The organism is Phycisphaerae bacterium (assembly GCA_024102815.1).
Lineage (GTDB): Bacteria > Planctomycetota > Phycisphaerae > UBA1845 > UBA1845 > JAGFJJ01.
This window is the reverse complement of the sequence record JAGFJJ010000054.1, coordinates 1-57,671: the sequence shown is the minus strand read 5'-3', so window position 1 is coordinate 57,671 and position 57,671 is coordinate 1. Positions and strand designations below refer to the sequence as shown.

Below are 57,671 nucleotides of genomic sequence, written 5' to 3'. Positions count from 1 at the left end.
CGTCGTCTATCTTCTCACCAATCCCTATATCATCATCAACGCATTCACCAATCGCGAGGTCCTCCGCAGCAACTTCGGGAATTCCCTGGCGATGTACGAGGTCGCGCGAATCGGTGAGGGTTTTGTGCGTGTGCTGCAGCTTACAACAGAAGGTGCGACGTTGCCTGTGCTCGTACTCGGTGTGGTCGCGCTGGTCATCGCACTGTACCGCCGCAATTGGGTCATGCTGCCTCTGCTGATCCCCGCGGCTGTGTTCTTCCTGCAATTTGTGTTGATTGGCGCCGGTAAGCCCGGCGAATACGGCCGATTCGGCATCTTCGCAGATACGGCCTTGGCGATTGGTTCCGCCTGCCTGCTGGGTCAAAAATGGACCAGTCGCCGTGACATTCTCCACTGGCTCCCCGGCGCGATCGTCGCTCTCTTCGTCGCAGTCGGCGCATTTCCATACCTCTCCGGGTTTCGCGCCGATGCCGAGCGCCACGGTACGCGCGCCCGTCTCGCGGCGGATCTGCGTGAGGCTTCGTCCAACTGCGAACAGACCGGCGCCTGCTCATCCGGTTCGCCCCTTGAGATTGTCGTTCTGTCAGACCCTGCGCCCTATTCGCTTCCCCCGGTCCGTTTCGACCGGGTCCGTATTCTCCGGGTGGATTCCATGCAAATCGCCCGGCGCTGCGTTGAACTTGAACCGCGCCGCCGAGCGGTCGTCGTGCCCACGGACCGGCGCAGGAAAACGGCCGAGGGCATGTTCGTTCCCGCTTCCACGCCGATCAGTTGGGCCGACAAGCCTTTTCTTGTTGTGCTTCCGGATTCCTCCGGACCGGTTGACGCAGTCCAGCCAGCGTCCTAGCTTGGCAAGACTTGTTGCGTAGTCGGGAATGTGGAGTCGAGCAGTATGCCCAACCCCTTGTGTCACTTTGAATTGATGGTTGACGATCCGTCCAAGGCCCGTGCATTCTACGAGGCCGTATTCGACTGGACCTTCGACGACGCCTCCATGCCCGGATACACGCTCATTCAGACGGGGGCGGAGCCCACCGGCGGCATGTTCAAGAGGCCGGAGCTGGCTCCAGGCGTCTGTGCCAATATCTACTTTCAGACCCACGACCTCGATGCAACCTTGTCCAAGGCTGTCGAGCGGGGCGCGAAAGTCCTGGTCCCCAAGACGGCCATCCCCAACGTGGGCCATTTCGCCATGATCACCGACCCGGAAGGCATTCCCGTCGGCCTGATGCAGCCCAATTGATCGCGACACCCCTCAGATTCGCTGATCCGCCTCGCGCAATCCAACCGGCGGGGACAGGACCTCGCTCAGTACGATCGCGCGACGCAGCGCTGAAGGGTCGCCACTTGGAAACAGACTGGCCGCCGTAATGGCCGCGGCCGCTTCCGGGCGCTGCTCCACCGCTCCGGCGCTCTCGGCCACCTGTTTTATGACGCTTTCCAGGCTGGTGCGATGCGAGAAGGCGTCGGCTTCCTTCTTCTGAATCTCGTCAGAAGGAAGATGCCGCCGTTTTCCCTTGCCTGCCGGCCGCGCTTCCGGGGCGGTCTGTCGATTCGGTCCCGCTTTCGATTCCCGCTGGCGCTCCGCCCAGCTTGCTTCGGACGAGTCGGAGCGAACCGAACGCCGCGGCTTCCGCGGCGGTTCCTGGTGCCGATGGTGCTCTGGGGGCAACTCCACGTGCGGCCTTCCCCGCCTCGTCTCCGGGCGCTCGCCCCGCGGCTCTACCCGCTCCAGCTTGGGAACGCCTTTACCGGAGGCCCGCTCCGGCAACTTCGGAGGGGGAAGCGGTGGATGTACGCCCGGTGGAATCGGGTGCAAGGGGCTTCCCGGTCGATCTTCTTCGGACTCCAACTCGACCCATCCCCCGCCGTGTTCTTCCTCCTTCTTTCCACCGAAAAACTCGACCAATTTCTTCAGGACGGCGGCCAGCGCACCCCCGAACACGATCAGGACGATGATGATCGCCTGAATCCAGTCATCGAGGTTGGTCTGTTGAGCGAGCAGCCAATCCATAGCAAATCCCCGCATGAGCCAAACTCATCCACGCCGGGTCCGAAGCGTGATTACGTCGATCCGCCTTCCGGCTTGGGGTGCTGCCCGCCGCCGCCGATGGCGTCGCGCATGGTCGTGTCCGCCTGGATGTTTCGCATGCGGTAGTAGTCCATGATTCCGAGATTGCCGTTGCGGAACGCCTCGGCCATGGCCTTGGGAACCTCCGCCTCGGCCAGCGTGACCAGCGCCCGGTTCTCCTCGACCTTGGCGCGGTTTTCGGCGGCTTGGGCGATGGCCATCGCACGGCGCTTTTCTGCTTCGGCCTGGAACCGGCGCTTGTCCGCCTCGGCCTGATCCGCCTGAAGCTTGGCCCCGATGTTCTCGCCCACATCCACGTCGGCAATGTCGATCGAGAGAATCTCGAAGGCTGTTCCCGAGTCGAGTCCCTTGACCAGGACTGCTTTGGAGATGCGGTCGGGGTTTTCCAGCACGACCTTGTGCGTCTGGGCGGAACCGATGGCGCTGACGATACCCTCACCCACACGCGCGATGATCGTCTCCTCCGTCGCACCACCGATCAGCCGCTGGATGTTCGTCTTGACCGTGACCCTTGCCTTCGCCTTGAGCTGGATGCCGTCGATGGCTACGGCGTCGATGGTCGACTTGCCCAGGACGGGGTTGGGTACATCAATCACTTTCGGATTCACGCTCGTGTTCACGGCGTCGACGATGTCGCGACCCGCCAGGTCGATAGCGCAGGCCTTGCGCCAGTCGAGGTCGAGCGCCGCACGATTCGCCGCGATCATCGCCCGGGTTACGTTGGGGACCCGTCCCCCGGCGAGGTAATGACTCTCGAGATCGTTCGTCGTGATGTCGTGGATGGCGGCTTTGACCAGTTGGATCTTGCAAAGAACGATGGTCAGAGCATCGACCTTGCGCAGGCGCATACCGATGAGGTCCCACATGGTCACGCCGGCTTTGCTCATGTAGGCCTGGAGCCAGAGGCGGAAGAACTGGGCGATCACCAGCAGGATGACGAGAATGACAAGTCCGAAGACGATGATGGCCGCCCAGGCCCAGGAGCTTACTCCGGCCTTGGCTTGCGCAAGAAGGAATTCCGTCTCCCACGTCATGACAGGTCCTTTCCATTTCCAGTAAAGCAGTTTGCCGATTCCGTCGCCGGTCCGCCTGCGTCCGAACGCTAAGCAGTGGCGGTGTCCTCCGTCGTCGTTACCGACAGATTCCCATTCCTGATGCCGGTCGCGACCACGGCCGTCCCGGCATCGATCACACCCAATTCAGACACACAGGGCAGTCGTTTGCCCTTGAACTCGCACGTGCCCACGGGGCGCAGCGCCGTGACCGCCCGCCCCCGAAGTCCCACCAATGCCCGAAGCTCCTCAATGGGAACGCCGATGTCCGCCGACGTTAGCATCGGATTGGGCGGCGAGATTCTTCGGCCGATGGGGGTGACATGCCAGTACTTGATTGCGAAGTAGGCGAATATCGGGAGGAAGACCAGCACCGCGAAAATGGCCAGCGTTCCCGCGTCCCGCCCGCCGTACTGAAAGGTCTTCACGATCGCCGCGATCAGAAAGCCCACGCCTGCGATGCTCAGCACGCCGTGGGAGGGGATGAAGATCTCTGCGATGAGGATCAGCACCGCCACGAGAAAGAGAGCGATAATGAGCCCGAGCTCGGACATGATGTTCGCGGAACCTCCGGGCAGCGGAATCTGAGGCCGCCTCCGTCAGGACGCCTTTTCGCGGACGACCACGTGATTTCCCCGCCGCTCGATCACCTCGACCGGCCGGTTCGTCTCAACATATTCGCCCTGCGTGACGACGTCGACCAGCACACCCTGGAACTTTGCCCGCCCTCCGGGATGCAGCGGCGTCGCGCTGGTGCCCTCATCTCCCACGCGAGCCGCCCCGCGGTAGGCATCGTCCACGATCACGGAGGACGGCGTTGGATTATCCGGCACGATGCGGGCAAAGAACGGTGTCTTGGGGAGGTACTTGCTCAGCAGGAACATACCCACCAGCGAAGTGCCCAGCGCGCTCACGACGGTCATTGCCCCGACCTTGAGGGCATCGAGTGTTTCCGGCAGCCGCGGGAAGAGCAACGGGAAGCCCTGGCCCGGTTCCTCCGGTACAAACGTCGCGAGCATGCCGGCGAGAATCAATATGATGCCCGAAATCCCCGCCACGCCGAAGCCCGGAATCACGAACAGCTCCAGCAGCAGCAGGAGGATCCCCAGGGCAATAAGCAGAATCTCCCAGATGTTCGCGAGCCCCGTCATATAGGGCGCCGCCACGAAGATCCCCAGACAGATTAGCGCCACCAGACCCGGCACGCCGACCCCGGGGGTGTGGAATTCCACGTAAGCGCCGAGGAAAACGATAAGCAGCAGGAAGCCGCGTACGGCCGCCGAGGTCATGAACTGGGCGAGATTCTCCGACCAGCTTGCGTCCTCGCGAATGATCTCGCTCAGCCCGTAGCGGGCTTTCAATTGCGCTTCGTCGGAGATGATCGCCTTGTTAAAACCGTACGCATACGCCTCGCCGGCCGAGACCTCCAGCAATTGGTCGTCCCGCACCACCGGCTGTATCACGTCTACATCCACGTCGAGCACGGGATCGAAATACTTCCGGACCAGCTCCCAGGCATGCTCCGCATTCGAACCCGCGTTCTTCGACGGTCCCGGTACTCCGGAGCCGTCCACGCCCGGTTCCGTATTCCCGGCAGATTCGTCCTCCGTTGCCTCTGCGGCGTCGGTGGATACGTCGGCCGCATGGTTGCCCGCCTCATCATCCTCGACGGCTGCGTCTTCATCCGTTCTGCCGACAAGACGCAGCTTTTCCTTGCGAAAGACGAATTTCCGCTCGCCCGTTTCCTTGTTTTCGATCCACCAGACTTCTCGATCGGGCTTCACGAACGCCTCGCAGAGCACCTGGCTGTACCCGTTTCGCTTGCAGGAGGCACGAAAGTCGGCCAGCACGGGTGACATGGCCTTGGCCTCGAGGTCCTCCGGGACGGCCTCCACGCCGACCGGAGTGCCCATGATGACCTGGGCGCTGCCCATGCGCGAGGAGCGGGCCATGACGATTTCGTCGGCCGCAACGGCCACAATGGTTCCTCCCGAATGGGCGTTCGGATTGACCCACGCCACCGTCTTGACGTTGTCCATTTCCCGAAGCAGGTCGGCGATGGCGATGGAGCTGGTGACCATTCCGCCCGGGGTGTCCAATTCGATGACAATGACCTCGGCTCCACGCCCGCGGACTTCGTCGATGCGGCGCTCCAGGCTTTCCGCGGTCACATCCGTGATCTCCCCCTTGAGTGAAAGGATGGCGCCGATGCGGGGCGCAGATCCGTCTTGATCCTCGGTTGCGGGTCCGCCATGTCGAACGTCAGCCGGGCTCGAGACAGCCAGCACCAGGAGCGCACTGAGAGACAGCAAAAATCCGCCGGGAATTCGGAATCGCTTGAGGGGGTCAGGTAGCATGGAAGCAACTCCGACAGGTTGGCAAGAATCGGCTGAACCGATGTCAATTCACTGAAATTGTAGAAATGGGCCGTACTCCCAGCAAGTTGAAAGGAGTACGCTTAATTCTACCCGCCCCTGCGGCAATACCAATCCCGCTGGCGGTCTCATGCGGGCGAAGACCATTTTCGACGGAAATGTCACGTCATGATGAGGAATGAGCACCGGCCGGTTCGAGGGCGGTCCTTTCCGGGACACGGCGCCACCACTCGACCGTCCGCTTCAGCCCCGCTTCCAGATCGACGGTCGCGGTCCAGTGCAGCAGCTTGGAGGCTCGTGCCGTATCCAGTTGCCGCCGCGGCTGGCCGTCCGGGCGACTTCGATCCCAGGCGATTTCCCCGCGAAATCCGCTGAGTTCCCCGATCGTCTCCGCCAGTTCCGCGATGCGAATCTCGCGGCCAGTGCCCAGATTGATCGGGCGAGAATCGTTGTGCAGCGCCGCCGCAGTGACGATGCCCGCGGCCGCGTCATCCACGTAGAGAAACTCGCGGCTCACCTCTCCGCTTCCCCAGAGGGTCACCTTTTTTTCGCCGTGCTCTGCTGCTTCGACGAACTTGCGAATCATGGCCGGTATGACGTGCGACGTTTGCAGATCGAAGTTGTCTCCGGGACCGTACAGATTAACCGGGATCACGTAGACCCCGTTGAAGCCGTATTCCGCCCGATATGCCTCGAGCATCGTACCAAGGGCGCGCTTGGCTATCCCGTAGGGGGCGTTGGTTTCCTCCGGGAAGCCATTCCACAAGTCGTCTTCATGGAATGGGACGTCGCAGAATTTCGGGTAGGCGCAGACCGTACCCACCTGGACGAACTTGCCGGATCCACGGCGTCGGGCCTCCTCGATCAGGTGCAGGCCCATGGCCATGTTGGCATAGAAGAACCGACCGGGGTGTTTCTGGTTGGCGCCGATTCCGCCGACTTCCGCCGCAAGGTGCAGTACGACGTCCGGCCGGGCGTCGTCGAACAGCCTCGCAACGTCCTCCGCGCGGGTCAGGTCGTAATCCCCCGAGCGCGGCACGACGATCTGCTCCACGCCGGCTGACGCAAGTTTCGCGCACACCGCCCGCCCCAGGAACCCGGCTCCGCCGGTGACGCAAACGCGCTTGTTCTCGAGATAGCCCGCCATGTCCAACTCCACCGCGGAAACAGCACCGCCCGCGACGCGCGGGCGGATGCGGGCGTTATCGGCTTCCCTTCGGGGGAACGTCAAGCGTTCGTCGCGAACAGGCTCGACCGATCTCGGGGCGGCGTTGTTATCAGTATTGAAAAGGGCGTTTGTGTGGCAATCCGGTCATGGTCCGAAAACGCAACACCCATTTTCGGCTGCGTCAGCGCTCAAACACCATCTCCCCGCGACGAATCACGGTCCGTACGCAATTTCGTCCGCACTCATACACCCATCGCGCGTGATTGGGTACATCGAGCACGACCAGATCTGCCTGCATCCCGACCGCCATCGCTCCGAGTCGATTCTGGCGACCGAGCGCCGCCGCGGCGTTGGCGGTTGCCGCTACCAGCGTCTCCGTCGGTGTCATCCGGCACTGCGTGCAGGCAATGCTCATCGTCAGCGGGAGCGATTCGACCATCGACGAACCGGGGTTGTAATCGGTTGCGATCGCCACCGGAAGGTCGGCGTCGAGCATCCGCCGCGCCGGTGCCTGTTCCACGCCCAGGAAAAATGAGCAGGCCGGCAGTACGACGGCGACCGTTCGGGACCGTCGCAATGCGGCCATGGCGTCATCGTTGACGGTTTCCAGGTGGTCGGCCGAGACCGCTCCGACCTCCGCCGCCAGCATTGTCGCTCCCATCTGCGTAATCTGATCGGCGTGGACTCGCGGGCGCAATCCAAACCGGGCCGCCGTCGTCAGCACGCGCCGTGACTGTTCCACGGAGAATGCCGTTCGCTCACAAAATACGTCACAGAACTCGGCGAGCTCCTCGTCACGAATCGTGGCGAGCACGTCATCGGCCAGCACCTGATCCAGGTAAGCGTCGGCGTTGCCCGCAAACTCCTTCGGCGTGGTATGCGCCGCGAGATACGTGCCGACGATTTCCTGCATGGCCAGCGCCTGGAGACGCTTCACCGCGCGGAGCATTTTCAGCTCGTCATCGACGGTCAACCCATACCCGCTCTTGATTTCGACGGTTGTTACGCCTTGGGCGAGCATGCGCTGCAGTCGGGGCAGGGCCAGACCGACCAGTGCTTCAAGCGACGCACGCCGCACAGCCTCGACGGAAACGCGGATGCCGCCACCTTCCTCCGCAATCTGCGCGTAGGATTTCCCCTCGATGCGCTTCACGAACTCCGCCTCGCGCGAGCCCGCAAACACGGTGTGCGTATGGCAGTCGATCAATCCGGGAACAACGCAACCACCCTCCGCGTCGATCGCGCGGGCGTCGGCGGGCGCGCTCAAGTCTGTCTCGGGGCCGAACCACCGGATCAGCCCGTCTTCGATCAGCACCGCGGCGCCCGCAATCGTCTCGATCCTGCCCATCGCCCGGCCAGGGACCGGACCCTTGGGCACGACAACAAGTTCGGAGATGTTGCGAATGGCGAGCATGATCATCTCAGGTCGGGGAACGCTCCCGTGGCGAACTATCGCGTTCCGGTTCCCGGCGCATCACCCAGTCGCGTGGGCATGTCGGCCAACACGTACGCTACCACGGCCATCGCCGCGACATTGCGCGAAAGGAGCTGCGGATCGATCTTGTCGAGCGTGTCTGCGTGGCTGTGGTGGTAATTGAAATAGATCGATCCGTCGACGCGATGCCCCAGCAGCATGACCCCTGCGTCTTTCATAGGGCTTACATCCGCGCCGGACCAGCCCGTCTCCACGTGCATGGAACCGAGATCGTCGAGCAGCGAGACGATATCCGCCATCTGCGCCTGCGCGAGCCGCTCCCGGCTGGTGTCCTTGCAGTCCACCGAGAATCCCAACGGTTGGAAGATGCCGCTGTCCGATTCCAGCGCCGCGACATGATCGGGCAATTCGTGGGCGTGTTCATCGGCGTAGGCCTTGCCGCCGCGCAGCCCGTTTTCCTCGTTGACCCAGAGCACGACGCGGATCGTTCGCCGAGGCCTGAGATTGAGCTTGCGGAGTACGTTGATGGCCTCCATGGCGATGACGCACCCGCCTCCGTCGTCATGCGCGCCGTGGCCCACGTCCCACGAGTCCAGATGCCCACCGATGACCACAACCTCGTTTGCGTGTGACGATCCGCGCAGCTCGCCGATTACGTTGGCCGAAGGGGCATCGGGGAGCGTCCGAGCCTCCATTTCCAGTCGAACGCGAACCTTCTCGGCGCGCCGGGTCAGACGGGCGATCATTTCCGCGTCTTCAACCGTTATCGCGGCCGCCGGAATTTGCACCTCGGCATCGCCGTAGTTCATTGCGCCCGTGTGCGGCGTATAGAGACTGCTCGCCGTCACGGAGCGAATCAGGCACGCGACAGCGCCTTTTTCCGCCGCGATTCGTGCCCCGTGTGTGCGATAGTACACCGTCTTTCCGTAGCCCGATCCCTGAACCGGGTCGTAGGGCGGCATCGCCTTGTTAAACAAGACAACCCTTCCTTCAACGTCCGCTCGATCCAACTGGTTGAACTGCTCCTCGTCTTCCACGACAACAACCTCGCCGGTGATACCGCTCGGCGGTGTACCGACGGACCCGCCGAGTCCAAGCATGCCCATCGGCCGTTCGTGCGGATCGAGCATGGTCAGCGACTCCCGCCCCCGTACCCAATGCGGCACCATGACCGTCTCCCGGCGAACGTTCTCCTGTCCGTTGCGCTGCATGGTCCGCGCCGCCCAATCCACAGCCTTCTCGAGCTGCCGCGAACCGCTCAGCCGCGGTCCGACCGTCAGGCAAAGCTCTTCCATTTTCTCCCAGGCATCGTTACCCGCGAGCGTGGCGTTGATAATCCGCTTTGCCGCGTCCCGGTAGCGGTCGGCAATGGGCGTGCGGCGATCGGCGCGCGGCGGTGGTTCGGTTTCGGGATAAGTTCCCGCGGCTGCCACCGCGATGCCGATCGCGACGGTTGAAATCAGGGACAGATTCACGTTGTTTGTCTCCTCTCCCCAGGAGGGTATTACCCGGCCGGATTCATGGCCGTCTCCTCCGCTCAGGCCTGCCCGCCCGGCTCATAGTGAATCACGACGGTCAGCATGTATTTCCCCGACTCACGCGCTTCCGACAGCGGCGTGACGCTGTGTTTGATGGTCAGGATCCTCGGCTTCGCCTGCCGTTCCCACTCGTTAAACTGCCCGACAACCTGGTCAAAGTCATCACGATGATCGCCGGGTGCGCTGATGACATGCAGGGGCATGGTATCTCCTTCGATGTTGATTTCCGCGGACTTCCCCCATCGCCTGGGCCGGACGAATCCGCCCATCTTACGGACTCAGGTACGGGACTCCAAGCGCCTGGGCCCATTGCAATTCGAACGCGTCCCCGTGTCGCAACAGCCGCCGAACGCTAGACTGTGGGCCATGGCCGGTACGCGCCTGGTCAATTTCTCTCTTGCACGGAAGTTCATTCTCCTGTTCGGGTCGGCCGTGCTGCTGACCATCGCCGTTACCCTGCTGTTTCCATTCGTTCAGATGAACAATCTCGACGTGGAAGCCATGCTCATGCAGGCGAACTGGGTGGCGACCTCGGCGTACCAGTCCGTGGACCTTCGCCAACCAGACTGGGTGGCGGCCCAGGCCCTGCTCGAGGCCCGCTGGCCGACCATGGTCGAACAGTTCGGGCTGCCCCCACGATGCCCCGTACTCGTTCCCGCCCGTACGCCGCCCGGCCAGAACCTTGTGGCGCTCTCTACCCAATTGCACGGCTTCCGCGCCGAAGCCGTGGAACGACTCTCCCGCTATCCTTCGCAGCGCTATTTCTGGCGCCTGCAGGATGAAGGCGACACATTCCGCTACGCCTTTGCGGTTCGTCCTGGCCTGGGCGATCGACACCCCGAGACTCTCGACGGCATCATCGATGTGCAGCTCGATGTTCCGCCGCAGAATGCCCGGTGGAACATCATCGTCACCATCCTCGCCGGCGCGACCGGCGCCATCCTCGCGCTGGTGGTCTTCTACATGGTAACGCAGCGACTCGTCCTTCGTCCGGTGCTGGCTCTTCGCCACGCAGCCGAAAGGGTGACCTCCGGCGATGTCGAGGTCCGCGCCACCATCAGCAGCGGCGACGAATTCCAGGAGCTCGGCGACGCCTTCAACGACATGCTCACCCACCTCCGTGCCGCTCAGGAGGAACTGCGCCGCACGAACCGCTCGCTCGACGTGCGCCTCGGCGAACTCGCTGAACTGAACGTCGGTCTCTACGAATCGGTTCGATTGAAGAGCCAGTTCCTTGCCAACATGAGCCACGAGTTGCGTACACCGCTCGTTTCCATCATCGGTTTCGCCGAGCTGCTCCGCGATTCCTGGGACCGACCCGACATCGACCGCAACCGCCTCGCCCGATTCGCGGAGAACATCCTGAGCAGCGGCCGCGGCCTGCTCGAGATCATCAACGACCTTCTCGATCTGGCCAAGATCGAAGCGGGCAAGATGGCCCTGCACCTGACGGACTTCGCCATCGATGCGCTCTGCCACGATCTCATCGACTTTGTCCGGCCGGTGGCGGACAAGAAGAACCAGCGCCTGGAACTGACCGTTGCCGACGACCTGCCCCGGTTTCATAGCGATGCCGGAAAGATCAAGCAGATTCTTTACAACCTTCTCAGCAACGCCGTTAAGTTCACGCCCACGGGCGGGTCAATCTCATTGAGCGTCTCGGGCGAGAGTGACGGATTCGTCCGGCTTGCCATCAGTGACAGCGGTCCCGGCGTCCCGTCTGAACAACACGGCCGGATATTCGAGAAGTTCTACCAGGCGGACGGTTCAGCCACACGCGAATCCTCCGGCACGGGACTGGGGCTGGCCATCTCGCGGGAGCTGGCGCACATGCTCGGCGGTTCGCTGAATCTGGCGGACGACCCGCCCCCCGGCGCGACGTTCGTGCTCATCGTGCCCGCCGTCGCGCCGCCGCAGGCGACGGTCGAACGGCCTCGACTCACTTGAGAGCGCAGCTTTCCCGCCGGCGGCCCGGGCGAACACCTCTCCGCAACGACTCTTCGGAGGAATGTCTGCGGTGTGGCGGCAAGCGTCCGGTTTCTGGAATAGCGCCGGTGCGGCGCATAAGATGGAGAGTCCGGGCGCTTCGGCGAGGATGCCGGTTGAATTCTTGTCGGGCGCCCCCTAGGATGCCCGTCCCCGGAGCGCGTCCGGTTGTGGCAGGATGTCGCGATGCTCATGAAGCCGATCGCACCAGCCATCTACCCGAACAGCCTGATTGCCCAGCAGGATCCGACGGCGGCGGCGTTCACGGGGATTGCGATTCTGGGCGGCGTGGTGGCGGCACTGATCGTGCTGCTGCTTATCGTGAACCAGATTCGCAAACGCCTGGTGCGCGGGGAATCCGCCAACGAGCCGCCATTCACGCTCGACTCGATCCGTCGCATGCGCGACCGCGGTGACCTCAGTGAGGGTGAATACGAGGTCCTTCGACAGCGGATCATCGACCAGGCGTCGCGGTAGTTGGATCAAGCGGCGCCCGCCGTCGCCCGATAAATAACATGTACACGGCGCGCGTCCGACTTCGAAGCAGATCGGGCCCGCGGTGCTTCGCTCGTTTAGTGCGTTGTAAGCCGGCTTGGCAGGAGCTTGAATATGCCTTCCGTTCGAGGTGGTGGTGACGGCAATCGACCGCGACGCGCCAGCACGTGCAGCTTCTGCGGCAAGAGCCAGCGCGATGCCGGGCCGATGGTCGAAGGTCCTCGCGATGTCTTCATTTGCAAGGCCTGCATCGAGCTCTGCCACAACATCATCAAGCAGGAGATGCGTCGCACCTCCGCGACCCGCGCCGTGCTCCAGGAAGTGCCTTCCCCCCGCCAGATCCACGAGTTTCTCGACCAGTATGTCATCGGGCAGGAGCGGGCCAAGCGCATTCTCTCCGTCGCCGTCCACAATCACTACAAACGACTCCAGCATCTTGATCGCGCGAATCCGGAAGACGTGGAGATCGACAAGTCCAACGTGCTGCTCATCGGGCCCACCGGTGCAGGCAAGACCCTGCTCGCCCGTACGCTGGCACGAATGCTCAACGTGCCCTTCGCCATTGCCGACGCCACGACGCTGACCGAAGCCGGTTACGTGGGCGAAGACGTCGAGAACATCCTGCTCCGTCTGCTGCAGAACGCCGAGTACGACCTGGAGACAGCCCAACGCGGCATCATTTATATCGACGAGATCGATAAGATCGGAAAGACCTCGCACAACGTCAGTATTACCCGCGACGTCTCCGGCGAAGGCGTCCAGCAGAGTCTGCTCAAGATGCTGGAAGGAACGGTTGCCAACGTTCCGCCGCAGGGCGGCCGCAAGCACCCCGAGCAGCAGTACATTCAGATGGACACGACCAACATCCTGTTCATCTGCGGGGGTACCTTCGTCGGGCTCAACGACATCATCGAGCGGCGCATCGGCCGCAGTACCATCGGCTTCTCCACCGAGGCCGATCCTCACGACGACGCCAAGTCCCGCGGAGAAGTGCTCCGCCAGGTCGTGCCGGAAGACCTCGTCTCCTTCGGCATGATCCCGGAGTTTGTCGGCCGTATGCCCGTGGTCTGCACGCTCGAGCCGCTCGACGTGGAGATCCTCACGCGCATCCTGACCGAGCCGCGCAACGCCCTCGTTAAGCAGTATCAGAAGTTCTTCGAGTATGAAAACTGTGCACTGGAGTTCTCGCCCGAGGCACTGCGGCTCATTTCCGAACGGGCCCTGGAGCGCGAGACGGGTGCCCGTGGGCTCCGCGCCGTGCTGGAAGAGATCATGCTCGAGCCCATGTACCAGCTTCCCGACTACCGCGAAAGCGGCAAGCTCGTCGTGACGGAGGGCGTCGTGCTCCAGCAGGAGTCCCTGCTGCCCGCTAAGCCGCGCCGCCGCCGTGAATCGGCTTGATCGAGGCCCGAAGTCGCTGCCGCACCGGGCAAGCCGGACCATTTGATTCGTGTAGTTTAGTGCTCCAGGGGGATATCCCCGGACCGCGTCGCGATTCCCCTCCCGTCCAGCGCCCAGTCGTTCGATTATCAGACATAACGGGTCGTCACCGTGTTCGGCCTGTCCTGATGCAGTGACGATATCTTAATGTGCTGATAGATGCCTCGAACCGGCTGGCCGCGGCCACGCTGCACTTGAGGGGTTTGGCTCCGAAGCGGTTCGAGATCGACTTGACAGGAGGCGCAACCGTGCCCATCACCATGATCTGTCCTCGGCTGCGCTGCCGGGCGATGCTTCGCGTTCCCGACTCCGTACGCGGCAAGCGCGTTCGGTGCTCCGAATGCGGCGTCTCTTTTTTCGTGCCTGAGTTGACCGTAGGTCGCGCCGCGCCGCGCAAGAAGGAAGCCGCACCTGCCGGCAATGCCGATACCAACGTTCCCGCCGAGAATCCCTCCTGATGTGAGGGAGTGCAATCAACCCAGGGCCGTCGGCAGTGTTCCCACGCAACAGATGATGGGTGCGATGAGAGCTATGATGATGGCTCCCAGCGCCATGCTCCTTTTCTGCGGCCGGCGAAGACCTACTGCCGCCGCAATTAGCGTAGCCACCCACACGCCGAGTGCTGACAATTGTGTCAGACTGGCGAACATCATCCCCGGCGGGAATCCACCGCCCGTGTTCATCTCCAATGCCGCCCGACGCTGCGCCTCGAAGAAACTCATTCCCTCGTCTTCTACCAGCCGCGTATAGACCTCCTCGAAACGCCGAAAATCCTCCCGGTAAACCCACATCAACGCGACTGTCGCAATGGAAAGCAGGATCAGCAGACAGGCCAGGACCATCGCGGTGACGGCAGCGGGATTCGAACCGGCCGGATTAGGGCGCCAAGCCGGCAGGGCCATCCCCGGAGCGGATTCGTACGGCATCGGACCCGCTTCCACCGTTAGCGAGGGCGCATCCTCCGAGCTGGTCAAAGGGGCTTCCAGCGTCGATACATCCGGTGCGGTTACGGTGGACTGGCAGTATGGGCAGCGCACCGGACGCCCTGCCCACTCCTCGTCCACTTCGATCGGCTGATGACAGGCTTCGCACGAAAACTGAATCGCCATGCTGGAATCGTAGCTCTCGTCACACCCTCGGGCAATCCGTCCCGGATCCATCATAACGTCTTCGTTCGGATTATTTTTCAGCGCGATTTTGGCCGTCGGAATCCGAGTCTGCTTCGACTTTTCAACCCGCGCCGCCGGGCCGGCCGATCGGACGCGCAACTCTCGCGCCCGCGATGCGCCGAGTTTGCCGTTTTTCAGCGCGCTTTGCCCCATCCGCCGGCTCAAGTCGGTGTAGAAGGCGCGCCGATAGCTAGCCCCGATTCCATGTAACCACGACGCCACGGCCCCTTCGCCGACACCGGGAGGTGCTTGATGATGACCAAGACCGACGCCATTGACGCCATCACACGCTTGAATGCCACGGCCCGTCCCACGTTCCTGGCCGAGTTCTCCCTTCGTGAACTCGAGGAATACCTCGAACGGCTGCGCTCCCTGCGCGGCGATCCTGAACTGGACGCCCGCTCCTCGCGCGATCCTGTCGCGCCCCCTCCCGGATCCCGCCGTGGTGACGCAGCTTTGTCACATGCGGAAACGCCCGGCGCTTCGCGCAACCCGACTACCGCGCCCGAAAGCGCTCGAGAAGATCGATTATTCGCCTGATGTTCTCCGGCAGTGGTGCCTCCAGCTCCACCGGCTTCTCGTGGATGGGGTGGATGAAGCGCAGCCGGCGGGCGTGCAGGGCCTGAAAGGTGATGAGTGGCTCCGTGTCGCCCTCACCCCGCAGATCGAATTCGCTGATCCAACGGCCGCCGTACATCTTGTCACCCACGATCGGATGCCCAATCGACGCCGTGTGCACGCGAAGCTGGTGCGTTCGGCCCGTCTTCGGAAATAGCTGCACCGTCGAATACCCCCGATAACGCTTGGCCACGCGGTATTCCGTGATGGCTTCTTTGAACATTGCCTGTCGCGGTGGCGAGGCACTGGGCAGCACCATCCGCTGTGTTGTTTCCGGATGCGGCGCCAGTGGCTTGTTGATCACGTCCGCATCCAGCGTCATTTCCCGTTCGCAAACCGCGAAGTATTCCTTCTGAATCGTCCGCCGTTCGAATTGCATCGACACGCGCCAGTGGGCTTCGTCGGTCTTGGCGATCAGCAGCACGCCCGTGGTGTTCTTGTCCAGCCGGTGCATGATCCCCGGGCGGAACGGGTCGCTTCCCCTGCTCAGCGAAGCGGCGTAATGCGCCACGCCGTTGGCGATGGTGCCGGTCTGCGTCACGTTCGCGGGGTGGCACACCACGCCCGCCTGCTTGTTCAAGGCGATCAGCCAGTCGTCCTCGTAAATGATGTCCAGTGGGAGGTACTCCGGAACCAGCTCCGTCGGAGGCGGCGGCGGGAGAATGATCTGGATCGCGTCCCCCAGCGACGGCTCGTAGCTGGGTTTGGTGGGCATACCGTTGACCGTCACCAGCCCCTGCTTGATGAAGCGCTGAATCACGGTGCGGGAGATGCGCGAATAGCGCCCGCGCAGGTACTTGTCCAGCCGTTTCCCGGGCATGCGCTTCCGCACGACAAAGCGGTGTACGTCCCCGCCCTCATCCGTGCCCTCGTCGTGCTCGACGCCCGCCGGAGCGAGACCTTCGCCTTCCTCGTCCCGCTCCGGTATCTCGTTTTCCTCTAGCGGCATGGCAGTGATTCCCGACGGCGTCATGAACAAGAAGCGGCTGGCACCACATAGGGTCCGCATCGCAACCGGCAGGAACGTGCCTGGTGCAATGCTAACGCAGCGCATCGAAAACCGACTCCCTTTCCGGGAATCTCCATGCGCCGGTCCGACCCGTCAAGCACCGCTTTCTCGATCCGCTCGCGAACAACCTTTCCCCAGTCGGAAGTTGTAATTCCCCGCGAGCCGGGCGACGGCGGGCGCTATGCTGAATTGGCCGTACGTCGACGCCGGCACCACCCTCCAACCGCATCGGCGCAGCAGATGAACGGGTTCCCGCCCCCACGTCAAAACCACTCATCCGTGCCCGCTTTTTCGCAACCAAGAGCCCCGCCTGACCGCTATTAAGGATATTGGGACCTGACATCGAAGCCCGACGGCTCAACACGATCGTCGCGCCACGAGTACCCCCTGGTCGTTACCGGTCCATTGCCTGTTTCCGACCTCCCCAAGGAGATTGTTCATGTTGAGACTCAGAATCTCGACGGCCTTGTTGTTCCTTTCCTTGACGGGGTGGCTTTCCGCTCCGGCTCTTGCCGACCCCAACCCGAGTGATCATCCGGGAGACGTCCATTCCATGGCGGTGGATATCGCCGCGCTCCTGGCCCAGGCGGAGGCGATCTCACCGGCCGGCAAGGACCCTGAGCAGTCCAAGGCCGATTACAACGAAGTCATCAAAGACATGGAAGTTGTCAATATGACCCCGGAGGACAGCCTCCTGAAGATCTGGCGCTACCCACGAGGCAAGCGCGACAAAGATCAGGAGAAGGTTCTCTGCGAAGTCCCCGCCCGATTCTTGGGTGAGCGTTTCATGCTCTCGACGTCCGTCGCCGGTGGATCCTATCTGTTCGGATTCCCACTCAACGAGCGCGCGGTCTTCTGGAAAGTCCAGGGGGATCATCTCCTGCTCGTCGAGCCACAGACACGATTCATCGTGGATGGCAAGACGCCGGTCCGCGCCGCCGTTGAGCGGACCCATCCCGACTTGATCCTTGCGAGCGTCCCCGTCCTCGCCAAGAAGCCGTCGGATGACAGTCCGGTTTTTGACCTCGGCGCCCTGCTGAAGAGCGACTTCGCCGACATCGGCTGGCTCGCGCCGCGGGGAATGGCCCGGATCATTCCTCAGAACAGCACGTTCGAGAAGATCAAGCCCTTTCCCCAGAACGTGGAAGTGGCCGTCAAGCTGGCCGTGTCGCAGCCTCAACCGCCCGGGTCCTACAGCGAGATCGGCGTCCACTACAGCTTCTGGGCACTTCCCGAAACCGACTACTCTCCACGGATCGCCGACTCCCGCGTCGGCTACTTCCTGACCACCCACCAGGACTGGAGCGTCGATGTCGAAGCCCGCGACTTGTGGAAGCGCTATGTCGACCGCTGGCAGCTCGAAAAGCGCGACTCCTCGCTCGCCCGTTCCGAGCCCAAGGAACCCATCATCTTCTACATCGAGCACACCTGGCCCGTGGCCTATCGCGAAGCCGCCCGTGCCGGAATTCTCGAATGGAACAAGGCGTTCGAGAAGGTCGGCATCCTCAATGCCATCCAGGTCCGCCAGCAGGAAGTGGACAATGAATGGTCTGAAATTGACCTGGAGGACATGCGCTACAGCGGACTGCGCTGGATCACCACCGGCTGGGCTTTCGCTATGGGGCCACACCGCAGCAATCCGTTCACCGGGCAAATTTACGACGCGGACATTCTCTTCGACGATTCCATGGTGCGCGCATTTTCGCAGGAGGGAGACCTCTTCTCACCGGAAGCCATGCTGGCGCCTCGTCTGGCCGATGAAGGTCTCAAGCTCTTCTGGGACAAATTTCCCGACATGAAACCCCGCTTCCTCGCCCGCAGCGCCGAGTGGCCGGTGGGGATCGATACCAAGGGACGGACCGATCCCGGCGTCCTCTTCGACCGTTATCGCGAGCGCCATCCCTTTGGTCACGCGTGTGGTCTGATGCAAGGTATGCAGTCGCAGATGCGCTTTGCCGGTGCCGTTCTTTGCTCCAAGCCACCGGAAGTCCGTGAGAGGCTCCTCCAGGATGCGATCAAGGAGACCGTGGCCCACGAGGTCGGACACGCCCTCGGGCTGCGCCACAACTTCGCCGCCAGCACGGTTTACGCCCTGGAGGAAATCCCCGAGCGTGCCCGGGAAGGAAAGGCGACCTCGGGCTCGGTCATGGACTACCTGCCGCTGATGTTCGGTCACGACGGCGAGGGCGAAGGACATTTCAGCACGCCGACCATCGGACCGTGGGATTACTGGGCCATTGCGTACGGCTACCAGCCCTTCGACCAGTCCTACAAACCGGCCAAGAATGACAAGGAGGAATTGTCCGCGAAGTCGGCCGAGTCGGACAGGAATTCCAAGGCGTCCGACGACATCAGGCTGCCTCCGGAAATGGAACAGGCCATGGCCGCAGTCCCCGCCGAGCGGCGTGAAGCCGTCCGCCAGGCGCTGCTGAAGGCCGGCGTTGCCAAGATCGTGGATACCTCCAAAGACAAGGATAAGGAGCCCGCCGCAACGCCGCCCAGTGGCGAGGAGGGCATGCTCAAGGAAATCGCCTCGCGGGCTTCTCAGCCGGGACTGGTCTACCAGACCGATGAGGACACGACCATCTTCGGCATCGATCCACGGGCCAACCTGTGGGATCTCGGCCAAGATCCCTTCGATTTCGCCGAGCAACGCATGGTCCTGGTCAAGAAGCGACTCGGCAACTTCCTCGAATGGGCGGTGAAAGACGGCGAGAGCTGGGAATTCGCCCGAAGTTCCCTTCTTACGCTCATGCTCGAAAAAGTGCGCGTGATTGACTACGTCGGGCGGCTGATCGGGGGCCAGCAGGTCAGCCGAGCCCACCGTGGAGATCCTTCGGCTCCGACGCCCTACGTGATGATTCCCAGGGAGCGACAGGAGAAGGCGCTGCGCTTCATCGCCGAAAACCTCTACGATGACGATTTCTTTGATGTCGATCCTGACGTGCTGAAGCACCTGACGCCATCCCGGTGGTCACACCAAGGCGCCTGGGTATCGCTCAATGTGGAATTCCCCTATTACGCGTATGTCGCCTTTTTCCAATGGTGGAACCTCTTTGATCGCCTGTTTCCGCCGACGCTGGAACGCATCCACGATGCGGAGGTGAAGTCCGATCCGGAGGATCGGTTCACCATCTCGGCCTATTTGCAGGCGCTGCAAGCGGCCTGCTGGGAACCCAGTCTCGACGCGCAGCGCGCCGCTGACTCCGGAAAATGGGGCGACACCAGGCCGTTCATCCCCGGCGTGCGACGCTCGCTTCAACGGGAATACCTGAACCTCATGGAGCAGTTGGTGCAGTATCGCCCCGGCGTCGTGCTCTCTCCCGATCTGCACGCCATGGTGCGGCAGGTACTTTTGGACCTGAAGGGCGACGTCGAGAGGGTCTTGGCTGTCGATGGGCTCGACTTCCCCTCCCGCGCCCACCTCGAGTCCTGCCGGTTCCGCATCGATGCGGTGCTGAACCCCAAGTTCCAGGAACGAGGTCTCTGGTAGTCGTGCGCCGTAAAACGCGGTCACGGTCGCAGCCGATGGCTGCGACCGTGACCGCTGTTCATTCCTCGAAGTGAATCGCGCGATTACCGGCGACGCCGACGCGTCGGGAACCGCCCGCCAAGTGTCCGGGGGGGCTGCCCTCGCGAGCGACCCGATGTCGCCGTTTTCTCCGGCGGCGCACTCGGCCCGGGATGACCCTGCGCTCCGGCTGCCGCGGGTACCGACTCCCGTTCAGCCCGCAGCGGTGGGGGCTCGAATCCTTCCACCTCTCGCGCCGGGATCTGCCGGTTGATGAGCATCTCCACCGCCGTGAGCTCTTTGCCCTCCTCCCGGGTCACGAAGGTGATCGCCTTGCCCTGCGAGCCCATCCGTCCGGTCCGTCCCACGCGGTGCACATACACTTCCGGATCCTTGGGGATGTCGTAGTTGATGATGTGCGAGATCGCGCTCACATCGATTCCCCGGGCCGCCAGGTCCGTTGCGACCAGCACCCGCAACCGATGCTTGCGGAAACTCTCCATCACACGGTCCCGCTTCCGCTGCTCGAGGTCGCCATGAATCTCCTTCGCATTGACGCCCAGGTCGTGCAGCCGTTTGGCCAGCTTCCGAGCACTCGCCTTCGTATTGCAGAAGACGATCGCCACCGGCGGATCCTCCTCCTCCAGCACCGCCCGGAGCATCGCGAACTTCTGGTGCGGATCGACGGTGAGGTACCACTGGTCAATCTCGTCCACCGTGATCTGGTCGCGGGATACATTGACTTCCGCCGGGTCCTTCATGAAACGCATGGCCAGGCGCTTGATCTCGCCGTCCACCGTCGCGGAGACGAAGATCGTCTGGCGCGAGTCGGGCGTTCGATCCAGAATGGCCTTGATGTCATCGCGGAAGCCGATGTCCAGCATGCGGTCCACTTCGTCGAGCACTACAAACCGGATCTCGCTCAGATCCAGCACGCGGCGCTGGATGAAATCCAGCACGCGCCCCGGGGTGCCCACGACAAAATGCGGGCGGCGCCCCAGCCGGTGAATCTGCGTGGCCACCTTCTGCCCGCCGTAGACCTCGACAATGTGCAGTCCGGCGAACTCCGCCAGACGATTCAGCTCGCCGGAAACCTGGACCGCCAGTTCCCGCGTCGGCGCCAGGCAGATCGCTTGAAGTTTGCCCTTGGGATCAAGCTGCTGAAGGACGGGCAGGCCGAACGCCGCCGTCTTCCCCGTTCCCGTGCGCGCCTGTCCCAGCACGTCACGTCCTTCCAGCGCCACGGGGATCAGCGCCGTCTGAATCTCCGACGGCGTTTCAAAAGCCATCTTGCGTAAGGCTTTGAGAAAGCGGACTTCAATGCCGAGGTCGGCGAAGGCTTCGGGGAAATCGGCGAGTTTGTGCATGGTGTGTTGCGATTCGGGACAACTCAGTACAGTCATCAGTTTACCCGTCCGGCGGAAAACGAATCAATGAGCGGGGCCGAGGCAATCACAAGTTGCTTGCACGGTGTGGACGCGGCATCGCCGGTTGCCGGCCTCGACCAGAATCCGATACGGGGCGTCCGGCCCCAATTCTCAGATCTCAGGATTCCCTAATTTACGATAGTAGCACACTGGCACGTCGGTGCGATAGCCGAGATCGTCGAAAAGTGCCTTCGAGGCAAGATTCTCCGGTTCGATCAGGGCCGCGATGATGTCGATTCCCAGGGTCTGGAACCCTACTTCGCATGCCTCGACCAGCGCCCGAGCCACCCCCTGCCGGCGCCAGGCGGGCTCTACCGCCAGCCGGTTGATCCAGCCCTTTCGCTCGTCATGCGTGCCGAATACCACCCCGATCACCCGAGCGTCCGCTTCTGCGACGAGATAGAGCGCCCCGAATCGCGCCAACTGCCGCACGTAGGCCTCCCGTGTATCGCGACCCTTGGGCCGGTAAGGCAAGCCGGCGGCGCCCCATACTGAGACAATGGCGTCGTAGTCCGACTCTGTCGCCCCACGGATGCGCCACGGAACCGCCACCGACTCGCCTGCGGGAATTGCATCCCGGTTCGAGCTCATTTCCACTGGTCCCCGAAACTGGCCGAGAGGAACAGGAACTGTCCGTAATTGAACAGGACGTGCCCGGCGATGGCCGGTATCAGCGAACGCCGCCAGATCGTCAAAATACTGAAGATGATCGAGAGGATCGCGATCGGCACCATCATCGGCGGAGTCTGGTCTGCGGCGTGCGGCGCCACGAACAACGCAGTGCTGAGAATCACCGCCACGATCCAGCTGCTCGTCAGTCTCCGCAGGCGCGGCAGAATGAACCCGCGAACCATCAACTCCTCGTAGAAGCCCACGACAATTGCCAGCATTGCGAACGCGGCCGGAGACAGGTGCGGGATAATCTCGGTCAGAACGACCGCGTTCTCTTCGAGGGACTCCTCGAGGGAGGGGAAGAACGTCACGACGATCAGTGCATAAGCCACCGACAGAAACCATGCGACTGCCGCCCCGGCGGCGCCGAGAAGGACATTCAGGAACCAACTCCTGCCGGTCAGCCCCACGGCCTGCCACGACTGGCCCCGCCCGCGCAGAATGAGCCATACCAGCCCCAAGACCGCCGAGGCACGGACCGCCAGCACGGGCACCAGAATGGTGCGGTTGAATTCGGCTTCGGCCTCCTTGCTCATGCTCTCCGGAGGGAATGCTCCGCTCACCCCCAGGATCACGCCCGTGACGAACTCGGCCGCCACCACGAGCACAACAATGATGAATACATCGACGACGGTTGAACCGCGGCGCATGCCGCGGAGCAGCATCGGGTCGTCGGGCAAAGGCGGCGGGGCAGGAATGGTCCAAGGCTGGCCGTCGACCAACACGGGCCGGGCGACGGGAATCGCCCCGCCCTCATGATCCGGCGCGTCATTCTCCAGCGGGGCGGTAGGATCGAATTCGGTCATACGCCAAGAAGTCTACCCGATCGGCGTTGGTGTGCGACTGGGGACGATCTCGGGGACCAGAGCCCATGGTCTTCTTCTGTCATTCTCACGTAATCCGGCGCACGCCTTCCCAAGTTGACGACCCCCGGGGCGCGGACTAGGTTGACCTCGATCGCGTTTGCGCGTCGGGGGTGGCGTACTGAATATCCCACCCTGCCTCGCTCGCGCAACCACAGGGAGGACCGCCTTGACCGCAGCCACCGATGAACAACTGCTCCAACAGGCCGAGCAGGGCATTCGCGACTATCTCGACCGCGAGCGCGCCGCCGGCCGGATCAGCGGCACGTACTTCGATGCCGCCGTCGCCAACACACCCAAGCACCTCTGCAAGTGGCTCCTGGCGGACCAGCTCGACCGTATTTCCCCCAACCTCCGCGACGCCCTCCGCGAGGCGATTCGCGGGGAGCAATGGGAAGCACTGACCAACGCCTACTCCCGGGAAGTGGCTTTCGGAACGGGCGGCATCCGCGAGAAAATGGGAGCTACGGCCTCGATCATCCGCCGCCTCAAGGAAGAGGGCGTCCACGCCCCAATCATCAAGGGTCCCAACACCATCAACGACGTGGTCTACCTGCTCACCGCAGCAGGAACGGCCAAGTTCGGCGTGGAGCGCAAGCCGCCGCTTCAGAAAGTCGTCATCGGATTCGACAGCCGCGTTCGCGGGGCGGACTTCGCCCGGCTCATCGCAGAGCTCTTCCTGGCCTACGGCTATACCGTCTACTTGTTCGACGAGGCTTGCCTCTATCCGAGCGTGACTTTCGCCGTTCCGGCACTGAAAGCCGACATCGGCGTATTCATCTCCGCCAGCCACAACGATCTGCGATACAATGGCTACAAGCTCTCCTGCCAGAATGGCTCGCAGTTTGATCCCGCGGAGCGCAACAAGCTGTACAACGACTACATCAAGACGATCGCGTTTGAAGATATCAAAACAACTCCTTTGGCGGAGGCGCCGAAGGAAAAGCTCTGGTTCCTCGGCGGTGTGCGAAGCAAGGACCGGCGGGTCGTTGAGTCGGGTGAACATCAAGGCATGCCTCTGGGGGATCCGCTCCCCGACAGTGCATCCATCTACGCGGGGCGCGAGGACCGCATCCTCGATCTGCACACCCTGCACATCGAGCATGTCAAGGGATTCCTGCTCCGGCCGGAGATGATTACGTCGGCCAAGCACCCGCTTTCCATCGGCTACTCGGCGTTCAACGGCTCGGGGCGGAAGCTCGTGCCCCGCATGCTGGGGGAAATCGGCTTCCGCAACGTGCGGCGGATCATGCGACTCGATCCGCTCGACGGCATGTTTCCCGCGTTCTGCTCGGAGCCGGGGAGGGAGCAGCAGCCCGATCCCGGCGACTGGCGCGCGGCCGACATCGCGGTGGCGGCATTCAAGGACGAATACGGCAAGGCCTGGAACGAGGTCGATCTCATCATCGGCACCGATCCCGACGCCGATCGCTGCGGTGTGATCCTGAAGGTGCCACCGAACCAGCGCAAGGCGTATCCGCATCCGGGCACGGGCGAGCGACGCGACTACAGTCTGATTTCGGCCGACGAAGCGTGGTCACTGATCTTGTGGTATCGCCTGCAGACCGAAGTGGAAGGCTTCGGCAAGGTCCGCGACGCCAATCAGAAATTCATCGCCCTCTCGCACACCACGACGGACCTGCTCGTCCGCATCGCCCGCAAGTTCGGGCTCGGCGTGCTCAAGACCTGGGTCGGATTCGCGCAGCTTGCCGCGGGCTGCCGGGCCATGTGGGACCTGAGCGAGGGGAAGGCCACGCCCGGACTGACCGATGGCGGGCGTCTGCCGCGATACGAAGAGGGTCGCCTGCGCCCCGGCGAGGCGCGCGTGAATCGCACGATTCACTCCTGGATGGCGATGGATGACCCCCTGCGGAGTGTCAACATCGCGGCACTTGAGCAGAGCAACGGATTTTCCATGCTCGGGGGGCCGCCCCCGGACGAACGTTCACTCGGCACCGAGGGGCACGTTCGCGACAAGGACGGGGCCTTTGCCGCGGTACTCGTGGCGGAACTCGCCGCCTGGGCCAAGGAGCAGGGCACCAATCCCCTCGACCTGCTCGATGAGAAACTCTACCTCGACCCTGAGATCGGCCTGTACGCCACGCATTACGAGCCGGACCCGATCGACGGCGAATACGAAGGCCTGGCCGGTTATACCAAGAAGCGAAACATCCTCGCCAAGGCCGAGGAACTCTTCATCCATGTCGGGGATCGCCCGCCGACGCTTGGCGGAACGAAAGTTGTTGGAGCCACAGACTACCGTACCGGCAAGTACGACGCGGCGAACTGGGAAGGTTTCCCCGATGAGGGCTACCGGTTCTTCTTCGACGAAGAGCGAAACTCGCACTTGACCATCCGCCCCTCGGGTACATCCAACGCCCTCCGATTCCACGTGCAGTTATTCGGAGGGCATCCCTCGCGCGCTGCGCTGATCGACCGCAAGGCCGAGCTTCGTGCGAACTGTGCGGCCATTGTGCGGGACATCCGCGGATTGATCGGGGCCGAATAACGAAGACGGTGGGGCCCCGCAGATTCCCCCCAAGTCGCGTGGAATGTGTCGGGTTCCGGCACATGGGAAGGTGACACCCGGTCCGGTCGGAAGCATACGTACAAGGCTTGGACGAGCCGTCACCTTCACCTGCGTTTTGGTCAGTACGTTGCCCCGCCCGACTGCATCCGACTGCCGCCCAACGACTTAGGGCGAACCCGCTCGAGCGTCGCATTCAGATTTCTATTACAGGCGTCCGCTCCTTCCCCCCGATGCCCACGCCCAAACCGGCAGACCGATAAAAAACGCTTTGTTTGGCGGGTGGAATTCGATATTCTGGTTTTCGGACGTTGGGGGGGAAAGGAGTTGCACGCGCGGCCACTCCTGTCGTTTTTCACCTTGCTCAACCAGATTATCGCGATTCCGTGTCCGTTTGCGACGAGGGTCGGTGTGTACGTTCTCGCCTTGTATACGGTGCTCATTGCCTCAACGCCATTGAACACCGTTCAGGCTTATTACAACGATGACGGCTTCGTGGTTCTTCTTACGATCTACGAGCCCGAGTGGCAGCTCTTTGTCGACGTGGACAACAACCGCGCCACGGGGTACGAGGGCTACGAACTGATCGTTCGGAAGGCGGACGGTGACCAGAGCGTGCGATCGGCCACGGAGTTCGGCTACGCTCCCGGCGGCTGGGGCCGGACACTGTTCGGAGCCTCACTTTCTCCATATGGTGCCAGTCTCACGGCACGTGTTCCTTACGATACGGTGACGATGCGGTATGCTCTGGAGACGTACGTGGAAGGCGAAATCGTCAGCCGCATCAATGAGCAATACGGTTCGTTGCTCTACGGCATTATCGATTTCTGCCCCGCCGATCGCTACAAGTTCCAACCCGGGGAATGCGGCTGCGGTGTCGTTGACCGGTTCGGCTGTGGTCTCTTTGGCGATCTGGACCATGACGGCGATCTGGACTTGCGCGACTTCCAGTACTTTCAGAACGGGGAGGAGGCGCCTCCACCCGAATCCCCGCCCGAGTTCGCCCGGTACCCGTAAGATCACCGGAAACGCGTGGACTTTGCGCCGTGGACCGCGGTCGCGGGCCCACTTTCCATCCCACACCGGCCGCCGTACACTCCGGGCATGATAAAGCGATTCGCAACGGCCCTGGTTCATGTCTGGAGCCCGATCCTCATCGCCGTGGCGCTTGGCGGTTGCGCCCGCGACGCGCGCCTCGCGGACCAGCATCTCCGCCGCCCCGTGGTCCGAACCGTCGAGCATTTTGGCATCCGCCTCGATAAGGAGGCGACCCCCAAGCAGGTGGCTTACGTACTGCTGCGAGCCCTCCACGACGACGTGTTTGCCAAGTCGGCGGCGGAGCGCGAATCGGCGCTGGACGTTGAATTCGATGTGGTTGCGGCCGATCAGTTGCGGGGAAACTCCAAGGGGAGCGAGGCAGAGGACGAGGCCCTTTTCCGCATCGTCTATCATTGGGCGCCGGCCGTCGGCTATTACGCGAAGCAGCTTCCCGTGGACTGGGAGTCGGCCGAAAAGCGCTTCGCCCAGTTGGGCCCGCGCCCCGTTCGCCGCGGTGGCGTCGACACGGAGGAGAGCTATGTGCTGCTCGAGTTGGCCGATCCGCAAGGCGATCCCGATGCCAGCGTCGTGCTGAACGTGAGTCTTGTCCGCGATTCGGGCTATTGGCGGGTCATCCGCTTGGCCTACGAGCCGAGTGCCCGGCATTTTGCCAGGCCCGTTCCCCAGACCGGCAAGGGATGATCCCGCGTCGGACGCGCCACTCACCCGGCGCAAACGCCATTTTCTTGATGCAACACCTGCTATGGAACCCGCAGCCATCACCATCAAGGGTGCTCGCGAACACAATCTGCGCGGCGTATCGCTCACGCTCCCCCGCGGGAAGCTGATCTGCTTCACCGGTGTCTCCGGCAGCGGCAAGAGCAGCCTGGCGTTCGATACGCTCTTTGCCGAAGGGCAGCGCCGGTATATTGAGTCGCTCAGCTCCTACGCTCGGCAGTTCATGGGCCAGCTCCCCAAACCCGACGTCGAGCAGATAACGGGCTTGAGTCCGTCAATCTCCATTCAACAGAAAACCGGCGGATGGAACCCACGAAGCACCGTAGGAACGGTTACGCAGATTCACGATTTTCTCCGCGTGCTATTCGCTCGCGTCGGGCGGCAGCATTGCCCGTCGTGCGGAAACGTCATCAGCGCGCAATCACGCGAGCAGATCATTGCCCGCATTCTGGGACTCCGTCAAGCGACGAAGTTTCTCGTCCTTGCCCCTGTCATCCGGGGGAAAAAGGGCGAGTACAAGGACCTGTTCGAGGACATGCTTCGCTTGGGCTACGCCCGCGCGCGGGTCGACGGCCGGGTCGTCGCTTTGAGCGACGCCCCCTCGCTTTCCCGAAACATTCGCCATGACATCGAGATCGTCATTGACCGGCTGGCCATTACTCCCACCGTGCGCCCGCGCCTGGCCGAAGCCGTGGAAGCCGCCCTGAAGCTCAGCGAAGGCACAATGATCGTTTACGCGGTGGCTGGTGATGACCCAAGTGGCACTTCCAGCTTGTCCACGGGAAACGACAGAGCGGATTCGCCCGGACTGAAGGCAGTACCTCAGAAGACATCGCTCAGGCGTAGTAGCACCCTGCGAAATCGCAAGAGCCGTGGCTCGAATTCCGAGTCCTCTGCGGAGGACATCTTACTGTCATCGCACTATGCTTGCCCCACGTGCGATCTCAGTTTCGAGCCACCCTCGCCTCAACTCTTCAGCTTCAATTCGCCCACGGGAATGTGCCAGCAATGCGACGGCCTCGGCACGGTCTTCGATTTCGACCCCGACAAGCTTGTGCCCCATCCGCGGCGATCCTTCCTCGGTCTGGCCATCGAACCCATGCGCACCAAGATCGGCCGCTGGCGCCGGCACATTTATGAAGCCGTGGCCCGCCATGTCGGATTCGATCTCAAGACGCCGTGGGAAAAGCTGCCCGAAAAAGCCAGGCGGGCCCTGCTCTTTGGAACGGGCGACACGCACCTGACCTTCGAGTGGCGCTTCTCCGGCGGCGTGTGGCGTCACGGTGGGACGTTTGACGGCGTACTGGCCGAGCTTCGCGAAAAGCACCGCAAGGCCCGATCCAACATGGTTCGTGCCTACTACGAAAAGTACATGCGGCAGACGCCGTGCAGCGCGTGCGGCGGCACGCGGCTGAACGCCCAGGCCCGAGCGGTTCGCCTCGGCGGCAAAACGATCACCGAAGTCTGCGGCCTGTCCATCAGCGAAGCGGACGAATTCTTCGCGAAGCTCGACTTCTCACCCACCGAAGCGCGCATCGCCGTCGATGTGGTCCGAGAGATCCGCGGCCGGCTGGGCTTCCTCCGCGACGTGGGTCTCGACTACCTCACGCTCGACCGCACCGCTCCCACCCTTTCCGGCGGTGAGTCGCAGCGCATACGCCTCGCCAGCCAGATCGGCGCGGGACTGGTCGGCGTGCTTTACATCCTCGACGAGCCCAGCATCGGCCTGCACCACCGCGACAACCAGCGCTTGCTCGATTCCCTCTGCCGCCTTCGCGATCTGGGCAACACGGTTATCGTCGTCGAGCACGACGAGCAGACCATGCGCGCGGCCGACGTCATCGTGGACTTCGGCCCCGGTCCGGGCGTCCGCGGCGGCGAAGTCGTCGCCCAGGGCAACCTCGAAGATCTCCTGCGAAACGAACGCTCCCTGACGGGCCAATTCCTGCTCGGAAAGGAACGCATCGAGATTCCCGCAAATCGCCGGCCGGTGGGGAAGAGAGTGACGAAGCAACGGAGCCGCGCAGCCACGAAGGGCAGGAAATAGCTTGGTGTGCCGCGGCTCTTGGGCAATGAATATGGGGGGCTGGAGAAATTAGCGACTATTTCGACGGACGAGCACCACACCAATTCCGCCTTTGATCCCCTCATCGGAGACCGCGCCGAGCGGCGGCGCATCATGAACGATCATCTCCTCAACATGTCTCCTGCCCAGCGTGACCCGCGCATGCAGGCGCATCTTACCCAGACCCGAGGAAAGGAATGAAACGCGCGAATGCTCCGCGCGGCGATGGATTGGCGGCTGCAAGTGCTCATACGGCGAATACGGGAGCTGTGGAGAGAGTGGCAGTTTTGTAGCGTCATCTGCACCCGCCGTGCGTCCCTACCCCCTATCCGCCCTCAACCGTGTGAACCAACAATGCATTATCCGTCGAACCGAGTTCCTCTACGCCCCGGCCGGCAATCACCACCACACAGTCGCCACTCTTGCATAGCTTCCGTGCCAGCAGCGTCCGGTCCAGCTCGTGGAGCATGTCGCGCACGCGTGCCGGACGTGGAATGGTCAGCGGAAACACCCCGTAGTACAGCGACATGCGCCCGCAAACGGACTTGTCGGCGGTAATGCCCACCACCGGCCGATTCAGGCGGCACTTGCTCAGCAGTCGCACCGTGTGCCCGAAACGCGTCCATGCGGCCACGAGCACCGCCTCCGCCTGTCGTGCGAGCACGTCCGCGGCCCGCGCCATCGCCTCCGTCTCGGGGTACTGCGTTGCCACGGAATCCGCCGTAAAGGTCTCGGCCCTACGCACGACATACGACTCCGCCTCGGCGGCAATCCGATTCATCGTCGTGACGCTCTCCACCGGGTATCGTCCGACGGATGTCTCCGCACTGAGCATGACGGCATCGGCCGCGTCGAAAACTGCATTGGCCACGTCGCTGACTTCCGCGCGCGTCGCATAGGGCTCGTTGACCATCGACTGGAGCATCTGCGTGGCGATGATCACGGGCTTGGCGGCGGCCTGGCAGCGGCGCGTGATGTCTTTCTGCACGAGGGGGACCCTGGCCAGATCGAGTTCCACCCCGAGATCGCCCCGAGCAACGAGCACTGCGTCGGAGCGGCGGATGATCGCATCGATGTCGTTAAGCGCCTGGGGCGTCTCGATCTTCGAAACGACGTGCGGACCTCGATTGGGATCGGGAAGCAGTCCGCGAAGCTCGTCCACGTCGGACGCCTTTCGCACGAACGAGATCGCAACGTACTCCACGCCATGCTCGCACGCCCAAGCCGCGTGCCGGCGATCGTCATCGGTCAGTGCCGAAACCACCAGATCGCTGTCGGGCAGATTGACGCCCTTGCGTGTGCGAATCGTCCCCCCGACTTCGCACACGCAGCGCAGGCGCCCCGGAAGCACCTCCGCCACGCGCAGCGCGATCGAGCCGTCGTCGATCAGCACGCGGTGGCCCTTTTTCACTTCATCCACGATTCCCGGCCGGTTCGTGGATATTCGTTGCGCATTACCCAAGACCGTCCCGCCGACGATGTCCAGCTTGTCGCCCTCGCCAATGTTCACGCCGCCGTTCTCGACAGGATCGACGCGAACCTTGGGCCCGCATAGATCGGCCATCACCGCAATGTGGGTGTCGAGGTCCTGGCATATCTTTCGGATGCGTTCGTAACGGGCGGCGTGCTCTTCGAGCGAACCGTGTGAGAAATTGAGTCGGAAGACGTCGACGCCGGCATGCAGCAGGCGACGTATGACCGCCTCGTCGTCCGATGCCGGTCCCAGCGTGGCGATAATCTTCGTTCGAATCACGTGCGGTGCTCCAAAAATGGACACAAGCATCTTACGGTCATGGGTTCGAACCGACCATCGCAGGCCATCGAATCCCTCTGGCGAATTCTTCAAGAAAACAAGGGCCATGCCATGCAATACGGGCTCGGCCTTGGCGTTTGGCGGGGTAACGAGCCGGGGAGTCCCGGCGGGGGAATTCGAGTGAATGATCAAGGAGAGCGAGCAATGTTGCGACGACTGCTGACGGTGGGGGCGCTGGTAACCGTGATGTCGACCGGAGCGTGGGCACAGGAGCGGGCGGCGGACGACGAGCGCCAACCCCGGCCGCGCGTCCTCACCGCCCGGTGCCTCCACCGCATGGGCCACGCCACGGAGCGTACGTCCCGGAATATGCGCATGGTGACGAACCGCTGCGTGGTGCAAATCAAGCAACTGATTCATGACGGGCAAACCGACGAAGCCGCGGCGGCGGCCGCGGCCTGCACGGAAGCCGTGACGGACCTGTCCGGTCGCGGAACGGAGCGCATCGACGAAATCGCCACGAAATGCACGGACCTGCTCTCGAGTCTGGAAGAGGAAGTTGCGGATCTCATCGGCGTGATCGAGCGCGCAACCGAGCGGGCCAAGACGATCATCGCCAGCCATCTCGCTCGAAGCCTGGAACGCATCAACGGGGCGCTGGAGTCGTAGTAGGCGCCGCACTTGAACACGGATGCGATGTGGAGCGGGCGGAGACGATCCGCCCGCTTCCTCGCGCGCCGCGCGACAATTCCGCGAATCGGCCATCCCGAATGATAACTCCGCACCGATCGAAACTTGCATCACAATTCACACGAAGTTCACAGACACGCGGCGTCCCTGGCCGATTGACCGCGAAACCACGTCCGATTAGCGTCCCCGCAGCATCTGGCGAGAAGTGTCATCATGTTGGCACCATGTTCCCCGGCAGCAAGCATTACGGAGTAGCTGACCAATGGGTTTCGCATCCGGGTCGATGACCTTTCGGCGGTTCTTCCTTTCCGGCCGACATCCCGAACGGCTCACCGAAGACGGGCTGGCAGCCGTCGCCGCGAACGCCCACGGCCGCCGAGGATACGACCCGAAGCAGCTCGTTGAGTCGGGGTGGATCGTTCCCGAGCATGTCTTCGACGTGGACTTTTCCTCCTCGCATCGCATCACCTGCGGACCGTTCGTTTTCCTCGGGCTGCGCGTCGATCGCCTGTCGCCGCCACCGGCCGTAGTCGCGGGGTATCGCAAGATGGAGGAACGCGCCTTGCTCGTTGACGCGGAGGAGGGTGCAACGCTCGGGCGCGCCGAGCGACGCCTGGCGAAGGAGACGGCCGAGCGCCGCGCCCAGGAGGAAGCCCGACAGGGCGCCTTTCGACGCATTAGCGCCTATCCGCTCCTGATCGATCTCGAGAACGGTGTGGCCTATTTCGGAAATCTGGGGAAGACGCCCGGTGAGATCCTCACGCAGCTCTTCGCGGATACGTTCGACATCACACTTGTTCCCGCGTCCACGGGGGAGCTGACGACGCGCTGGAGCGAGAGAACGGGTCGTACCCGGTGGCTCGATGACGCACTTCCCGCAATGCTGGTCGAACCGCCTTCCGACGCGGATGCGCGAACGTCGCTCACCTTCCCCGGAGCGGACCGGTCGTTCCTGGGCCGCGAGTTCCTTGCCTGGCTCATGTTTCGCGGCGACGCGGGCGAGGGGCTTTTCGAGGTCGTCGGACGCGGCGGCGTCTCCATCGCCGTACATCGACTCATGGCCATGTCCTGCGTGTTCCAGTTGAGCGGGAGCATGAGTATCCGCTGCGACGCACCGGCCGAGTCCCCCGAGGTGCGAGCGGCCCTGCGTATCGGCAAGCTTCCCTCGAAGCTCGGCTTGTTGGCCGAGTCAGGCTCCCAGGCGTGGTCGCTCACCCTCGACGAAGCGGGCTCCGTGAGCGGACTCGTCATCCCGCCGGCCGAGGATGTCGACGACGGCTGGGCGCTGCTCGAGCACCGCTTCCTTTCCATGCGCGAAGCGGCATCGACCCTGGACGGATTGTGGGGTGCATTTCTTGAGACTCGCCTGGGCGAGGACTGGGGTGCGGAGCTGGAGCGAATGTCGAACTGGGCGCGTCGGTCCCCGGCAACCGAATCCGAAAGGCGACGCGCCACGGCCTAGCGCCCTTCCCTTTCTACGCAGCGAGCCGCAGGCTGCTCTCCTTTACGCGAAGCGTCAAGGATCAGCCTGCGCGGTCATCCAAGGGTGGCCCATCTCATTAGTGATGGGGGCGCGATTCCATCGCGAATCGAAATCGCTCCTCCATCGCTCAAGCGGTGGGCCGCCCGTCAGGGCCAAGATGGATTCTTGCGTCAATCTGAGAGACTTGATCAATCGAATGAATAGCGCGGCGATGCGTCATTCCGCTTTCTGAATTCCGAATTCACCATTCACCATTCCCTACCACTCCCACCACCAGAGCAGTCCCGGAACGCGCTTCAGCGGCGTGGCCAGGTTGCCGTTGAAGCGGCGGACCATGTCGCACAGTTCGCGCGTGAAGGTAACATGGTCGAATTCCTCGGGCAGCATGACCACGTATTTCTGCCCGGACTGCGCCACCGGCTTGGGACCGGGCAATATGCGCCGTTCGCCGGTGTGACCCACGACCAGCACGTCGAATTCCCCGAGCAGGCGGGTCACCTCCGCGATCAATCCCACCGCGTCGTCGCAAACGATGTCGAACCCATAGAGGTCGTCCTTGTACCCCGGCGGGACGGTCGGCTCCTTCATGATCTCATAGACCACGCCCAGACCCGTTTGCTGCTTGAGCGATCCCTTGTCCGCATCCATCGATGCGATGCTCTCGGCGCTGCCCGTCAGGCTCATGAAAATGACGCACTTCTCCCCGAACTTGTCCGCGATGATCTTGTCGATGTTCCCGCTGTGATCGGCCACGAACCGTGCCCCCCGGTTCAGCAGCCCGGGCATGTCCTTCCCGATCAGCCAGAGCGCTGCGTGCGCGTCCCGTGCGTTGGATGCCATACCCTGCTCCCCTGTGCCTCGCGGTCAACACGAACCCGTCCCGATGACCGATTATAGCCCGGACCAACTCCGCCGGTAGCCGCCCGGCAGGTGGGTTTCTCAATTGTGATTTCGACCCTGGCGCGTACAATACGGGTGTTCAGTTCGCCATACGCTGCCCCGACGCGAGACCGCGCCGACGCGCTCCGCCGGGCCGCGATTCTCCCGGAGTCATTGAATGTCCGAGGTGTCCGAGCAACCCGCCGAACGCATACGCAATCATCCCCTCATCGAGGAGATGCAGGACTCCTACCTGACCTACTCGATGAGCGTCATCATGTCCCGGGCCCTGCCCGATGTGCGCGACGGGCTCAAGCCGTCCCAGCGCCGCATCCTCGTCGCCATGAACGACCTCAACCTCGGCCCCCGCGCCCAGACCCGAAAATGCGCCAAGATCTGCGGCGATACCAGCGGTAACTACCACCCCCACGGCGAAGGCGTCATCTATCCCACCCTTGCCCGACTCGCCCAGCCCTGGAACATGCGCGAACCCCTCGTCGACGGCCAAGGCAACTTCGGCTCCGTCGATGGCGACCCGCCCGCGGCCATGCGATACACCGAAGCCCGCATGACCTCGGCCGCCACGCTCATGCTCGACGATCTCCAGTACGAGACCGTCGACTTCGAACCCAACTACGACAACTCCCGCACCGAGCCCACCGTCCTCCCCGGCAAGTTCCCCAACCTGCTGGTCAACGGCGCCACGGGCATCGCCGTCGGTATGGCCACCAACATCCCCCCGCACAACCCCGCGGAGGTTTGCGACGCGCTCCTTGCCTACCTGGACAACCCCGGCATTACCGTTGCCGACATCTTGAAGTTCCTCCCCGGTCCGGACTTCCCCACCGGCGGGCAGATCTGCGGCCGCCGCGGCATTGTCGATGCTTACACCACCGGACGTGGCAGCATCGTCCTCCGCGGCCGATGCCACGTCGAGGAAAGCCGCACCGGCAAAAAGACCATCGTCATCGACGAAATTCCTTACGGCGTTCTCCGCAGCACCGTCACCGAGAAGATCGCCCTCGGCGTCAAGGCCGGGCACATTCGCGATGTCTCCGCCGTCAACGACGCCTCCGACCGCAAGCACGACGTCCGCATCGAAGTCGAGATCAAGCGCGACGCCAACGAAGACGTCATCATCAACCAGCTTTACCAGTACACGCCGCTCCAGTCCGGCTTCCACATCATGAACATCGCCCTCGTCGGGCGCCAGCCGCGCACCCTGCCCATCAAGCAGATGCTCGGCCTCTACGTCGACCATCGCAAAGAGGTCGTCCGCCGCCGCACCCAGTTCCTCCTTCGCAAGGCCAAGCAGCGCGCCCACATCCTCGAAGGCCTAATCCTCGCCGTCGGCGACATCGACGAGATCATCGAAATCATCAAGCGTTCGGCCGATCCGCCCACCGCCCGCCAGAACCTCATGGACCGCCCGCTGCGCCTCATCGAGCACGCCACGCTCCAGCGCCTGCTGCCGGAATCGTTCGTGCGTCGGTTCGGTACCGGCGAGCACCACCTTACCGCCGTCCAGGCCAACGCCATCCTGGCCATGCAGCTTCAGCGCCTCACCGGCCTGGAGCTCGAAAAGCTCGGCGGCGAGTACGCCAAGCTGGTCGAGGAGATCGAAGGCTACGAGGCCATCCTCCGCGATGAGCGCCTCGTCCTCGACATCATTCGCGAGGACCTCCACGAAGTCCGCGAGAAATTCTCCCGCAAGCGCCGCACGGAAATCACCGAAGGCGTCGGCGAGTTCCGCATGGAGGAGCTCATCCCCGACGAGCAGACCATCGTCACCATTTCCCACGAGGGCTACATCAAGCGCACCGACATCGACTCCTATCGCAAGCAAGGCCGAGGCGGAAAGGGCATCCGCGGCGGAGCGGCGAAAGAAGGCGACTTCCTCGCCCATCTCTTCGTCGTCTCCACGCACGACTACCTGCTCTTCTTCACCAACCGCGGCCGGGTCTACTGGGCCCGCGTATACGACCTGCCCGCGCTGAGTCGCACCTCGCGCGGCCGGTCCATCGCCAATCTCCTCCAGATGCAGCCCGGCGAAACCCACCGCGCTGTCCTCGCCGTCAAGCAGTTCGAGGAGGATTTCGTCTTCTTCGCCACCGCTCGCGGCACGGTGAAAAAGACCCCCATGAGCGCCTACAGCCGCCCGCGCAGCAGCGGCATCATCGCCATCTCCCTCGACGCCGACGACGAACTCATCAATGTCGAACGCACCTCGGGAAGCAACCACATCGTCCTCGGCACGCGCAACGGTATGGCCGTCCACTTCGACGAGTCCAACGTTCGCGCCATGGGCCGCGGCGCTCACGGTGTCAAGGGCATGACCCTCGAGGCCGACGACTCCATCGTCTCTCTCGTGGCCATCGACCCCGGCGGATCGTTGCTTACGGTCTGCGAGAACGGCTACGGCAAGCGCACCAACATCGACGAGTACCGCAAGACCAAGCGCGGCGGCAAAGGCGTCATCAACATCCGCGCCACGGAACGCAACGGCCGAGTCGTCGCCATCGAGGCCGTCTGCGACACCGACGAACTCATGTTCATCACCGCCAAGGGCATGATGCTCCGCACCGACCTGTCGCAGCTCCGCGAGATCGGCCGCGCCACCCAGGGCGTCCGCCTCATCCGCCTCGATGAAGGAGACTCCGTCGTCGCCGTGGCCAAGATCGCCCTGGAGTCGGAAGAAGTGAAAAAAGTGGTCGGCGAGGGTGACGCTGGCGACTCGGAGTCAGCCAGCGTCGACGCAGTCCGCGATGTTGCCGAAGGTGAAACTTCCGTCGAAGATCCGGAAGCCGACTCGGAATCGTCCAACGGCGACGCTCCGGAAGATCAGACGTAGGGTCCGCCGCGCGGACCATCTCGTACGGTGCTTCCCCCGACGCACCTCTTCTGAGCCGCAGGCTTCTGCCCGCGCGGACGTTCGTTTTCGATTGCCTGCGGCAGGCGTGTTGCCCGCACGCCTCATGAGTTCGCGCGCCATGTCCCCGCTTCGTGGACCTGCTCTTGAACGTAGGGCATTGCGGTTCGCGTGTCGCCAGACACGCGGTTCGCATGCCTGAACTATTCGACGTTCATCACCCCACCACGCCATCCGTGTTCAATCATGTTCGACTGCGTGCGCCTCCACCATCACCGCACCGGCACATCGCGAATCACGATTTCCCCGTCCCAGATGTCGTAGCAATCAACCGTATGTATCGCCACGTCCCGGCTCGAACGAAGTATCACGTCAAAGCGATTGACCTTCCGCGGCGCAAAAAATTTGCTTGCCAGGAAAATCCCGTTGACCCGTCCTTTAGGCCACAGAACCTCGCCGGCCGGAATCAGCTCCGCATCGATCTGTAGAAATACGTCAAATCCAAGGTCAATCTCACTCGGTCTTTTCTGCGTCAAATCAAAACAAATGCGGGAAACCAGGTTGGGCTTGGGACCCTCTGATTTTCTGAACTCGGCTTTGATGTCTCGCCGGATTCGCCGCGTCAATTCGGGCTGGTCAATCCGACGAACCGGGTCCGGAGCATCAGATGGGAATACCTCATAGGGCAACTCGAACGGCACTGACTTCTGATATACGTCCGCAGATCCGTCATCAAGCCTCCATGACATTCCGCTGTCAGGATCGGCGATTCGCTTCATTCGTGTTGGATCGGTCAGTCGAATTCTCAAATCCCCCCGTACGACGTGCTTTCCTTTCCGAAATGTCGTTGCCTCGTATTTGGCAGAATTATCCCATGGCAATTTAAACGTTAATCCAAGAAACCTGCTCGCGAATGGCGGAGCAATCGACCAAACGCCCCGTCCACCCTTCAGATTCGCGATCTCGACACGTGGCTGATACTGCACCGATCGTGAGCTGCGGCTTCGGCTGTGAAGTTCGAGGACGAGCGGTTCCCACACCCGCACCCGCTCCCTCACCTTCACCTCGGCCCACACCAGCGATCCCAGGAACGCCTCGCGATCTTCCTCCGACAATCGCCCAGCGACTTCCAACATCCCCAGCACGTTCGCCCACACCTCCGGCACCTCTTGCGGATACGTCTCCGTCTGGCGCGCCATCGCCGTCCGCACGACCTTGTCCAACTCCTCCGGCGAGAGCATCTCGAAGCGCACGCGCCGGCTCAGCTCCTCCCCGGCCGCGCGACTCTCCCGCGCCGCATACAGCACCCAGTCCAGCGGGCAGTAAGGGTACCAGTTGAGCTTCAGTGCCCGCGCCCCCGAGAGCGCCCCGCCGCCCAGAACGAGCATGCTCGCAACCACCGCCGCCGAGATCAGCGCCGGCCGATTCCGCGCGCGACGCCGGAACCGCACCGTCTTCACCCCGATCGCCGTCCCGCATTCCGGACACCGCTCGCCCGTCAACGACGTTAGGTTGTACCGGCAGCGCGAGCAGCGCGGATCGTCATCGACCATCCGCCCCCTCAGACCGATAACCAGCAGGACCGCCAGCAAGGCAACCAGAATCCCTGCGATCAGCGTCATTTCACGATTATTCTACCACTTTCCCCCCGCTCAGAAGTGCGAACAATATGGAGCCCTAGGCGAGGCGCGCCTCGCTTTCGCACCCCGAATCCCGCGTTCATCGCTTTCCATGGTTTCCCCGTCACCCTTGTTTCCCCCGTTCCGGCCGCCATAATGGACTGCGACCTGCGGCAAACTCCGCGGGTATGACGATAGGACGTAGGGTGCGGTGTGCGGACCAACCCGGTAGGGTGCGTCCCCGACGCACCTCTTCCTGGGTAGGGTGCATCTCGATGCACCTCCTTGCGAGCCGCAGGCTTTAGCCTGCGCGGGGGATGGGAGCGAAAAGGGCGCGAACGTTTGTTCTGAGCCGCGTGGCTTTTGCCCGAGCGGGGTGCCATGCCCACGCCTCGTGGGCATGCTCCTGAGGGGTGCATCTCGATGCACCTCTTCTGATCCGCGGGCCTTGGGTTCGTTGATCCCGGAGACCTCTCCGATGAACCGATTCGGCAAACTGCTGGCCGCGATCCTCTTTGCCACCATGAGCCTGCCCGCCTTCGGACAGGTGCTGATCGACAACGGCGGCTCCGCATTGGACAACGCCTCCGGTGGCGCTGTCCGAGGCCGGGCACCGGGCATCCGTGTCAACCAGGGCGTAGCGCAGCACGTCAATTTCGGCGGAATTCCCAACGTGACCGAACCCGCTCCGCAGGAAAACGCCGCCCGGCAGTATCTCCTCGTCGAGTCCATCAACACCGTTTTCGATCAGCTTAACTCGGCCATTCTGCTCTTCCGTGAGCTACTCCTCGCTCGCGCCGGCCGACCGTCATCCTTTCCGACAGGCAACAAGGCGACCGATTCCCTTGCGGCGGACGGTACCCCGCCGACCGGCCGACTGGTCAAGGGTGCGTTGGAGCGCCTTCAATCCGCCAACGAATCCAGCACCGCGCAGCGCACCATCCCCGCCCGCAAGCAATGATCTTCATGTGCAGTTCGTCTGCCCCTGTGCGACTCTTCCGTCCCCCTGATCCTGATGCCATTGCTTCCCATCCGCGCCTCAGCGCCTTTTTCCAATTGCCTGTTGCCTACTGCCTATTGCCTCTCTTTCCCCTTCCTGCTCCGTGCCTTCGCGCCTATGTGCCTTCGTGCCTTCTTCCCTCCCAGTTACCGGACCTTGCCACGATTTCCCCGGATTTTCTTGACCGGACAGGGCTCACGGCGTACAAATGGGATTGCTATAGGACAATACCGTTGCGTCGTTAGACCGGCAGGTTGGGTGAGCGCTCGATATATCTGATTCATTCGACGATTATCATTCGTCCTTCATTCATCGAATCGGTCGCCATCGTACTCGCTCCTAACACTCCTGCCTCACCACGACACCCGGCCATTCCCGCACGGTAGCGGCGCGGACATTGTTCCGCTTCGCAAGAGCCCGATTGCTCCGCGATGTTTCGCGAGGATCGGCTCGGCGACCGTCCTTGCCACCAGAATGCTCAGAAGCGCCCGTGCGGTCCGCCCTCCCGGACTGCATCAGGCTCAATCACGTCGTCGGGACCGCGCCGCGCGGCGGTGCGGGAACCCGGCGACGGAGGTCATGCCGCGTTGCGGAGTCGGCCAGGGGGACACGGCCGACCTCGTACCGGCGGCTTGGTGAGCGTCGTTCCGAGACAGTGGGATTCTTCGGGCCCTACAACTGGGGTTCGCACCGGCGAGGGAACCAACTGCACCCCGCGCCGGGGATGGCGGGCGAAGGTTGACTCGGCCTTGGGGAAGACGGGCCGGTTTGCACAGCGGACCGTCGCGCGAGTGAATCCGGAACGACGCTCGCCTTCTTTTCACCCCGCTGTTCATCGCCTCCAGAAGTGGTTATCCTTCCAGCTGAATCAGAATTTTCTGAAATATTTGAAAGGAAAGCACGTGCAGCCGGACCCGATTCGCGCCGCGGCCAACCTCTTCATTCGCCGTTGGGGGGAAATGGGGGCAAGCTGGGGCATCAGCCGTACCATGGCCGAGCTTCACGCCCTCCTTTATCTCGCTCCCGAGCCGCTCTGCACGGACGACGTCATGGAGCAGCTCTCCATCTCGCGGGGCAGCGCCAGCATGAATCTCCGCGAGCTGGTCAATTGGGGCTTGATCGACCGCGTTCATCGTCGCGGCGACCGAAAGGAGTATTTCCAGGCTCAAAAAGACGTCTGGCAGATGTTCGAGACGATCGTCCGCGAGCGCCGCCGCCGGGAAGTCCTGCCCATCGTGGAGACGATCGAACGCTGCATGGCCATGCTGAGCGAAGCCCATGCGGGCAATGGCGGCGCAGACGCCGATGCCCATGAGGGGCTCAAGCAGCGCTTGTCCGAGATCCTGGAGTTCTGCGAGGTGATCAACAAGCTGTTCCACCTGATGACGACACTCGGGCCGGGCAGGATCCGACAATTGCTCAAGCAGCTTGAAGTGCCACTGACTTAGTCGGGAAAGTAGGGCTGCACGCGGCCGGGGCGACATCCGCGGCATTCCGAAATGCGTGTTCTCGTCGCCGCGGCCGATTTCACAATATTCCTCTTCGCGAATCGAATAGAGTGCCGTAATGGGCCGTTGCGGTCCCGCTGGCCGTGATCCGGCGGACCCGAGTCCCGCGGGGCGGTTGCCCCCGGGCGACAGGATCGTTTTTTCCGCGAGCGGAGTTGAGGCCATGAACCAGCAGATTCGCCATCGAATGTCGCCGTTGACCGCGTTCTTCATCGGGCTCTTCGGGCTCGGTATCAGCCTGGTCGCCAGTGTCACCGTATTGGCACTCTACGGACTGAAGATCGTGGACTCCGCATCGTTCCAGGTCGTGCAGGTCGTTTCCGACACGATTCAGAACCTGCCGGACATCGTCGACGACGGCCACGACGTGCTCAGCAAGCTGCTTCACGACGAGCGGGCCACGGGTTATGCGAAGAACATCGAGGTCGAGGCGACCCTGCTGGGCGACACGCAGACCGGGCGGGTTTACCCCGCCCTGAAGATTCGCAACAATGGCGACCGCGAAGTGACCCTGCTCGGCGTCCGCGTGGCGGCGCTGGACGACGCCGGTGTTGCCCGTGCGGAGTGGACGGAGGTCGTGGCCACACCGCTGACCATCGAAGACGAATGGCGCGGACCGCTCCAGCCCGGTGCGACCCGGCACGTTGTGGTGCGGTCATGGCGGGGCATCGGTATCCCCGCCAAGGACGAGCGCTTCCACCCGGCCGTGGAGATCACCGACGTTCGCGCCATGCGAGAGGACGTGCCGGCGGTGGTGAGCGAAGACGCCGTGGCCAACGGGCAATAGGAAGAAGGCACGAGGCTGAAAGAAGCCACGAAGCCACGGAGGGAAGAGAGGCCACGGGCGCAAGCAGGCTGTTCGGTGGGCCGGCGAGCGATTCGCGAGAACCGGTCAAATGGGAGATATCGGTTCAAGAGGGCGATGCTGGAAAGGGAGGGGCACCTGTTCATGCTGGCGGAAATCGAATGGAACACAGCGACGTTGAGCGTCGTCCTGGGCTGCCTGATCCCGATCACCGGGATTGTCGCCGTGGCCTGGTACAGAATCACGAGAGTCACATCGGAAAACGCGATGAAGCAACGGATGGTCGAACGGGGCATGACGGCCGACGAAATCGAGCGGGTCATCAACGCGACCTCGCTGACAGATCAGCATTGACGAAGAACAGGGAGAAGCCACGAAGAGGGAAGATAGGCAATAGGCAATGGGCAGTAGGCAATAGTAGGAAGCCACGAAGCGACGTAGCCACGGAGCCACGAAGGGGAAGAGGGAAGAGAGAAGAATGCGCGGCGGCGGCCGGATAGCGGCTGTCGCCGCGTTGTCGTATTTGGGGGGTGGGTTAAGGATGGAACGGGCGAATCCCCGAGATCGAAAATGTGTAGAATGAAGACGGTATCGCGGGCGTTGGAAACAGCAGGCCAACTCGGCGATCCATCGTCTGCGGAATCGAGGACGGGCGGTGATTTGCGCGTACCCGCTCCGGTACCCTTTTTCGGGGATGTGCTATGCTTTCCATTTCCGTAAGCGTATTGCTTGCCGTGCTCGCCTGTTCACCGCCGACCGCGGCGGTCATCATCGAGTCTGTGGAAGGGGAGTCGTCGACTCCGATACGCGCCTTGCCTTGCGCACCGATTTTCGTGCCGCTTAGGGTCTCGGTTCGAGGAGATTCCTCCCGGGCGACAATACAGGATGCGCTGAACCGCCTTGCTGCACACACAACGATTGACGGTGAGAGCTATCTGAACGAATTGGCCAATTTGGAGGCAAATGAAGTTCTCGGGCTCATCGAGGACCCAAGCTTCAAGCCCCAGCCTCCGCCACCAAGTAATCGAACCACCTTTCGGGCGGTCGCCCAGTTGTTCTGGAACTTCAAAGAGAATGACTGCACTTTCCCTGGAAAGGGGGTGCACACGGTCGGTTTGGAACCGTACTACGAATTCCAGGTGGTGGTCGATGACGTTTCGTCGAACGACTTCGAGGTCGTCCGCGCGATCCGCAATGCTCCATCGTGCGTGACAGAAATTCTGCTGGGTTTGCGAAGCTCGAAGGATCGAGATGCTGGGGCCTATATCGAAGCGTTAATGGCGCGGTTCCCGGAATCTGCGTATCGAGACATGCTCTCGGTATCATTGGGACTGAGGAAGGTGGCCGACGTGCTCCCCGATCCTGAGAAGGGGATTGCACAGTATTTCGTGGACAGGGACGCGCTTGAGCGTCGCTATTTTGTTCCCGCTTTTGAGGACGGCATTCAGTCGCTGCATGAGGCCGTTGCGGCCTACACGTACGTCCATGATCTGCTTGCGCGAGAAAAGCTAATGCCTGGGCAGGAAGCCGGCCACTCGCAGTCCGCGCTGCTGGAAGCGAAGTCTCTGCTTGCCAAGCTTCGCGAATCTGCGGTCTCCTTGGATTTCGCAGAGAAGTGCGCGAAGGACATCGAGCGCTTCCAGCGGAAGTAGAGATTCGACAATAACGGGTGATCGCGCAGGCGCCGGGTGGAGACGAAGACCAAGGACTATAAAAGGACAGGGTGTCACCCTCAGTCAGCGGTCTGGCTCACGAGATGCAAGCATGCCCACGCGGCGAGGCGCCGCGTGAGCATGGCACCCTGCGAAGATCGGCAGACGGAGGATGAACGTGCCCAATTATCAATTCTACACCTGTGACGTCTTCACGAACACGCGGTTTGGCGGGAATCAACTGGCCGTGGTTCCGCACGCCGACGGGTTGAGCGACGCGCAGATGCAGCAGATCGCCCGGGAGTTCAATTACTCCGAGAGCACGTTCGTTTTTCCGGCGAAGGAAGGCCACACGCGGCGCGTCCGCATCTTCACGCCGGCGAGCGAAGTGCCGTTCGCGGGTCACCCAAACGTGGGCACGGCCTTCGTGCTCGCCAGCATCGGTGAACTCGGCCCACTTGCGCGCGAGCAAACGGTGATCTTCGAGGAAAAGGCCGGGCTCGTTTCCGTCGCGATTACCGTGGAAGAGGGCAGAGTCACATACTGCGAAGTCACCGCGCCGCAGCCGCTATCGCTGGGGGCAGTGGTGCCCGTTGCGGATGTTGCGGCGGCGCTGTCGCTGGACGAAAAGGACATCGTGACGGCGCCGCATCCGCCCCAGGTGGCGTCGGTCGGGCTGCCGTTCGTGGTGACCGAGCTTCGTCATCGAGCGGCGTTGGAGCGGGCACGCATCAACATGGGCGGGTTGAATGCGGTCGCCCGGCACGACGTTCGACCTTTCATGTACATCTATGCGCACGCGGACGACGGCGTGGACATTCGCGCCCGGATGTTCGCCCCGACGGGCGGCGTGCCGGAGGATCCTGCGACGGGTAGCGCGACCTGTGCCGTGGCCGGGCTCATGGCGCACTGCCATGCAGACAGTAGCGGCACGTTCCAATGGCGGCTGGCGCAAGGCGTTGAAATGGGCCGCCCCAGCATGCTCATTGCACGCGCCGTGAAGGAATCTGGCCGGGTGCGCTCCACGCATGTTGCGGGGCCGTGCGTGATGGTCTGCGAGGGGCACATCGAGGTCTGATTTTCCGGGCCGGCGAAGTTGGTAGAATTCGCGAAGCGACGCAGCCGCCGTCGGGAGGAGAGGGAACAGTCAATGGGCAGCGTGAGGAGGCCACGAAGCGAATTAGCGACGAAGAGCGGGAAACCGATGCGCGGCGGCGGCCCCTTTGCGGCAGCCGCCGCATTGTCATATCAATGGGCAAGCCGAGGAGCAGGCCCGCGCGGTCACACGGCGTGGGCATGACGAACGACGGCTTGCTCGCTTCATGCTGCGAGCGCGCCGCGCTTCTGCGATTGCCGCCGCACGGCGAGCACCCTAGAATCGCTGCCATGGAGAAAGGCTGGAGGCTCCGAAACCGGCACAAACCGCATCCTCCGACTTACCGCTGAAAGGACGGCCATGCACAGGACTCTCCTCGGCGCATCTTGCTTGGCACTACTTGTAGGTTGCAGGACCCTACCGAATCACGGAGCTCGGTGCGAGCTGAACAGGCTCGAGATCAATAAGGCACTCGCGCGCCGATGGTTTGATGAGATCATCAATCGGCGCAATCTCGATGCGATCGCCGAAACGTATGCAGCCGACTACGTCCATCACGGACCCGGGGGCGTCGACATGGAAGGGCTGGACGCTGCACGCGCGGTCGCGGCTTCGATCCTCGCCGCGTCAAGCGACCGGCACGCTGTCGTCGAGCGGCAGGTTGCTGAAGGCGATTGGGTGGTTACGCAATTCACGAGCAGCGGCCGCCACACTGGTGTATTTCGGGGCATTGAGCCGACCGGTAAGATCTTGACCGCGGAAGGTATCTGCATCAGCCGCATTAAGGGGGGCAAAATCGCGGAAGATTGGGAAATCGTCCAAGTCTCCGGGTTCCAGGGTCAAACTGATGACACGGACTAGATGGTGCTTGAGTGTCCGCTCCCCACAACATCCTCTCCGCTATCGGCAAGACATCGCTGGTTGAACTCTGCAAAGTCGTTCCGCCCGGCTGCGCGAGGATCTTCGTCAAGCTCGAATGGGAGAACCCCACGGGGAGCATGAAGGACCGCTCGGCGCAGGCCATGATTACCCGGGCCGAGGAGGATGGGCGGCTGAGGCCCGGCGACACCATCGTCGAATACACCGGCGGGAGCACGGGCACGTCGCTGGCACTTGTCTGCGTGGCCAAGGGGTATCGCCTTCGTATTGTCACGTCGGACGCCTTCAGCCGGGAGAAGCTGGACCACATGGCGTCGCTGGGCGCGGCCCTGACGCTCGTCCCCAGCGAGGGCGGCAAGACCACCAAGCAGTTGATCCTGAACATGATCGAGGCGGCGCGGGACATCAGCCGTGAGCCCAACACCTACTGGACCGATCAGCTCAACAATCTCGACAGCGTGGCCGGCTACTTCCCCCTGGCCGAGGAAATCTGGGAACAGACCGGCGGCAAGGTGAGCGCCTTCGTGCACAGCGTGGGCACCGGGGCGTCCTCCCGCGGCGTGGCGACGGTGCTCAAGAAGCACAAAACGAAGGTCCGTGTGGTCGCGGTGGAGCCGGCGGAGTCGGCCGTGCTTTCCGGGGGGGTTGCCGGTCCGCACAAGATCGAAGGCGTGGGCATCGGCTACACACCGCCGCTGTGGGAACCAAACCTCATTGATGAAGTCGTTGCCATCTCAACGGGCGATGCGAAGGGAATGACCCGGCGACTGGCCCGTGAGGAGGGTCTCTTCGCGGGCACGTCATCCGGCGCGAACGTGCTCGCCGCGATTCAGATTGGAATGCAACTGGGACCCGAGGCGCAGGTCGTCACGTTGATGTGTGATTCCGGGCTGAAGTATGTGAGTACGGACGTATACCGCACCGGATGAACGCTCGAAAGTCTCCCCAGACCGGCGCGCCCTTGGTCGATCTCCCGGCAGGCTACTCTCTCAAGGTGGCAGTTCGGACATCATCGGAGGGGGCGGGCAGACCATCTGGCCCTGGTCGCCGGGGGCCAAAGGCACGCGAAACGGGTAATACTCCTTGCCGGACCCGATCGCAAACGCGTTCACAATGCGGAGCACGTCCGCGCCGTTGGTCGTGAGATCAGGCGTCTCTGGGCTGATGTCGGTCCAGGTAACGTGCGGTGCGGTGGCCGCATGCGCTACCGCCTGCAACGAAGCGGCGATGTCGAAGCCGGAGACGAAGCGATCCGGTGGGCGCCAGGCCCCGGGCGGCGTCGGAGGTGTGGTGTTGGCGTCTCCCGCGGCGGTGAACGATCCGACAACATCCGCCCACCACCGGCCGTTGGTCGGCGCGGGGGCGGTCCGGATCTCAATGTATCCTTGCGAGAAAATCCCGCACATGGCGTGTACCTGAAAGAGATGCCCGTCTTGCCCTGTATTCAGTTGGTCGCCCGGGGAGATCATGCATCCCGTGACGTGGACCTGCGAGAGCGATCCCCAGTCGTAGGGGATCGGATCGGGGTCGGAGACGAGATACGCAATTCCCTGCCCCTGAATCGAAGCAGGCGTGGTCCTCGGCGTGCTGACATAGTACGCCCGCCCGCTGGCGGGGTGAACGACACGCAACGCCATTTGGTCGTTGATTGAGTAAGGGGCTGGATTCCACGAAAGGTAACGCTGTTTCTGCGCGGCGTGTGGATACGTCGTGACCGGTTCGGGCGGCCCCACGAAGCAATCGGCAGTCAACAAGAATCGAATATTGAAATCCGTAACACCATAAGAAGGTTTGGTCGTATCCCCGGAGAGCGTGTCTGAACTTGGGGCAAAGCCGCCGATGCGGATCTTGTAGCATTGACTAACAGCAGTCCAGAAGGTCAGCCGAGTCGCGCCCACCACGTACTTATCGTCAAAGTAGAATTCACAACCGTCATCGGAGCAGGCCACACGCCGGGCGGGTGAGATCTGGCTGCAATCACAAGTATCGTAGACCTCCACCATTGAGTCGAAATAGCGATTGGACTCGCAATTGCTGATGTCCACGAACCCGCCGGCTGGCGGAGTGAATTCGTACCATACGTCAGCCTGGAGCGAAGTGGGGGCGTAGGGCGAGCAAGCTGTAGGATCGCTCCCGCCGACTACCAACGGGCCATCGCGATTGGCGAGGCGATTATCCACCGTGAAGGTCCCGCAATCGGCCCCACCCACCGGGTTTGGGATACAGGGACCGATCGATGGCGGGCAGGTGTCCGGAGACGCGATGCAGATGAATTCGACGTCCCCCAAGCACATGCCGATTTGACCAAACGCGTCGACGCAGTCGCCGATTGGAATGGCGTTCTCACAATCATCGTTCGGCGGGCCCTTCGGTTCCGCGAGACAGGTTTGTGCGAGTAGTGACGACAGGCCAAGGGCGGCGAATGCCACGAGCAATGCGGACAAGAAGCGCCGCGTTGCAGGGCGGATGACTCCGGCTGGTTGCGTAGCCATGATGCGGCCTTTCGCTGGAGGGACGTGCCGCCCGTTATTTTACTTCATCGTCGTTCTCGCTCAAAGAAGATTTGATTTTGTACACACTTCAGGCGTATTGCAGGCGCAGCGGGGCTTTCAGCCGGCGTGTCAAACTTCAACGCATCGGTTCTGATGAAGCTTCGCAGAGTCCAACTTGTCGAACGCTGGACTGCTCCGCCGCTTTGATGCGCCAGAGCAGGAAGGTCCAGAATCCCCACACGCCGACGAGGGCGAGTCGCCCCCAGTTCACCGGGCATACGGCGATGCTGATGGCCATGAGCACGGTAAATGAGGCGCCGATGCGGAGCTTCTGCGCGGGGGTGAGTCCGGTCCGGTTTCGCCAGGCGTGGATGTACGGGCCGAGGTGGCGATGGCGGAGCAACCAGTCGTGCAGCCGGTCGCTGCTGCGGGCGAAGAGGTAGGCGGCCAGGAGCAGGAAGGGCGTCGTCGGGAGCACGGGCAGCACGATGCCGGCCGCGCCCAGCGCGACCATGAGGATGCCCAAAGATGCGTAGACCCAGCGTCGCATGGAAACTTCCGGCGAATTGTCCATCCGATCAAACCCCACGAGCGGACCCCCGCCGGTGATTTGCGCAGAGTTCCGGTCCGATGTGCTGTATTGTAGTGAACAGACCGCGGTGTGTGTAGTCGGCGAATCAGGCTGGAGCAGGCAGGCGCAGGGTAAACGTCGCTCCGCGCCGAGCGCCGCTTTCGACCTCGATCGTTCCGCCGTTCTCCTCGATCAGGTCCCTGCAAAGGGCCAGGCCGAGCCCCGTGCAGCGCGCCTCGCTGCCGGATTTCGAACTCTTGGTCGAGGCGAACATGTCGAAGAGGTGGGGGAGTATCTCGGGATCGATGCCCGGCCCCGTGTCGCGGACCGCAATCGCGATCACGTTCCCTTCCGGCTGGGCCGAAATCGTGATCCGCCCGTTGTGCGTGCCATTCATGGCCCGCCGGGCATTGTGCAGGAGGTTGAAAAGCACCTGCTGGATCTGCAGGGGGTCGGCCCAGGCCGTCAGCGACGGATCGACCTCGATGCTCAGCGTGATCCCGTCCTTCGACGGCGGACGACAGAGACTCTCCACGGCGCGATCGGCCACGTCGCGCACGCTGAACGTCTCCGCCTTTCCGACCTTGGCCGAACCGACTTCGTGAAAGCGCTCCATCATGCGCATGAGAATACGGCCGTTGCTCAATGTTCGTTCAAGTGCCTTCCGGGCGAGGTCCTCATCGAAGTTGGCGATGGTATACTGGGCGTAGGCGATGACCGGGGAGAGCAGGTTCGAGACCTCGTGGGCGATCATCGCCGCGGCGGTGCCGAGTCCGGCAAGCTGCTGGGCCTGTCGCACCTGTGCTTTGAGGACGCCAAGCTGCTCCTCGAGCCGGGCGATGTGGGTTTCGACGTCAACGGTCGCCGCGGATCCCGAGTCGGAGGGGGTCAAATGATTCGATGGATTCGGTGGTCGTCGCAAGACGGGTCGCTCCGATGAAACGCGCCTGTAGTATCGCAAGTCTTGGCGATATCGACTGTTGTCCGTTGTCTGCTTCACGGAACCCTTGAATGGCGGATGCTGCTTCCCAGTTTGACGCGATTCTGGCCGTTTTGGAAAGCGTCGGCGTAGATGTCCGCGAGGAACACCTCGGGGGCTCGGGCGGTGGGTTGTGCAAGCTCCGCGGCCGCAGCGTCGTCTTCGTTGATCTGGATGCCGACCTGCTCACCCGGACCGACCGTTGCATTCAGGCGCTCGCCGAACTTCCGGATGTGGACGCGCATTTCCTTCCACCGGCCATTCGCGATCGCGTGGACGCACTTCGCGAGTCGCGGGATTTTTCGTAATCACCAGCATTTTGAGGGAATCGTCAGGAAGGCGGGACGGTCTCGGACGTCGGTGGTCGCGGAGCCATCGGCTGCGGAGCTACACCTGACGGCGGCGATGCGGCGCCCGATGCCGGCGGCCAGACGCGCTGCGAAAACCACTCCTGCATGTGGTCGGACCAGATCTCCGCAGGGACGTCGGGCTGCCCCGCGTCGGCGGGTGCTTGCGACGATCGATCGCCGGGCTCGGGCTCACGGTTGATCGCCATCCGGGCCATGAGCCAGCGAAGGTTCATGGCCGTGGAGGGTCCGCCAAGGGCGATGGCGTGCTGGTAGTCGGCTGCTGCGGCCGCGTAGTCCGGAACGTTGCTGTAGAAGTCACCGCGCGCCGCGTACGCGTCGGCGTTGTCCGGCTCCAGTTCGATAACGCGGGAAAGATCGGCGACGGCCGCCGTGAAGTCCTTCTTTCCGGAAAGAGCCGTCGCTCGGGCCAGCAGGGCGGGGACGAAGTCCGGGTGCTCCCGGAGGACGTCGCCGAGCACCGTGATCGCCTCGTCGAGTTTCGCTTCCTGCAATTGAACCAGTGACTTGGCCACGACGGTCCAGTGCGAGAGCGCGGGCGATGTGGGGGCCTGCTCAAAATCACTCGCTGCCGCGTCGATGTCGTTGGTCAGGAAGCGTACCAGGCCGCGCCACAAGTGCGCCTCGGCGGCGTCGGGCAACGCCGACTCGCCGCTCATCAAGCGCTCGATATCCGCCTCGGCTTCGGCGAGCCGCCCCCGTTGCAGGTTGAGCGCCGCGCGGAGACGCAGGGCGCGGGGATCATGGGGGCGGATCTGGAGATACGTCTCGACCTGGCTGAGGGCCTTGGCGGGTTCGTCGCGACGCAGGTCTTCGGCCATGCGCATGACCTTGGCCAGGTCGTCTCCGTCAGCCGGCGCTTTTTCGGCCACCGCTCCGTAAAGATCATCCACCATGGTCCGAGCGATACCCGCCGGCGTATCTACGTTGGCGGGTTCGGCGCCCTCTGCCACGGCCGGAGCGGCATCCTCCGTCGTACCCTCTTCCGTCTCCACGAGACCCTTCACCACCGGCAAACCGGCTTCGAGGATGCGCACCGGACCACTGATTTCCAGGGGAAGCTGCTCGCGAAAGACCTGGCGGACGGAACGCAGCAACTGGTCGGCGTCCTCGGCGACGGCGCTGGCCTTGGCCGTGGCTTGTTCCGCCAATTCCGACTGCTTCTGCGCCTGCCGCCCCGTTCGCCAGAGTCCGCCCAGCAGGATCATGGTCAATACTGCGGCACTTCCCGCGATCCAGCGGAGCTGGTGGCGGCGCATCGAGCGCCGCAAGCGGGCACGGATTCCGGCGCGGCGCGCCTTGATCCGCTTGCCGTCCAGAAAACGGCGAAGGTCATCGCGGAATTCGGCGGCGCTGGCGTAGCGGAAGCGTCGATCGCGCTCCAGTGCCTTGAGGCAGATCGTTTCCAGATCGGTCGGAATGGACGGTTCGGTTTGTCGCAGCGACGGGGCGTCACCCTGCAGCAGGCGGGTGATGACCTGTTCGCGCGATTCTCCGGGGAATGGCGGGCGCAGGGTCAGCCATTCGTACATTGTCGCCCCGAGCGAGTAGACGTCGGTGCGGTGATCGACGTTGGCCGGACCTCCCGAAACCTGCTCCGCGGACATGTACAGCGGCGATCCGATCATCTCGCCGGTCACGGTGACCCCCGGCTCGGCCATGAGCCGGGCAAGACCAAAATCCGTGACGCGGATCCGCCCGTCGCTGCCCATCAGCAGGTTGTGGGGCTTGATGTCCCGATGGATTACGCCGGCATCGTGGGCATGCTGCAACGCGTCGGCGACGGCGGCGAGGTGCCCGGCGATAAAAGCGCTGCGCTCGAAGTTGGAGCACTCGCCCGCGGTCAGACGAATGGCGTGCTCGATCGCGGCGACCGTCGCTGCCGATGTTGAAGGCTCGACGACTGCGCCGGACTTGTCCGGTGACGAAGGCGTGCTTTTCCCATCGGGGGATTTTCGTGGGAGCAACACGGTCTCGGCCGGGTCGGACAGGTGCTCTTTGCGGGATCGCGCCGCGGTGATGATCTGGTGGAGGCTCGTGCCGTCGACCAGCTCCATCGCGTAGTAGTGGATGCCTTCATCCTCACCTTGGGCGAAGATCTGCGTGATATTCGGGTGATGAAGCTGTGATGCCGCCTGCGCTTCGCGCTGAAAGCGGGTGACCGCCTGGGGCGACGCGCTCACATGATCGGCAAGAACCTTCACGGCAGCGATCTGCGAGCTGGACGGATTCCAGGCCTCATAGACGGTACCCATCCCGCCGCGCCCGATGACCCGCCGTACTTCCATGCCACCGATGCGGAGAAGATGGCGCGGAACGGCCCCGCCGCTCGCGCCGGAGGGCGTCATGGCCAGATCGGTCTGCGACCGCGTATTGTCAGCAGCCTTCCCCACGTTTCCTCTGCAAGCGCGGCTCGAAACCGCCCGCGCTTCCTTTACTTGCGGACCGAACGCCGGCCGCGTGTTCTCCCCAATCTCTTAGACGATCCCGCCGAGCCGCGGTTTGCGTCAATCGGAACAATTCGCCTCTCGGCGCCGGCGCCTCGCCCCCATGCCTTCCAAGGGGCCTACCATCGGATTGTACAGCATGGATCGATTATTCCCGAGTTACAATTCGAATTCGGGCGCCTGTTTATAACCCGCTCTTCAATCTGCGCCGCGATGTTCAGAAGCAGACAACCGGCCCGTGTTCTGGCTCAGAATATTGGGAAAAAGGCCTGCGGCGTGGCGCCTTCCCAATTCCTGGTAGCTGTTGATGACGTGATCGATGGTGGCGAGGTCGTCTTCCGTGACCGTTCGAACCACCTTGCCCGGAATTCCCATCAAGACACTTCCGTCGGGGACCCTGGTTCCCGGCGGAAGCAGCGCCCCTGCGGCAATCAGACACCGTTCCCCGATCTCACAGTTGTCCAGAACGATGGCGCCGATGCCGATCAGGGACCGCCGTCCCACCCGCCGACAGTGGACCACGGCCCGGTGGCCAATGCCCACATCGTCGGCGATGTCCAGCGCGACGCCGTGGCGCGTGTGCACGACGGTCCCGTCCTGGACGTTCACGCGGCGGCCGATGCGAATCGGGGCGATATCCCCGCGAATGGTGACGTGGTGCATGACCGTCGACTGGTCGCCGATGGTCACGTCACCGCCGACGTACGCGGTGGATGCAATGAAAACCTGTTCGCCGACACGGGGGATGACCTGACCTTCGGTACTCATGGCGGAATATTGTAATTCACCCATCTGGATTCGCACGCAGGAGATTCTAACCTGCTGTCAGAAAAGATGTTGTCATTCTTCTGGGCGGAATGGAGGTCCCCCCCGGCGCCTCACGTCTTGCGACCTTGCCATGTCTGGCGAAAAAAGATAACATCGCTCTCGCAAGTCTGGGAGGTTTGCATGTGGCTGTTGCACTTTCGCGAACCCACCAGGGAGAAGTTGGGTCGCCGAGTCGATTCAGCGAAAATCGGCAGAGCAGGATGGCGTCCTCGGTCCATTTGCACCAGATGACCCGCGAAAGCGGATGCTGACGAAAACCCTCGGGAGGGGAAGGTAACGCCCGGCGAAATGCTCCGGTAAGGGAGCCATCGCCGGGTGTTCATTTTTCATGGTCGAACAGCTACGTGGCTAAATTGGCAATCTGTTCGATGATGCGGACGAGAGCCTGGGTACCATCGCGACCCTGGTTGGCAGCCTGGTTGGCGGTGAGAAGCTGGGATACCAGGGCCGTACCGATCAACGGCATATCGCAGTCAACCGCGGAACGGAGCGCAATACGCAGATCCTTCTGCTGCAGGTCGATCATGAACATGGGGGCGAAATCGCGGCGAAGCATGCGCGGGCCGAGGTTTTCCAGTGCCCACGATCCGGCCGCCCCCCCCGACACCGCCCGCAGCATGACCTCGGGATCAAGTCCCACCTTTCGGGCGAAGACCACCGCCTCGCAGACTCCGAGCAGGTTGAGCCCGCAGAGAATCTGGTTGCAGAGCTTGGTGAGCTGGCCGTTGCCCACGGGCCCGCAGTGAACGTAGGTCTTTCCCAGGGTCTCGAAAATCGGGCGAGCGCGTTCCACATCTTCCGCCGCGCCGCCGACCATGAAGACAAGCTTGCCGGTCTCGGCGCCGGTTTTGCCGCCGGAGACGGGTGCGTCTACGAAAGCGCTGCCGGCGTCGTGGACGCGCGCAGCCACCGTCCGGGCGGTCTCGGGGGATATCGTCGAAGCATCGACGCAGAGCGTTCCCTTGCGGATGCCCTGCATGACGCCGTCTTCGCCGAGATAGACAGCCTCCACGTCGGGCGAGTCGCTCACGCAGGAGAGGATCACGCGAACCGACCTCGCCAGATCCGAAGGGGAGTCGTGCCAGCGCGCCCCCTGATCCATCAGCGACGCGGCCTTGCTCTTCGTTCGGTTGTGCACGTGGACTTCGTAGCCCGCGCGAAGCAGATTGGCGGCCATGGGCGCGCCCATGATGCCTGTCCCGACAACACCGACGGATTCCTTGCTCACGGTGGCATCTCCTGAATAGCGCTGAGGAGAAGCTAACGGTGCGGGGGAGGTGTGTCGAGCGCGTCCTCGAGATGGCAATCCGCCGCAACTGGATGGTCGCTCGACCCCGGAATATTGAATGGCACGGGGCAACCGGACGTGTCATTCCGGCGATTGCCGGAATCCATGACCTGGGCCGGACGCACCCCTCTGAACTCCGGTATGCGCCGGAGTGAATACAGGCCGCACCAAAGCGACCATTTCTCTGTCTCGCAACGTGTCGTTGCGGGGACGCTAGTCCTCGTCGCCTTCTTCGGCTTCGGTCACTTCGATCTGCGTCACCGTTTCGGCATTACTGATCACGACGGGATCGATACGCTTCACGCGGCGCGTGCAATGATCCACGAGGTAGATCTGGCCGTTGAGGGCTACGGCCGAGGTTGTGGGGCAGGTCTTGAGTTGGCCCTTGTTGCCTACGACGGCGACACAGCCGTTGCAAAACAATACGAAAATGGCGAGCAAGGCGAGTGCAGATGTGCGGCGCATGGCGATTCTCCGATGAAGCGGGAAGTTCTCAGGCGGCTTCCCACCACGCCGGGAGAAGCACGTCTGGTGAGACAGCGACGTGAGCCACTGGTTAGTAGGTGGCGCAAGCTAGAGCCTGCGGATCGCAGATTTGAGCGAACGGAGTTGCCCGGCGAATTCCTCCGCGGCGCTGCGGATGGCTTTCTGCAGCCCGGAATCGCCTTCCCGTCCGTCGTCGGGAAACGCATAGATCACGCTGCGCGAGGCCGTGACTATTGCGCCGGTGCCGTCGTCGCGGAAGCAGTGGGCGACCTCCTCGAGCGACCGTCCTTGTGCCCCGAATCCGGGGACCAGGAAGATGCAGTGCGGCATCCGCTCGCGGAGTGCGGTGGTCGATTCCAAATCGCGCGGGGAGACGACCGCGCCGACGAGACTGTATCCCCGCAATCCGACACGCCCGGCCGAGCTCGCCCACCGCTCGACGAGATCGCCCACGCGGTGCCCGACGAGGCCGCCCTCCGATGTTGCCAGCCCCTGCACTTCAACCGCTGACGGATTGCTGGTCTGCACGAGCACAAACACCCCACGACCGGTTTGTTCGGCGCCCTCGATGAACGGGCCGACCCCGTCCAGGCCGAAATAGGGGTTGATGGTGATGGCATCGGGCAAATCGTCTTCGGGCGACCCCGAGGGCGCATCGCCGAGGTGAGCGAGGGCGTACTGTTGCGAGGTGTGCCCGATGTCGGCGCGTTTGACATCGCCGATGACGATCAGGTCGCGGGCGTGCGCCTCGCGGATAAGCTCGTGGTACGCCGAAATACCGTGCTCGCGAAAAGGCTCGAAGAAGGCGACGTTGATCTTGATGGCCGGGACGATACCGGCGACGGCTTCGATTACCAATCGTCCGAACGCGGTGACGGCTTCGGCGGCGCGGCGACGGAATTCCGGTTGGTGGAGGACATGCGCCGCGTGCTCCGTCTCCGTTGAATCAGGCCGGATTGCTGCGGGCAGGCGGTCGAGCACGGGATCGAATCCGACACAAGCGGGCGTGTCGCAGCGGTCGATGGCGGCCAGCAGTCGATCGGCAAAGTGGTTCACCATGGGGGCTCCTGCGGATTCTGATGCGGATACGGGGGCGATTGTACGGCGGCGGAGCCGGGGCGGTAGAGCGGCGCAGTCCGCAAATCCCGAGAGGCGGATGATTATCACCCCACCGCGTTCTCCCGGCGCCGCCCGGCCGGCTATAATGAGACGAGTGGTTTCCGGGGGGCACTCAGGGGGGATTCATGCGATCCACAAAGCGATCTCTGCTTGCGCGCCTGGGCGCGGCCTGTGTGGCGTTCTGCGCCGCGACAGGGATCGCTACCGCCCAGTCCGTTCGTTACGTGGATGCGGATGCAACCGGACCGACTCACGACGGCCTGACGTGGTGTACGGCCTACGCGGATCTCCAGGCGGCGCTGGACGAAGCTGGAACCGTCCCAACACCACCGAACGATCCGGTTACCGAGATTCGCGTGGCAGCGGGGATGTACAAGCCCCGGGAAGGCGCGAATCGAACCAAGCGGTTCGAGCTGATCGATGGCGTGGCGATCGTCGGCGGTTTCGCCGGATGCGGTCTGCCCGATCCGGATCAACGCGACTTCGTGAACCATCCCAGTATTCTGTCGGGGGATTTGAACGGCGACGACCTTCCGGGCTTTGTCAACGATGGCGAGAACAGCTACCACGTTGTGTGGGCGTTGGCGGGGGTGACGCGTTCCGCTGTGCTCGACGGGTTCGTCATCGAGGGCGGGAACGCCAACGGCAACAACCCCAGCGATCGCGGCGGGGCTATATTCATGTTCAATTTCGGCGACGGATCACCCCCGAGTCCCACGATCCGGAATTGCATCATTCGCCGCAACCGGGCGGTCACGTCATCGGCGACGCCGGCCAAGGGCGGCGCGATCTACATCGACAACGGTAGCCCCCTCTTTGAGAATTGCCTGATCGTGGGCAATCACGCGCCGGATGGTGGGGCGATGTTCAACTTCGGGCCGCTGTCCATGCCCCTCATCGAGCGCTGCACGATCGCTCACAACTCGGCCGATGCGAATACCGGCGGCGTGTACAATGCCGGTGCAAGCACGATCGTGCGCAACTCGATATTGTGGGGCAACAGCGACGCGGGCGGCGTTGACGAATCGGCCCAATACCACGCCGGGGCCGGTGTGAGCGAGATCGATTACAGCATTGTTGAAGGTTGGACCGGTGCGGCCCTGTCCGGACACGAGACCATCGGCGACAACCCGCTTTTTCCGGATGCCGACGGGAGCGACGGAATCTACGGCACGGCCGACGATGATTTTCGTTTGAGTGACACGTCGCCGGGCGTGAATACGGGCGACCCGGCATCCTCGCCTGCGCCGGGAACCATTGAACTGGCCAATCAGCCGCGATTGATGGGCTGCCGCGTGGATCGCGGGGCGTACGAGACATCGGTCGGACAGCTTTTCGGGGACTTCGACGCTGACGAGGACGTCGATCTGCGCGACGTGGCCTGGCAGCAAATCTGCTTGGGCGCGGAGGCTTTCCGTCCCGAACTGGTCCGCGCTTGCCTCTGCCTGTTCGATGACAACAGCGATGAGGCGTTAAATCTGGTTGATCTGTCGGCGCTGATCGGTGCGATGCAGCCTTAGAAACTATCTCAAATTAGCCAGTCGCCATGATCGACGATACCACAGCAGAAGGCACGCCAGTTGAATCAAGCCGAGGTAGTTGTGCGCCTTTTTGTTGTAGCGGACGAGAATCGCGCGGCAAC

Annotated in this window: 50 protein-coding genes (1 of these 50 running past the window's edge); 26 read left to right on the top strand and 24 right to left on the bottom strand. The window is 62.9% G+C overall.

Annotation, left to right across the window (positions count from 1 at the left end):
• Together J5J06_13610 and J5J06_13605 are read left to right on the top strand one after the other, a co-directional pair.
• Positions 1-847, top strand: partial view of a glycosyltransferase family 39 protein gene (locus tag J5J06_13610; protein MCO6438125.1) — the 3' portion only. Its footprint begins 1,109 nt before the window's first position; only the last 847 of its 1,956 coding nucleotides appear in the window; the start codon falls outside the window, past its left edge; the stop codon is at positions 845-847.
• Positions 848-892: 45 nt separating this feature from the next.
• Positions 893-1,243, top strand: coding sequence for a VOC family protein (locus tag J5J06_13605; GenBank protein MCO6438124.1), 351 nt, complete (start codon positions 893-895; stop codon positions 1,241-1,243).
• Positions 1,244-1,255: 12 nt separating this feature from the next.
• Here J5J06_13605 and J5J06_13600 read toward each other — a convergent pair whose 3' ends face one another.
• From J5J06_13600 to J5J06_13565, 8 genes are all read right to left on the bottom strand, one after another.
• The gene (locus J5J06_13600) at positions 1,256-2,029 is read right to left on the bottom strand and encodes a hypothetical protein (GenBank protein MCO6438123.1); all 774 of its coding nucleotides are present in this window, start codon (positions 2,027-2,029) and stop codon (positions 1,256-1,258) included.
• A gap of 35 nt (positions 2,030-2,064) precedes the next feature.
• A complete protein-coding gene (gene floA / locus J5J06_13595; GenBank protein ID MCO6438122.1) occupies positions 2,065-3,126 on the bottom strand; it encodes a flotillin-like protein FloA in 1,062 nt (353 codons plus the stop codon).
• 68 nt (positions 3,127-3,194) lie between these two features.
• Entirely contained in the window at positions 3,195-3,698 is a 504-nt protein-coding gene (locus tag J5J06_13590) for a hypothetical protein (protein ID MCO6438121.1), read from the bottom strand.
• A 45-nt stretch (positions 3,699-3,743) separates the two neighbouring features.
• A complete protein-coding gene (locus J5J06_13585) occupies positions 3,744-5,501 on the bottom strand; it encodes an ATP-dependent Clp protease proteolytic subunit (GenBank protein ID MCO6438120.1) in 1,758 nt (585 codons plus the stop codon).
• A 184-nt stretch (positions 5,502-5,685) separates the two neighbouring features.
• Positions 5,686-6,666: a GDP-L-fucose synthase gene (locus J5J06_13580; protein MCO6438119.1), complete on the bottom strand. Its 981-nt coding sequence runs from the start codon at positions 6,664-6,666 to the stop codon at positions 5,686-5,688.
• A 202-nt stretch (positions 6,667-6,868) separates the two neighbouring features.
• Positions 6,869-8,101, bottom strand: coding sequence for an imidazolonepropionase (locus J5J06_13575; protein MCO6438118.1), 1,233 nt, complete (start codon positions 8,099-8,101; stop codon positions 6,869-6,871).
• A gap of 35 nt (positions 8,102-8,136) precedes the next feature.
• Entirely contained in the window at positions 8,137-9,417 is a 1,281-nt protein-coding gene (locus J5J06_13570) for a M20/M25/M40 family metallo-hydrolase (protein MCO6438117.1), read from the bottom strand.
• Between the two features lie 242 nt (positions 9,418-9,659).
• Positions 9,660-9,863, bottom strand: a complete 204-nt coding sequence (locus J5J06_13565) for a hypothetical protein (GenBank protein MCO6438116.1) — start codon at positions 9,861-9,863, stop codon at positions 9,660-9,662.
• A gap of 163 nt (positions 9,864-10,026) precedes the next feature.
• On the opposite strand from J5J06_13565, the gene J5J06_13560 reads away from it, so the two are divergent.
• From J5J06_13560 to J5J06_13545, 4 genes are all read left to right on the top strand, one after another.
• Positions 10,027-11,607: a HAMP domain-containing histidine kinase gene (locus J5J06_13560; GenBank protein MCO6438115.1), complete on the top strand. Its 1,581-nt coding sequence runs from the start codon at positions 10,027-10,029 to the stop codon at positions 11,605-11,607.
• A 225-nt stretch (positions 11,608-11,832) separates the two neighbouring features.
• Entirely contained in the window at positions 11,833-12,123 is a 291-nt protein-coding gene (locus J5J06_13555; protein MCO6438114.1) for a hypothetical protein, read from the top strand.
• A 132-nt stretch (positions 12,124-12,255) separates the two neighbouring features.
• Positions 12,256-13,542 carry an ATP-dependent Clp protease ATP-binding subunit ClpX gene (gene clpX, locus J5J06_13550; GenBank protein ID MCO6438113.1) on the top strand — a complete coding sequence of 429 codons (1,287 nt, stop codon included), beginning with the start codon at positions 12,256-12,258 and terminating at the stop codon, positions 13,540-13,542.
• Positions 13,543-13,730: 188 nt separating this feature from the next.
• Positions 13,731-14,039, top strand: a complete 309-nt coding sequence (locus J5J06_13545; protein ID MCO6438112.1) for a hypothetical protein — start codon at positions 13,731-13,733, stop codon at positions 14,037-14,039.
• 15 nt (positions 14,040-14,054) lie between these two features.
• On the opposite strand, the gene J5J06_13540 is transcribed toward J5J06_13545, so the two are convergent.
• Positions 14,055-14,744: a hypothetical protein gene (locus J5J06_13540; GenBank protein ID MCO6438111.1), complete on the bottom strand. Its 690-nt coding sequence runs from the start codon at positions 14,742-14,744 to the stop codon at positions 14,055-14,057.
• 258 nt (positions 14,745-15,002) lie between these two features.
• On the opposite strand from J5J06_13540, the gene J5J06_13535 reads away from it, so the two are divergent.
• Complete coding sequence (locus tag J5J06_13535) at positions 15,003-15,290, top strand: hypothetical protein (protein ID MCO6438110.1); 288 nt, start codon at positions 15,003-15,005, stop codon at positions 15,288-15,290.
• On the opposite strand, the gene J5J06_13530 is transcribed toward J5J06_13535, so the two are convergent.
• Positions 15,247-16,317 carry an RluA family pseudouridine synthase gene (locus tag J5J06_13530; protein ID MCO6438109.1) on the bottom strand — a complete coding sequence of 357 codons (1,071 nt, stop codon included), beginning with the start codon at positions 16,315-16,317 and terminating at the stop codon, positions 15,247-15,249. The genes J5J06_13535 and J5J06_13530 overlap by 44 nt on opposite strands.
• Positions 16,318-16,816: 499 nt before the next feature.
• Between J5J06_13530 and J5J06_13525 the strand changes: the two genes are divergently transcribed.
• Positions 16,817-19,870 carry a zinc-dependent metalloprotease gene (locus J5J06_13525; protein MCO6438108.1) on the top strand — a complete coding sequence of 1,018 codons (3,054 nt, stop codon included), beginning with the start codon at positions 16,817-16,819 and terminating at the stop codon, positions 19,868-19,870.
• Between the two features lie 83 nt (positions 19,871-19,953).
• Here the strand turns inward: J5J06_13525 and J5J06_13520 are convergent, their stop codons facing one another.
• The 3 genes from J5J06_13520 to J5J06_13510 form a co-directional block, all read right to left on the bottom strand.
• The gene (locus J5J06_13520; GenBank protein ID MCO6438107.1) at positions 19,954-21,291 is read right to left on the bottom strand and encodes a DEAD/DEAH box helicase; all 1,338 of its coding nucleotides are present in this window, start codon (positions 21,289-21,291) and stop codon (positions 19,954-19,956) included.
• Positions 21,292-21,426: 135 nt separating this feature from the next.
• Positions 21,427-21,906: a GNAT family N-acetyltransferase gene (locus J5J06_13515; GenBank protein ID MCO6438106.1), complete on the bottom strand. Its 480-nt coding sequence runs from the start codon at positions 21,904-21,906 to the stop codon at positions 21,427-21,429.
• Positions 21,903-22,793, bottom strand: coding sequence for a CPBP family intramembrane metalloprotease (locus tag J5J06_13510; protein ID MCO6438105.1), 891 nt, complete (start codon positions 22,791-22,793; stop codon positions 21,903-21,905). The genes J5J06_13515 and J5J06_13510 overlap by 4 nt, the downstream gene beginning before the upstream one ends.
• Before the next feature lie 226 nt (positions 22,794-23,019).
• Between J5J06_13510 and J5J06_13505 the strand changes: the two genes are divergently transcribed.
• From J5J06_13505 to J5J06_13485, 5 genes are all read left to right on the top strand, one after another.
• Complete coding sequence (locus tag J5J06_13505; protein ID MCO6438104.1) at positions 23,020-25,359, top strand: hypothetical protein; 2,340 nt, start codon at positions 23,020-23,022, stop codon at positions 25,357-25,359.
• 429 nt (positions 25,360-25,788) lie between these two features.
• Complete coding sequence (locus tag J5J06_13500) at positions 25,789-26,394, top strand: hypothetical protein (GenBank protein ID MCO6438103.1); 606 nt, start codon at positions 25,789-25,791, stop codon at positions 26,392-26,394.
• Between the two features lie 87 nt (positions 26,395-26,481).
• The gene (locus J5J06_13495; protein MCO6438102.1) at positions 26,482-27,117 is read left to right on the top strand and encodes a hypothetical protein; all 636 of its coding nucleotides are present in this window, start codon (positions 26,482-26,484) and stop codon (positions 27,115-27,117) included.
• 61 nt (positions 27,118-27,178) lie between these two features.
• Positions 27,179-29,200 carry an excinuclease ABC subunit UvrA gene (gene uvrA, locus J5J06_13490; GenBank protein ID MCO6438101.1) on the top strand — a complete coding sequence of 674 codons (2,022 nt, stop codon included), beginning with the start codon at positions 27,179-27,181 and terminating at the stop codon, positions 29,198-29,200.
• A gap of 18 nt (positions 29,201-29,218) precedes the next feature.
• Positions 29,219-29,419 carry a hypothetical protein gene (locus J5J06_13485; protein MCO6438100.1) on the top strand — a complete coding sequence of 67 codons (201 nt, stop codon included), beginning with the start codon at positions 29,219-29,221 and terminating at the stop codon, positions 29,417-29,419.
• A gap of 124 nt (positions 29,420-29,543) precedes the next feature.
• Here the strand turns inward: J5J06_13485 and pyk are convergent, their stop codons facing one another.
• Positions 29,544-30,971 carry a pyruvate kinase gene (gene pyk / locus J5J06_13480; protein ID MCO6438099.1) on the bottom strand — a complete coding sequence of 476 codons (1,428 nt, stop codon included), beginning with the start codon at positions 30,969-30,971 and terminating at the stop codon, positions 29,544-29,546.
• 204 nt (positions 30,972-31,175) lie between these two features.
• Between pyk and J5J06_13475 the strand changes: the two genes are divergently transcribed.
• Both J5J06_13475 and J5J06_13470 read left to right on the top strand, forming a co-directional pair.
• Positions 31,176-31,640 carry a hypothetical protein gene (locus tag J5J06_13475; protein MCO6438098.1) on the top strand — a complete coding sequence of 155 codons (465 nt, stop codon included), beginning with the start codon at positions 31,176-31,178 and terminating at the stop codon, positions 31,638-31,640.
• Between the two features lie 283 nt (positions 31,641-31,923).
• Positions 31,924-33,123, top strand: coding sequence for a hypothetical protein (locus J5J06_13470; protein ID MCO6438097.1), 1,200 nt, complete (start codon positions 31,924-31,926; stop codon positions 33,121-33,123).
• Positions 33,124-33,402: 279 nt separating this feature from the next.
• Here the strand turns inward: J5J06_13470 and J5J06_13465 are convergent, their stop codons facing one another.
• The gene (locus J5J06_13465) at positions 33,403-33,984 is read right to left on the bottom strand and encodes a hypothetical protein (protein MCO6438096.1); all 582 of its coding nucleotides are present in this window, start codon (positions 33,982-33,984) and stop codon (positions 33,403-33,405) included.
• A 217-nt stretch (positions 33,985-34,201) separates the two neighbouring features.
• Between J5J06_13465 and gyrA the strand changes: the two genes are divergently transcribed.
• Positions 34,202-36,874 carry a DNA gyrase subunit A gene (gene gyrA / locus J5J06_13460; GenBank protein MCO6438095.1) on the top strand — a complete coding sequence of 891 codons (2,673 nt, stop codon included), beginning with the start codon at positions 34,202-34,204 and terminating at the stop codon, positions 36,872-36,874.
• Positions 36,875-37,164: 290 nt separating this feature from the next.
• On the opposite strand, the gene J5J06_13455 is transcribed toward gyrA, so the two are convergent.
• A complete protein-coding gene (locus J5J06_13455; GenBank protein ID MCO6438094.1) occupies positions 37,165-38,514 on the bottom strand; it encodes a hypothetical protein in 1,350 nt (449 codons plus the stop codon).
• A gap of 475 nt (positions 38,515-38,989) precedes the next feature.
• Between J5J06_13455 and J5J06_13450 the strand changes: the two genes are divergently transcribed.
• From J5J06_13450 to J5J06_13415, 8 genes are all read left to right on the top strand, one after another.
• Positions 38,990-39,472, top strand: coding sequence for a hypothetical protein (locus tag J5J06_13450; GenBank protein ID MCO6438093.1), 483 nt, complete (start codon positions 38,990-38,992; stop codon positions 39,470-39,472).
• A 941-nt stretch (positions 39,473-40,413) separates the two neighbouring features.
• Entirely contained in the window at positions 40,414-40,959 is a 546-nt protein-coding gene (locus tag J5J06_13445; GenBank protein MCO6438092.1) for a transcriptional regulator, read from the top strand.
• 223 nt (positions 40,960-41,182) lie between these two features.
• The gene (locus J5J06_13440) at positions 41,183-41,806 is read left to right on the top strand and encodes a hypothetical protein (protein ID MCO6438091.1); all 624 of its coding nucleotides are present in this window, start codon (positions 41,183-41,185) and stop codon (positions 41,804-41,806) included.
• Positions 41,807-41,941: 135 nt separating this feature from the next.
• Positions 41,942-42,178: a hypothetical protein gene (locus J5J06_13435; protein MCO6438090.1), complete on the top strand. Its 237-nt coding sequence runs from the start codon at positions 41,942-41,944 to the stop codon at positions 42,176-42,178.
• Positions 42,179-42,525: 347 nt separating this feature from the next.
• Positions 42,526-43,476: a hypothetical protein gene (locus J5J06_13430; GenBank protein ID MCO6438089.1), complete on the top strand. Its 951-nt coding sequence runs from the start codon at positions 42,526-42,528 to the stop codon at positions 43,474-43,476.
• A gap of 172 nt (positions 43,477-43,648) precedes the next feature.
• Entirely contained in the window at positions 43,649-44,554 is a 906-nt protein-coding gene (locus J5J06_13425; protein MCO6438088.1) for a PhzF family phenazine biosynthesis protein, read from the top strand.
• Positions 44,555-44,962: 408 nt separating this feature from the next.
• The gene (locus J5J06_13420; protein ID MCO6438087.1) at positions 44,963-45,433 is read left to right on the top strand and encodes an ester cyclase; all 471 of its coding nucleotides are present in this window, start codon (positions 44,963-44,965) and stop codon (positions 45,431-45,433) included.
• Between the two features lie 11 nt (positions 45,434-45,444).
• Complete coding sequence (locus tag J5J06_13415) at positions 45,445-46,380, top strand: cysteine synthase family protein (protein ID MCO6438086.1); 936 nt, start codon at positions 45,445-45,447, stop codon at positions 46,378-46,380.
• Positions 46,381-46,440: 60 nt separating this feature from the next.
• Here J5J06_13415 and J5J06_13410 read toward each other — a convergent pair whose 3' ends face one another.
• The 3 genes from J5J06_13410 to J5J06_13400 form a co-directional block, all read right to left on the bottom strand.
• Positions 46,441-47,943 (bottom strand): hypothetical protein, encoded by a 1,503-nt coding sequence (locus J5J06_13410; GenBank protein MCO6438085.1) that lies wholly within the window; start codon positions 47,941-47,943, stop codon positions 46,441-46,443.
• Between the two features lie 136 nt (positions 47,944-48,079).
• Entirely contained in the window at positions 48,080-48,493 is a 414-nt protein-coding gene (locus tag J5J06_13405; GenBank protein ID MCO6438084.1) for a YbaN family protein, read from the bottom strand.
• Between the two features lie 127 nt (positions 48,494-48,620).
• Complete coding sequence (locus tag J5J06_13400; GenBank protein ID MCO6438083.1) at positions 48,621-49,436, bottom strand: HAMP domain-containing histidine kinase; 816 nt, start codon at positions 49,434-49,436, stop codon at positions 48,621-48,623.
• 89 nt (positions 49,437-49,525) lie between these two features.
• On the opposite strand from J5J06_13400, the gene J5J06_13395 reads away from it, so the two are divergent.
• Positions 49,526-49,801 (top strand): hypothetical protein, encoded by a 276-nt coding sequence (locus J5J06_13395; protein MCO6438082.1) that lies wholly within the window; start codon positions 49,526-49,528, stop codon positions 49,799-49,801.
• Between the two features lie 23 nt (positions 49,802-49,824).
• Here J5J06_13395 and J5J06_13390 read toward each other — a convergent pair whose 3' ends face one another.
• The 5 genes from J5J06_13390 to pyrF all read right to left on the bottom strand — a co-directional run bounded on the left by J5J06_13390 (position 49,825) and on the right by pyrF (position 55,969).
• Positions 49,825-52,254: a protein kinase gene (locus J5J06_13390; protein ID MCO6438081.1), complete on the bottom strand. Its 2,430-nt coding sequence runs from the start codon at positions 52,252-52,254 to the stop codon at positions 49,825-49,827.
• Between the two features lie 252 nt (positions 52,255-52,506).
• Positions 52,507-53,076: a gamma carbonic anhydrase family protein gene (locus J5J06_13385; protein MCO6438080.1), complete on the bottom strand. Its 570-nt coding sequence runs from the start codon at positions 53,074-53,076 to the stop codon at positions 52,507-52,509.
• Positions 53,077-53,476: 400 nt separating this feature from the next.
• Complete coding sequence (locus J5J06_13380; GenBank protein MCO6438079.1) at positions 53,477-54,325, bottom strand: NAD(P)-dependent oxidoreductase; 849 nt, start codon at positions 54,323-54,325, stop codon at positions 53,477-53,479.
• A gap of 312 nt (positions 54,326-54,637) precedes the next feature.
• Entirely contained in the window at positions 54,638-54,889 is a 252-nt protein-coding gene (locus J5J06_13375; protein MCO6438078.1) for a hypothetical protein, read from the bottom strand.
• A gap of 108 nt (positions 54,890-54,997) precedes the next feature.
• Entirely contained in the window at positions 54,998-55,969 is a 972-nt protein-coding gene (gene pyrF / locus J5J06_13370; GenBank protein ID MCO6438077.1) for an orotidine-5'-phosphate decarboxylase, read from the bottom strand.
• 185 nt (positions 55,970-56,154) lie between these two features.
• On the opposite strand from pyrF, the gene J5J06_13365 reads away from it, so the two are divergent.
• The gene (locus tag J5J06_13365; GenBank protein MCO6438076.1) at positions 56,155-57,549 is read left to right on the top strand and encodes a right-handed parallel beta-helix repeat-containing protein; all 1,395 of its coding nucleotides are present in this window, start codon (positions 56,155-56,157) and stop codon (positions 57,547-57,549) included.
• Positions 57,550-57,671: the final 122 nt, after the last annotated feature.

Bases quoted from the DNA above. Each gene is read 5' to 3' on its own strand.
- J5J06_13565 (MCO6438116.1), bottom strand. From the start codon at position 9,863: ATGCCCCTGCATGTCATCAGCGCACCCGGCGATCATCGTGATGACTTT.
- J5J06_13375 (MCO6438078.1), bottom strand. From the start codon at position 54,889: ATGCGCCGCACATCTGCACTCGCCTTGCTCGCCATTTTCGTATTGTTT.
- J5J06_13495 (MCO6438102.1), top strand. From the start codon at position 26,482: ATGATAAAGCGATTCGCAACGGCCCTGGTTCATGTCTGGAGCCCGATC.
- J5J06_13435 (MCO6438090.1), top strand. From the start codon at position 41,942: ATGCTGGAAAGGGAGGGGCACCTGTTCATGCTGGCGGAAATCGAATGG.
- J5J06_13580 (MCO6438119.1), bottom strand. From the start codon at position 6,666: ATGGCGGGCTATCTCGAGAACAAGCGCGTTTGCGTCACCGGCGGAGCC.
- J5J06_13530 (MCO6438109.1), bottom strand. From the start codon at position 16,317: ATGCCGCTAGAGGAAAACGAGATACCGGAGCGGGACGAGGAAGGCGAA.
- J5J06_13450 (MCO6438093.1), top strand. From the start codon at position 38,990: ATGAACCGATTCGGCAAACTGCTGGCCGCGATCCTCTTTGCCACCATG.
- J5J06_13560 (MCO6438115.1), top strand. From the start codon at position 10,027: ATGGCCGGTACGCGCCTGGTCAATTTCTCTCTTGCACGGAAGTTCATT.
- J5J06_13540 (MCO6438111.1), bottom strand. From the start codon at position 14,744: ATGATGGATCCGGGACGGATTGCCCGAGGGTGTGACGAGAGCTACGAT.
- J5J06_13515 (MCO6438106.1), bottom strand. From the start codon at position 21,906: ATGAGCTCGAACCGGGATGCAATTCCCGCAGGCGAGTCGGTGGCGGTT.
- J5J06_13430 (MCO6438089.1), top strand. From the start codon at position 42,526: ATGCTTTCCATTTCCGTAAGCGTATTGCTTGCCGTGCTCGCCTGTTCA.
- J5J06_13410 (MCO6438085.1), bottom strand. From the start codon at position 47,943: ATGGCTACGCAACCAGCCGGAGTCATCCGCCCTGCAACGCGGCGCTTC.
- J5J06_13590 (MCO6438121.1), bottom strand. From the start codon at position 3,698: ATGTCCGAGCTCGGGCTCATTATCGCTCTCTTTCTCGTGGCGGTGCTG.
- J5J06_13585 (MCO6438120.1), bottom strand. From the start codon at position 5,501: ATGCTACCTGACCCCCTCAAGCGATTCCGAATTCCCGGCGGATTTTTG.
- J5J06_13440 (MCO6438091.1), top strand. From the start codon at position 41,183: ATGAACCAGCAGATTCGCCATCGAATGTCGCCGTTGACCGCGTTCTTC.
- pyrF (MCO6438077.1), bottom strand. From the start codon at position 55,969: ATGGTGAACCACTTTGCCGATCGACTGCTGGCCGCCATCGACCGCTGC.
- J5J06_13405 (MCO6438084.1), bottom strand. From the start codon at position 48,493: ATGCGACGCTGGGTCTACGCATCTTTGGGCATCCTCATGGTCGCGCTG.
- clpX (MCO6438113.1), top strand. From the start codon at position 12,256: ATGCCTTCCGTTCGAGGTGGTGGTGACGGCAATCGACCGCGACGCGCC.
- J5J06_13395 (MCO6438082.1), top strand. From the start codon at position 49,526: ATGGCGGATGCTGCTTCCCAGTTTGACGCGATTCTGGCCGTTTTGGAA.
- J5J06_13475 (MCO6438098.1), top strand. From the start codon at position 31,176: ATGTTGCGACGACTGCTGACGGTGGGGGCGCTGGTAACCGTGATGTCG.
- J5J06_13605 (MCO6438124.1), top strand. From the start codon at position 893: ATGCCCAACCCCTTGTGTCACTTTGAATTGATGGTTGACGATCCGTCC.
- floA (MCO6438122.1), bottom strand. From the start codon at position 3,126: ATGACGTGGGAGACGGAATTCCTTCTTGCGCAAGCCAAGGCCGGAGTA.
- gyrA (MCO6438095.1), top strand. From the start codon at position 34,202: ATGTCCGAGGTGTCCGAGCAACCCGCCGAACGCATACGCAATCATCCC.
- J5J06_13465 (MCO6438096.1), bottom strand. From the start codon at position 33,984: ATGGCATCCAACGCACGGGACGCGCACGCAGCGCTCTGGCTGATCGGG.
- J5J06_13555 (MCO6438114.1), top strand. From the start codon at position 11,833: ATGCTCATGAAGCCGATCGCACCAGCCATCTACCCGAACAGCCTGATT.
- uvrA (MCO6438101.1), top strand. From the start codon at position 27,179: ATGGAACCCGCAGCCATCACCATCAAGGGTGCTCGCGAACACAATCTG.
- J5J06_13525 (MCO6438108.1), top strand. From the start codon at position 16,817: ATGTTGAGACTCAGAATCTCGACGGCCTTGTTGTTCCTTTCCTTGACG.
- J5J06_13470 (MCO6438097.1), top strand. From the start codon at position 31,924: ATGGGTTTCGCATCCGGGTCGATGACCTTTCGGCGGTTCTTCCTTTCC.
- J5J06_13575 (MCO6438118.1), bottom strand. From the start codon at position 8,101: ATGCTCGCCATTCGCAACATCTCCGAACTTGTTGTCGTGCCCAAGGGT.
- J5J06_13570 (MCO6438117.1), bottom strand. From the start codon at position 9,417: ATGGAAGAGCTTTGCCTGACGGTCGGACCGCGGCTGAGCGGTTCGCGG.
- J5J06_13385 (MCO6438080.1), bottom strand. From the start codon at position 53,076: ATGAGTACCGAAGGTCAGGTCATCCCCCGTGTCGGCGAACAGGTTTTC.
- J5J06_13365 (MCO6438076.1), top strand. From the start codon at position 56,155: ATGCGATCCACAAAGCGATCTCTGCTTGCGCGCCTGGGCGCGGCCTGT.
- J5J06_13455 (MCO6438094.1), bottom strand. From the start codon at position 38,514: ATGACGCTGATCGCAGGGATTCTGGTTGCCTTGCTGGCGGTCCTGCTG.
- J5J06_13535 (MCO6438110.1), top strand. From the start codon at position 15,003: ATGATGACCAAGACCGACGCCATTGACGCCATCACACGCTTGAATGCC.
- J5J06_13425 (MCO6438088.1), top strand. From the start codon at position 43,649: ATGAACGTGCCCAATTATCAATTCTACACCTGTGACGTCTTCACGAAC.
- J5J06_13600 (MCO6438123.1), bottom strand. From the start codon at position 2,029: ATGCGGGGATTTGCTATGGATTGGCTGCTCGCTCAACAGACCAACCTC.
- J5J06_13510 (MCO6438105.1), bottom strand. From the start codon at position 22,793: ATGACCGAATTCGATCCTACCGCCCCGCTGGAGAATGACGCGCCGGAT.
- J5J06_13380 (MCO6438079.1), bottom strand. From the start codon at position 54,325: ATGGGCGCGCCCATGGCCGCCAATCTGCTTCGCGCGGGCTACGAAGTC.
- J5J06_13520 (MCO6438107.1), bottom strand. From the start codon at position 21,291: ATGACTGTACTGAGTTGTCCCGAATCGCAACACACCATGCACAAACTC.